Here is a 57,671-nt window from a genome sequence, read left to right on the forward strand (position 1 = left end):
TGTGTCTCCGGGCTGTAGTTAGGAGACTCTTGAGTGATCGCGATGTCATGAGGATGGCTTTCCCTAACACTAGCCGATGTAACTCGGATAAAGGTGGCGTCCTTGCGCAACTCCTCGATGGTCCGCGTTCCGCAGTATCCCATGCCGGCTCTTAGTCCGCCGACTAGCTGATATACGAACGCGTTCAAATTACCTTTGAACGGCACACGACCTTCAACCCCTTCGGGGACCAGCTTGCCACCATCGGTGACGCTGCCTTGTCGGTACCGCTCTTTAGAGCCTTTCACCATCGCTCCGAGGCTGCCCATCCCGCGGTAAACCTTGAAGGTTCGACCTTGGTATAAGATCACCTCGCCAGGGCTCTCGGCCACGCCAGCGAACAAGCCGCCGACCATAACCACGCTAGCACCTGATGCGATTGCCTTGGTAATGTCGCCCGAAAATCGAACGCCGCCATCTGCGATGATCGGAATTCCATATTTCGCAGCGACCTGACTGGTGTCGTGAATCGCTGTAATCTGTGGAACACCTACCCCGGAGACAACTCGGGTTGTGCATATCGAGCCAGGCCCGATGCCAACCTTAACTGCGTCCGCGCCCGCTTTGATCAAATCTTCGCATCCTTGTGCGGTCGCCACATTGCCGGCGATCACGTCGATGTTCCAATTCTTTTTGATCTCGCGAACAGTCTCGATGACATTCTTGGAGTGCCCATGAGCACTATCCACTACCAACACGTCGGCGTCGGCGTTAATGAGACTTTGAACTCGGTCGAAATCCATCACACCAACGGCGGCTCCAGCCCTCAAACGTCCCATCGAGTCTTTGGACGCTTGGGGGAACCGGTTCATCATGTCAATGTCTTTGATCGTGATGAGGCCCGTTAGTTTGTAATCTTCGTCAACCAGTAAAAGTTTCTCCACCTTTTTAGCCGTTAAAATTTGCTCAGCTTCCGTAAGCGTTACGGTCCCCGTTGCTGTCACGAGGTTGTCTTTCGTCATAACCTCATTGATAGACAGGTCATTCGACTCAAGGAAGCGTAAATCGCGGCGGGTGATGATACCAGCTAGCTTGCCATCAGTTCCGATGATCGGCACGCCCGAAACGTGATGTTGGTCCATCACACGCTTCGCTTCGTTCACCGGTGCTGTCGGTGGTAGCGTAACCGGGTCGACGATGATCCCGTTTGCCGAACGCTTCACTTTGGTGACTTCTTCGGTCTGAACTTCCGTCGAAAGATTCTTATGGATGATCCCCAGGCCACCTTCTTTGGCCAGCGCGATGGCCATCTCCGATTCGGTGACCGTATCCATGGGCGAACTGAGCAGCGGAATGTTGAGGGCAATGTTGGCCGTCAAATGCGTCTTGGTGGTAACGTCCGCCGGCACAAAGTCGCTATAACGCGGGGCAAGCAGCACGTCATCAAACGTAATGGCGACCTTGGCGAAGCGATCTTCCATAGACATTCAAACTCCAGTCAGCTGATGGATGCGAGCAAGTCAGGGTAGAGAAACCCTGTATTATGCACCAAAGCATGCAGGCATGGCAACGCGTGGAACTTTAGGCGAAATCCGCAAAGCAGGGAGACTTACCCACAAAAAAACGACATCGACCGCATCCCTCACGCTAGGTATGGTGCTCAAACAGTTCGCTAAATCAATCGAAGTGGGCAAAAAGGACGAGACCATGCATAGGAATTTACTTGCTCCCTGGGCAGTTCTCACGGGGCTAACCATCGCATTTCCGGCAACCGCAGCCGAGCCGGCACCAGCACCGCCGGAGATGGTTACCTTTAAGCTCTCGGCTTACGAAAAGTCGGACGGGCCCACGCCTAAACTCCTCGCCTCACCCACCATCATGACAGTGACCGGGCGAGAAGTGAACTTCCGCAGCGCCGGCCAAGTGAAATCGAAATTCGATGCCAGCCCCCATGACATCGGCACCCAGTTCACGGCCATGATTCATGCCAACGGCAACGACAAGTACGAACTAAAACTCCAGGCCACCCTCGGCAACCTCAAAGCTCCCGAGCAAGACCCCGACACCGAGTGCTTCATCGAGCAAAAGCTGACGCTCCGAACCATCGTTAACTCTGGCGTGACGAAAAGGATCAACGTCTCACCCGGCCGCTGGTACAGCATCACCATCGAGAAAGCGACCCCCAACGCCCAGCCCGGTGCCGGCACCATCCCCGGCACGTCGATACCCAAAACGACAAATTACCCCAGCAACACCTCGTCGCCGGCCCCGAATGTGACTCCCACCACCGCTAAGCAGGACCCCAACTTTCGCTACGTCGAAAAGCCCCTTAATTACGTCGAGAGATAATCAGGCTCCGAAGCCCGAGACCACGTCAGCGACTTACACCAGTGCCCTCGTAAGTCGCTCGCCTCTTAAGCCCTGTAAGGGCAGCCGAATATAGCCAGGGCCGTTCGAGCCCCTGGTTCTTGCCAATCAACCACGCCAGCCCTGGCGAAGGCGACCGAAACGCGTGTTAAGTATCCGCCCGGCCTACCAGGCTTTAGGATTGCCGCGCTCTAATGCACGGGACATTGCCGAGTCTTCACGAGACGACTCTCACTCAGCTTGAAAAGTAGATCCCCGCCAGTTTCGGTCCATCTGCGGTCTGAATCAGTGCGCAATCCACAATTAAATATCGACGGATCTTTCCGCTGGCGTAGGCGGAAGACTTCCCGTATTCGCAGCGAATATCCCCCAGGTAGTTTTCGATACTGACCTCGTCCGGGGCGAATAGATTGTAGTCTTTCTCGAATTCAGATCGCCACTCGCTGACCGTCTCTTCGGCATTGCCGCGCGATAACCAAATTTTGTTCAACGGTTCCCAGCGACTACGCCGTTGACGCCGAATCGTCATGTACTCAAGCGCTTCGCCGCGAAGCGATTCGATGAAAAATTCAGCCGCCTTGTCGAACTCCTGGTTAAAAAGGGCCTCAGCGAAAGGGCGGAAGTGTTCGGCCATCGCCTTCTTATCGACGCTGGGGGCTTTCGCCTTGGCAGGCTTCTTGGGCTCGGCTTTCTTCGGCGGCTCCTCGATCGCCGCTTGCTCGCTCAGACCCTTCGGCAAGATACCCAGCGGGCACTTCTCGGGTTCCAGCGGTTCCATGTCCAATTGGTAGCCGCGTTCCAGCGGCGAGAGTTCATCCTGGTCGGTCGCCGGCGTTAGCTGGATGACGAAACCCAGGGGCTCCTGATCGTCGTTGTCCTCTTCAATCTTCCCTTCCGGGATCGCGTCGACATCTTCGCCCTGCAGCAGAGCATATTCCATCAGCCAGCCGGGGAACTTCTTACGAGACCGCGTCTGGCGAAACCACGGCAAAAAACCTTTCCAACCTTCACGCCGCGTCACGCGAAAAGCATTGTAAGAGCCCATGAGCGTGTACACCGTAACCAGGTACTCGCCCGGGGTCACCTCGAAGGTCTGGAAATACTCGCCGTATTCCTCCTCTTGCTCTTTCGCGTCAATCTCGTTGAAGACGTACGCGTTACCGCCCGCTACGGCCAGCACCCCGACACTAAGATCCAACTTGCCGCAACCCTGCTCGATCGCTTCTTCTCGCTCTTGCTTATTGGCTTGGCCAAAAACAACGCGCGCGAAGATACCATCATCCTGATCCAGGTTAACAGCCACCAGTTGCTTGGCCGCGACCGCCTTGGCCAAACCATCGGTCGTGCAGTCGAGACTTCGCTTCGAGCTTCCATTAGAAACAAAGAGGGCCGTAGACTCGTTGTCCAAATCGACATCAACGCGGCGATTGCGAGTATTGAGTTTCTGCTGGGTCATTTCTTACCAGTTCTTAGGGATACCGTTCACAGAGTTTCGGGTTGATCTTAGCAAACCGAGTTGGGTCTTTCATCTTTCTTGAGCCGTTCAGGCAGACCTTATCTGAACTTTCACACGGTGCGACAACATTTGGAAGTCGCGATTCGCCCCTCTATACTAAGAACCTCCTACCCAACCACGCTTCATTCTTCTTTCAAATTAAAACACCATCATGCGAACGCTTCTCTTGAGCTTCGTGCTCGTGCTGCTGGCCTCTTCCCATTTGGTCGCTGATACCACGCGTCCCAACATCCTGATCTTGCTGGGGGATGACATCGACCGCGATTCACTTGGCCCGTGGGGTGGTCAGGCACATACGCCCCACCTCGATCAACTGGCCAAAGACGGTATGCGACTGGATAGCGTTTATGCGAATGTCGCCATGTGCGCGCCGTTTCGGCAAGAGCTTTACAGCGGTCGCACCGCTTGGCGAACGCGAGCCATGCCTAATCACAGCAGGTCGGCCGGTGGCACCAAGAGCCTGCCGCACTATCTCCAACCGCTGGGCTACCGCGTGGGATTGCTCGGCAAAAAGCACATTGGACCGGCCAACGCTTACCCGTTCGATAACCTCGGCGACGTGACCAAGAAGAACGATGGTAACCCTGAACTGGTTAAACGCGCCAAGGCCTACATGACCGAGGCCCGCGATGCAGGCAAACCGTTTTGTCTGGTGGTTGCTTCGCACGATGGCCACGGACCGTACACCACCGGCGATCCTTCGCAGTACGATGCCAATGCGTTAAAGCTAGAAACCGACAAGATCGACACGCCTGCCTATCGCCAAGCCCTTCGATTGCACCTGGCCGAGGTGACCAATCTGGACGCGTTGCTCGGCAAACTTCGCGGGGTGCTTGCTGAAGAAAAACTGGCCGGCAACACGCTCGTTCTTTTCTGCAGCGAACAAGGCAACGCGTTCCCCTTCGCCAAGTGGACCTGCTTCAACGATGGCCTGGCCAGTGGCGTCATCGTCGCGCTGCCTGGTACCATCCCTGTCGGAAAAAGCAACAAGCAACTCACCTGGATCGCTGATATCGCACCGACGCTACTGGAAGCGACCGGCGGCGAGGCTTCTCTGGAAGACTTCGACGGCAAGAGCCAATGGCAGAACTGGACCGGCGGAAACCTGCCTATCCACCGCTACGCTTATGGCGCGTTCACCAACTGCAACATCATCGATAACCGCGACCGCATCTTTCCGATCCGCTGCATCCGCGACGACCGATATACGCTGATCTGGTCGCCGCGACACGAGGAAGAGATCACCTCGAACACCACGCTCACCCAGGCCCTGGCATGGATTGAAGCCGATCCGACCGACGGCAAAGCCAGCCCAGCGGCAACCTGGGTCCGCAAGGCGAAGCGAACCAAGCCCGAGAAGGACGACCAACTTGTTCACCGCTTACATCACCGGCCTGAGTGGGCTTTGTACGATCGTACGACCGACCCGGAAGAACTAACGAATCTGATCGACGATCCTCATCACGCCAAAGACGCCGAGCGACTGAAGCAGGAACTCCAAACTTGGTTAAGTAAATGGGACGATGCTGATCCGGTGGTTACCGAACGCGGATTTGTGAACCAAAACTAGTAGCCAACTTTCACCGCGACCAGCTTTTCCATTCACTACTCCTACCGTGCGATCCTCCCATGATTTCCCTCCGACTGATGACTGCGTGCCTCCTTCTGCTTGCCACCGCTGGGCCTTCGCTGGCCGAACTTCATGTGGCCAACATCTTTCAAGACCACATGATCGTCCAGCGCGATGTGCCTGTGAAGATCTGGGGCAGGGCAGGGGGCGGCGAGAAGCTGACCGTTCGGTTCGCTGGGCAGACGATCGAAACGACAGCCGACGCGGACGGAGCGTGGTCGGCCACGCTTAAACCGCTTGCGGCAAGCCACCAGGGGCAACCACTTCACATTGACGGCCAGACCGAGTCGAAGGTCATCCGCGATGTGCTTGCCGGCGAACTGTGGCATGCCTGTGGCCAATCGAACATGGCCATGAATGTTGGTCAGATGACCCAAGAGCTTTCGGTGGTGGAAGCTGACATCGCCGCGGCCAACTTCCCCTCGCTACGCTTCTGCCGCATCCATGCCGGCCCCATGACCGGGCCACTTGAGGACCTTTCGTCACCGCCAAGCTGGACCGTTTGCACGCCGAAAACCGTAGCCGGCTTCTCTGGCGTCGCGTTCTACTTCGCCCGGAAGCTTCAGCAGGAACTCGACGTGCCGGTCGGCATCATCGACACGTCGCGGGGTGGAACGCCGATCGAACCGTATATTCCTCGCGCTGCGTTTACTTCGCATCCGACCCTCGAAAAGGAACGCGAACTGGCCGATCGCCAGGACCTGGAAGCCCTGCGGCGGTTGTCTGGCGGCGTGTATGCTCGCGACGCGAACTGGCTACCGGGCCGGTTGTTCAATTCTCGCCTGGCTCCCATCATGCGGCTGCCGGTACGGGGTGCGATCTGGTACCAGGGCGAATCGAATAGCGGTACGCAAGAAGACCCCCACGACTACGCGCACAAGATGCGAGCGCTGGTTAACGGCTGGCGAAAGGCCATGTCCCACGAGGACCTGCCGTTCTATTTCGTGCAGCTTCCTGGCAGTGGCGCCGGGGCAGGGTGGCCTTACCTGCGAGAGCAACAGAGGCTTGCGACCGACGTGCCGCATACTGGCATGGTCGTTACGCTGGACATCGCCGGGGGCGGAATCCATCCGGCCAACAAAATCGACGTCGGGCAGCGACTTGCTCGGTGGGCGCTGGCCCACGATTACGGCCAGCAAGTTCCTTTCAGCGGTCCGATGTACCAGCGGCAAGAGATCGACGGCAATCACATCCGTCTGCATTTCAAGCATGCGTCACCACGCCTGATGGTCGCCACCAAGCCTGGCTTGCATGCCCCTCAACAAACGCCAGGCGGCAAGCTAACTCACTTTGAAATCGCAGATACCGAAGGCCGGTGGCACGCTGCCGAAGCCACCATCGAAGGCCAAAAGGTAGTCGTCACCAGCCCGAAAGTGCACACACCGATCGCCGTGCGGTATGCCTACGCAGTCTCACCGGAAAGCGTTCCCCTTTACAACCAGCACGGTTTGCCGGCGTCTCCGTTCTGCACGAAGCCAGAACTGCTGAAGTACGATCCGCAGCTACCGAAGTAATGAACAAGCCGTAGCCGAACTTACTTACTCTCCAGCTTAAAGTCATGCGTCTGCTGGCCAGGTTGGACGTCATAATCCAGCGTGGTTTTCGAGTTGTATTTCGACGGCACTTCTTCTTTCTGGAACCAGACTTTGCCAGACTCTTCGTCCCGCTTTTCGCCACCGTTGGTGATGGTGACGGAATTCATGCCGACGGTCGCGCCTGCCTGGCTACCGGTGTACCTCATGGTGTACTTGCCATCTTCGCCCGTCTTACCGTAGGCAGGCCTTCCACCTTTTGGCTGGAAAGTAATCACGGCGTGTTTCAGCGGCTCGCCATCGAGGGTGATGGTGCCGCTGACTTCGCCCAGGTTGTCGTACTTTTCGCCGCCACAACCTACAGCGGTCATCACTGCGGCACCCAAAAACACCAACAACATGGGATGCTTGATCAACAAAGAAAACATGTACAAGGTTTCCTGCATGGACAATATTGAATACGGGAAGAAGAACAAATCAAACCGAACAGACCTAATACTCGCCGACCGGCTGGCCATCGTTGCGAGCCCCTAACCTCTCGTAGACCGAGTCGATATTGTTGTCTTGCAGCGGATCGTGTTCGATCGTCTCGGGAATGAAACGCACCGAAGCGTCCATCAGCATCGCCATCACGCCGCCGGGGTGATTACTGGAAAGATTGCCGTTTAATCGCCAATTGTCAGGATGATTCGAGTTTGGCGAAAGGGCCGTAGAGGCCATCGCGTCGTAACGATGGTCGCAAGAGTGCGTGGTCGCCGCTGAACACGCCCACACGCCTGCACGATAGTGCTGACTGCCCAAACGGTTGCAGCGTTCTCCGACACCCAGGACATTACTGGTGCCGTCGGTCAAGTCCGAGAACTTCAATCCACGGTTGACGATGAACGAACCGGTTTGCGTATCGTCGTTGGCGAAAGTGCTGGAGTCGCCATCTCTTTTGAAGTGCGCCATAGCAACGTAATTCATCGTGGCGATATCATTTGCCCCGCGCGACATCGACCAGCCAAGATCAGGGTTCAATTCTCCCGTCGTGTCCGAGGGGCAGCGGTAGCCGCTGATAGGGATTTGCATCAAAGCCAACTGCGTGGCGTCTTGATACGCTTCGTCCGCGTACACGCCCTGCGAAATGCCCAGGCCGTCGTGTAGTGACTGCTGTTCGATAAAGGGAAGGATCAAGGCCGACCAATTCCAGGCGCTCGGTGATGTAAGGACATCCCAAGTGGCCGAGCGGTCGTAGTTCACGATAATCCCCGGCGGAAAACTACCGTAAGTGTCGTGGTAGTTATGAACAGCGAGACCAACCTGCTTCAAGTGATTGCTGCACTGCATCCGCCGAGCCGCCTCGCGGGCCTGTTGCACGGCCGGCAACAGCAGGGCAATCAGTACCCCAATAATGGCGATAACAACAAGCAGTTCGACTAGCGTAAACGCACGCCGCGACAGCGTTATGTGCATCGATCGCATAAGACAACTCCAGGCAAGATGGGTGAGGGGCAGGAGAAGGAAAGGATAATTTTGAAGTTATCTGATAAAATAAACGACACTCATCAACAATTCAACATGCGTTTGCGATTCTTAGGTAAGCATAAGGGTGCGCAACGTTGGATCAGCAGAGAGATTGGCTGATCGCGTAAGATATTCCGGGACCTCGGCCACGCCGTGGGGGTCTTCCCTCAAGCCATTATTTGACGTCGTCGAACACGCGACGTTGTTGACGCTTGTTGCGAAAGTGACCGGTCTTGGTGGTCGTTGGCTTGATGGTCTCGACGGCGACCTCATAGTTCAACAGCTGAACGGTCGTCTTCGACTTGAGCTTGCCGTTGGCGTCGTAGGCCGTCATCCAGGTTCCCACGACAAACCCAGGCACTTCAGTACATTGGGCTTCGACCGTCTCGGTGGTCTCGTCAGAAGCGGTCGTCTTTTGCACGATGAACGCGACCGTCTTGATCTCGGTCAGCACAGGGTAGGGCTTATTTAATGCGACCACTTCGGAAACCATCTCCTTCTGTGGCGACTGGGCACCTTCGGGCGTGAACGTGTGTTCGCGGCGAAGAATAAACGGAGGAGTATCCGAACTGTAATAGATCTTACCCGTGATTTTTGTCGGCTCGTCAAGAACCTCCATCTGGCGGACTTTACAGCTGTAAGACTTGCCCAGAATCGAAAGCTTCTGTTCACCGCTAGGGGTGATGCGTACGCGCTGCGATCCGCTTTGACCATTCAGCCCACTGCGGAACTCACGAATTGGCTTCTCGAATACCTGGCCGCTAACTTCTGACTTGGCTTCTCGCTGCAGGACAATATAGTCCTTGCCAACTTCCTTCAAGCGAACGGTCAGCGTGGTCGTCATCGACGAGACAAGCTCGCCCTCTTTGAACGTTTCGGTGACCTGCTTCACTTGCTTCCACGAGCCTGCCGGAAAACTGGCCCACTCGTGATGTTCGTGCGGGACAAGCAGTTCCTGCGCTTGCCCAAGCATGGGCAAAATCAGCACGAACATCATGGCAACCGCACGAAGCATCAATCATCTCTTAAGAAGGATAAGTCTAGGCTTAAACGACCCCAAGCAGCGGGCGCGCAAAACGAACACTGCTTAAAGCATATCTTGCCTAAGCTACCTTATCCTGGATTAGATTGTAGCCAAGAGGGTCGATTTACCCTTTCAACTCTCGCTTTTTTCGATATTTCCACTGCCACCCCCCTCGTTGGTATTGTTTTCTGGCACCAGCTTGCTCACTAATTGGGCGTCATTTCGGGGGAACAGGGTTCGTAAATCGAGAACCACTTCATCCTCATTTTGGCTCCAGCAAGCCACGGTGGGAAAGCCTGCCAGGTGAGCCTGAAGCGTTTCGGCTCCTTCCGGCGTGGGTCGGAGAGTCACATGCCGGCTTGGCAACTTGATCCCGCCAGGAAGAACATACGCCTCGGCGGGACTAGTCACAGCCTCCGCAATCCAAGGGGAAACCGAGAACTGCTCGGCGAGTCTTGTCGCGCGAAGATCCAAGTTTTCCTCGGAAGTCGACAGAAGAGACAACGTCGGGATCCGGTCATCAACGCGTTCGCCTGATTGATGAATTCGCAGCGTCACTTCCAACTCTGCCAGACTCGCCGGCGTCGCCTGCAAGTAACGGGCAATCGGCAGTTCCGACAATTGAGAAACGCATTGGGCTTTGCCCAGCACGATGGCGCAACCAGGACCACCCAGCAGAAACCCACCACCCATTAAAACGGCGTCCGCTCCGGCTTCGATGGCTTGCTTCGCGCTGCATAGGCCTAGCTCGTCATGGATCGCATCGGGCAAGAGCCCCGCCACCCCTAACGCCACCCACAGCGATACGCCAGAAGCTTTCAGCGTCTTGATTGCCTCGAATGTCGGCGGAAAGACATTCGCCCCACTGACATCGAAGTTCGTTTTGTCGAACCACAGCAGATGCTCGGCGCTTCCTTCGATCTCATCGGCCAGTGCGGCCAGGTCGATCTGATTACTCGATCCGACTTCCTGAATGCCTGCTTCTTCCAACAGCTTCGGCACGGCGATCCGGTCGAACGTCGACGACATCTGCGATCGCGGTACGAGCGTTTTCTTGCTGCTCATAGCTTGCGCGAGCAGATAGACGGCTGCCTGTCGGTCACTCACAATCAGGGCCGCCTCGGCACCGGTCATTTCGCACAGCAGCTGCTCGATGGCCTGATGGTAGTTTTCCTGGGCGGTCGCTTGCCGATAGTCGTGTCGCCGAGCATGCGCTTGGACGAGAATCTCTTCTGCTATCGGCCCGACAGGAAAATCGGCCCCGAGCACCTGCCCGGTCGCATTGATTCCCTCTGGCCGGCTGAGCCCTTGCTCTCCCAAAATCCAATCCGAGATCTCACTGGCCAGGCTCTGCAGCGACCCATACGGCAGCGTTGGAGCAGCCTCCATGGCCAACTTCTGGTACGGCTGAAGATACGCCTTCACGCCAGCGGCGACTGTGCTGCTGGAAACCTTGTGAGCCAAGTCCTTCAGCGGCCGCAGTTCCATCAACTGCGAGATAGACGGAATACGATTGACGTTCGATTCAGACATAGGGGCAACTCTCCTCTAAAGATGAAGCATGTTCCTATTATGCCTGCTAAGTGCCCCGACCTGAATCGGTGGGTACCCGAGAATCTTTTTTCTCCGCGACCAGGCAATCCTCGATGCCACCGCTCAACCCTTGCTATCGCCAACAAAATTGCTAGGCGCTCTATCTCACTGAAACGCTTTACCCAAAGCATGACCTCTTAGCCCCAAGTCACGTCCCCGCAAACGTAGGGATCACGACAGAGCGTTCTCAACCAGGAACGCTCTGCAGGTGGTCGTGCGCAGGTGGAAGCACTTCGTGTGCTCGGCCTGAGGGGAAATGGTGAAATTGCCGTCTTACGTTGTCGCCGACATCGCTTCAGGATGGTACTGCTGAAGCACTTCGATCAGGCGTTTGCGGTCGATCGGCTTAGTGGTATAGCTGCTGCAACCTGCGTCTAAGCATTTTTGCAGGTCTCCGGCCATTGCGTGGGCGGTCAGAGCAACAATCGGCAACGTGCATCCCTTATCGCGTAGTAGTTGCGTTGATTGATAACCATCCATTTCGGGCATTTGCATGTCCGTGAGTATGACATCGAATCGGGCAGGCACTTCCAACGGACCGTCGATCGTTCCGTCTTGGGTGACCTGTTCGATGGTCAGCTTTCCGTTTTCAACCGTGACAACTTCCGCACCAGCCTTACGAAGATGGAACGAAATCAGGCGAACGTTGTCTGGTCCATCTTCGGCCAGCAAGATTCGCATTCCCTTCAATGCGACGGTCGACAGTTTCGTCGATTCGTCGAGACCTGTTTTCTTCTGGGCAGCTGCCGAACATGCTTCGTCGGGGGTCAGCCAGTTATTCTCGTCAATTTTTTCGATCGATAAGGAGAGACTAAAGACACTGCCGGCGTTCGGCTCGCTGGTAACGTTGATATCGCCCCCGAGAATCTGGGCCAGGCGTTTGCTAATCCGCAGTCCAAGGCCAGTGCCACCGAAGCGTCTGGCGGTCGAGTTGTCGGCTTGCACGAATGCTTGGAACAGCTTTCCGAGCTGATCTTCGCTCATGCCGATGCCAGTATCTTCGACCGAGAGACGCAGGCTATTCTCGGATTTCACGTAGCAAACACGAAGACGAACCCGACCGATCTCGGTGAACTTGATCGCGTTACCCAACAGGTTGACCAGAATCTGCCTCAGGCGGATCGGGTCGCTATGGATAATCATGGGGATCTTGTTTTCGATGATTGAGTCGAGCGCCAACCCCTTGGCCGAAGCTTTGACATGCATCAGATCCATGACGTCGCGAACGAGTGAATCGAGACGCATCGGTACCGACTCGACCGTCATCTTGCCTGCTTCGATTTTCGACAGGTCAAGGATGTCGTTGATGATCGCCAACAGATGCTCGCCGTTGCGGCGAATGGTATCGATGTATTCCTTCCGCTCGGGCTCCACAACATTGGGCTGACTATAATCTGCCAAAAGATCGGTATACCCCAAGATCGCCGTCATGGGTGTCCGGATTTCGTGGCTCATGTTGGCAAGGAACTCGCTCTTACTTTGATTGGCTCCCTCCGCCTTTTCGCGTGCTTCGCGAAGATTGGCCTCCGCTTGACGCTGCACGGTAACGTCGCGCAGAGCCGCCAAGAGGTACGTTTTCTTGTACTGAAGCGTGGGATTCTCGAACACGACCGCATGCAATTCGATCAAGCGGTTGGTTCCACGAAGTCCTGTCATTTGGAATTCAACACAACAGGGATGCCCTGTCATGGCATCGCACAAACTACGAATGACCAGATTGTGCGCTTGCTTGGGCAACTGATCGAGGATCGAGATACCACGAAGTTCTTCCTGGGACTCAGCCTCCCACAGTTCCAGACCGGCCGGATTGGTATCTAGGACACACCCATCGACGTCCAGTAGATTCACTCCCACCGGTACATTTTCAAAGATGGTGTTAAACCGCCGAAAGCCTTCTTCGGCTTCCTCTTTGGCAGCCTTGAGGTCAACGGTCATCGACTCGGCCAGTTGGATGGCCCGTAGCCGCGACGTGCCCAGGTTCCATACCATCATCGCGAAGAGGATGGTCAACGTAGCCCCGAACACCGTCGTAAAAATCGGACGTAGAAAGAGACCGCTAGTATCGAAATTAGGGTTGCTGTTGATCTGCACGGTCCACCGCCGACCACCAAAGCTTAAAGGATAAGACTTGGAGAATACCGGCACGTATTGGTGCCCTTGCTCCTCGTCTTCAAAGTGAAAGCCATGACCGCAAAACAGCTTATTAGAAAGATCGATGGCCATCGTGTCGTAAACTTCGACGTCCACCTTGCCGTCGCCTGAGAGGAGAATACCGTCCAGGGCTAACTCCGACGTAATCGGCATGTAGACCCAACCCAAAAACGCGGCTTCACGCTGCTGGGCTGTTTCGAGCGGAACGCCGGTCTGATAAACGGCCAGATAGTACAGAAATCCATTGTGATTCAGTTGGTCCTGAACCAGATTAATTTTGGCGGTCAGGGTCGGCACACCGGTCGCGCGAGCTTTTTCTGCGGCCACGCGCCGATTGGTCTCCGAACCGACGTCCAGTCCTCTGGCCGCTTGATTTTCGGCATACGGCTCGATGTGACAGATCACGAAATAATCGTCATGCTCGTCCAAGCTACCTGCCGTTTTGATTTGAAAGTCTTCGCCTAGATTCTCCTGAGCCCAAGCCACGAACGGGCCGGAGTTATCTTTCTGGACACTTCGAATGAAGCCCTGGCCCATGGCCCCTTGAAAGTACACCTTAGGATCGACCACTCGGCAATATTCGCGGAATTCTTGCAGAGTGAGTTCTTCGCTTGCCTCGTGCAGACCACGCAGGGCTCTTAGTCCGTCCTCGAATTCGTTCATCCGCCGAGCAACTTCCGTTTTGATCCGTTCGCTCAACGCATCGAAGGCGACTTCCGATTGGCGATGCGACTCGCAGGCCATCCAGTAGGCGATGAAACCGGTCAGCGTGACGCCACAAGCGAGGACTAAACCCACTGGCTTCATCACGCCGGATGAGACCAGTGACGTTTCAGGAGACGGTCTCCGTCCCCAAACGGTTATCAGTCGAAAGATAATAATCGGAGCGGCAATAAGCAGAGTGACGGCCATTCCCAGCAGGCGCAAAGAAAACAACGGCCATTGCGGGGCCACCAGAGGCAACACGAGCATCGAGATGACTTCCGCCAGCATTACCGTGCCGACAATTTCTGCCACGTTTCGCAGTAGATGTCTGTTCGTCTGCACGTCTGCCCCGGACAACCAATGTCTCGTATCGCCAGGCACCCATTGCCCAGTCATCAGAATCGTTATCGGTTACCTACTGAGCCCCGATTTCCAAATCGTCAACTATCCCCATGCAATTCGACTTTCCGCAGTTCAATCAGGACGAAGATGTTGAACGTGCCGATTGTTCCGATTCCTCACACGAGGGGGAAACCCGAGCCATCTCAACGTAGAAACCGAACCGGCATGAGTCTCACAACAGCTACCGGCTCGCCGGCTTGGGTGGCTGGAATTCCTTTCCACAGACGTACCGCCCGAAGGGCCGCTTGATCGAGAATTTCGTACCCACTGCTTTTCGCTACACTCACCTGGCTTACCTGGCCATCGGGGGCAATTGCAATCCGCAACAAGACCTCCCCTTGCCAGCCATTGCGAACCGCCTCGGCAGGGTACCTTGGGGGCGGATTCATCGAGAAGTCGGGGGGCGTTTCTCGCGTAGTCCCTACCGGCATCGGCACCGCAGAGGCCATCACCGCAACCGGTACCGGTCGCGAGTGCCGAGGTAGTGGCTTTGTTTGAGGTTTGGTTTCGTTTGGCTGCCGCTTAAACTGTCGACGCTCGGCCCGTTGGACTTTGGGAGTGGACTGCACCGTATTGACCAGCAATTCGGCCGTTTGCCGAGTCGTCTCGATCCGCAGCGACTCTTTTGCCAACGGTGCGTCTGGCTCGACATCGATCGTCGACTCGACGGCATCCATCTCGCTTTGAACCAGCTGCACAGGCTCAGGTTCACTAAGAGGAACCGGAGGAGCGAACGTCGCAGAAACGGTCACGGCCTGACGCTGACCCGCGAAATCGACCGGCTGAAATAGCGCCATGCTTTGCCAAGCAAGCACCGTCACTAGAGCAAGATGGCTCCAGGCCGAGAAATGGATCGCAAATCGCGTGGTCGTGAGTCGTCGCATGAAAACAGCCGAATCACGGCTGAGAACAACCGCAGGAGCAGGCACAATAATGCGAGCCCCTGAAAACTCACGGGGCTCTTATTTCGTTAAATACAGGCGACCATTGGAGGTCGCTTTCAAACAATAGAGCGTCCCGTCATGATTAATCCACACTTGTCGGCGGCCTTGCAGGAGGTCGCCTGAGACAATTGCCGTTTGACGCTGTTCATCTACGTTAGGGTTGGCAGTGGGGCGGTCGGTCACTTGAGTACCGCCCATGCCATCATAGCTTCGATGCATAGTGCTGAACACTTCCTGCTAAGGGAATCGGATGAACGCCCTGGCGAGCATTCGGTTAACTTTCTAGAGTTATCCTTTCCTCAAAGGTTTCCTCAAAGGAATTCGAAAAAAGTTCCCTGCTCAGAGTGCAACTATCGCGCCGGTTGGTTTTTCCCTTCGTTTTGATCTATCGGAGAACAATTCTGTCGCGCCAGGCGACACGCATGTCGTCCTCGGTAACATCCAAGAGCCCAAGAAGCGTCTGGGACGCGATGCGTGAAACCAGCGAAGCAAGGAAAACCTTACCGGCTAGGGCGAAAACCCTCGTCTTCACCAGCAGCCCCAGAAAGCAGGGCAGATGGTGCCCCACACCCATGGCCGTTTGGGCATGGCGACGTTGCTGCTTGGCCCGTTAACTGCTCGGCTTGGCAAAGCGATGCGTCGGCACAGGGCGACCGGGGCGGAAGCTTTGGGTTTGGTGAAACGCGACTGTCACCCCCATTTGGCTGGCTACACTTTCGACCACCTCTTCAACCTGAGCACGAAGCGCTTCTGGGTCGACCGCCACGCGAGCATTGACGACCACATGAGCGAGTTTCGTCTGGCAGTGCGAAGGAAGCGAAAGCACCGCAGGCGTGTCGCTACTGACCAGGTTGGCTACACCATAGGCGCCTTCCCACAGACCGATTGTCTTCAGGTGAGCGGTCTCTGCTTGGATAGCTTCCAGCCGCTGACGTAGCCCTTCCACAATCCCCAGCAGCAAATCGTCCAGCACGAATACCTCGTCGCTGGTGGCATCCAAACTGCTGTTCAACCAACCTAGTTCCGCTTCCCCTTCGGCGTATAAATCGTAATCTAGCTCGAGGATTTTTTGACCATAGGATCCGCGCTGATCGAGCATTTCGATCAGGCCATCCATCCCTTCGCCTGACTTGGCTGACATCCGCAGAATGGGTGTATCTGGTGCGAACTGGCTAAGCAGTGTCGAGAGTTCTTCGACTTGCTCGGCACTCAGTTCGTCGATGCGATTAATGATCAGGAAATCGGCTTCCTCCAACTGCTTCTCGAAGATGTAAGCCGCTTTGGGCGAGAAGCCAGCTTGGGCTTCCTTCCGCAAGATCCGTAAACCGTGCGAAGGCTTCAAGATCACTCCGTAGGGTGCCACATCGAACTGGGCATCAAAGAGCTGCATCAGCGGCTGAACGACCGTAGCGACCAAGTCCGTGCAACTGCCGACCGGCTCGGCAATCACAACGTCAGGGCGTTCGTCGACGGCAAGCGTTTCGACCGTCGAGGTTAGCTCGTTGAAGTTACAACAAAAGCAAGCCCCGGCGACTTCCCCCACGTTCAGCCCCTGCGAACGAAGCAAATTCGTATCGACCAGATCGGCGGCCTGGTCGTTAGTCACAACCCCAACCTTTAGGCCTTGATCTTGATACTGCTTGGCCAAGCGACCTATCGCCGTTGTTTTGCCAGCCCCAAGAAAGCCACCCAGCATCACGAAACGGATTTTATGCGGTTCATTCGACATCGGCGGGATTCTTTCTACGAACAGGAGGATATTCTTACCAACCTAAGAATATCGTTTTAGGCCGTCCGCTTCAATCACGAGCCGAAGCAAAACGCTCTCGACGAGCAGCATTAGCGCATCAAAAAGCCACCCTGACAAACACCAGGGCGGCTTCTGGAAATTGGATTGCTGGGCCGACGACTAGAACTTGGCACGTTCCAGGTCTAAGAAGTCGCTAACCGTTTGAGGCGGGCCCGGATCGGGCTCGGAGGTGAACCAATTACCGAACCAGGAGGAATCTTCCTGCTTCTTAGAAGAGCGGTATCCGCCGTTGTAGGTGTAACGTTTCTTCTTATGGTCGTCACCATCGTTGAACGGATTCATGTAGTCCGCCGTCGTGGTGAAGAAGTCCTTCGTGCCATTGTTGATTTTTTGTATCGTGCTGGGGCCCTTCGATTTTTTTTTCGAGGACGAACCCATCCAGCTCATTGGATTATACCATTCGGCGGACGCTATCGTCGGTACGGAAACCACACATACGCAAACGAGTGTCCAGATGACCAGTTGTTTGTTACGAATCATTTCTCCGACTCCTTCAGTAGAAATTTACCAGGGGCGGATAATTGCAACTCTGGCCAAAGGCGTCTAGGCCAATTTGACCATTTTCTGACTGGGTGACAGCACGCCTGCCGATTGCTGCCCAAACCGATATTACGTAGAGTGACAGCACCTTTAGCAGCTATGAGGATGCATTGATGTCGAATGATTCGCCCCGCGTGGGCTTTTTGGGGGCCGGGCAAATGGCCATGGCCATGGCCCATGGCATTGTCACACGTGGAGGCGTGCCAGGCAGTCACATAATCGCCGCAGATCCCTTCGCAGACGCGAGAACTCGTTTCGAGCAAGAGATTCCTGGAGCCCAGGCCACCGACTCGAATCAAAAGGTGATCGACCAAAGCGATGTTGCCTTCATTGCGGTTAAGCCGCAAATGATGGCCGACGCAGCGAAGTCCTTGACGAAAGTCCCGGACACTTGCCTGCTGATCTCGATTGCCGCCGGGGTGACCCTAAAGCGGCTAGTTTCGCTATTTTCCACGCAGCGAATCATTCGAGTGATGCCCAACACGCCTTGCTTGGTCGGACTTTCCGCTTGCGCTTTTTCCGCAAACGAAGGCATTCAGCAAGCAGACATCACACGGACCCAGAAGCTGTTAGAGGCCACCGGCATCGCGATTCAAGTCCCAGAAAAGCAGTTGGATGCGGTCACGGGCCTTTCGGGCAGTGGCCCGGCTTTCGTCTATATGCTGATTGAAGCAATGACCGATGCAGGCGTCCGACAAGGGCTGCCGCGATCGGTCGCCCTGCAGCTTACAGCCCAAACGGTCAAAGGGGCAGCAGAAATGGTTCTGGCAACCGGGCAGCATCCTGCGGCGCTTAAAGACAACGTGACCAGTCCCGGCGGAACGACTATTGCTGGCGTCCACGAGCTTGAGAAAAAGGGCTTTCGCGGGGCGATTATCGACGCGATTACGGCCGCGACAGAGCGTTCTCGAGAATTAGGGCAGGATTGACAACGCAAACCGCCGATGCCACTAATATAATGAAATGGTTAAAGAGACTGCCTGTATGAGAAGGAGTCGCCCATGAGTTCGCTTTTTTGCATCATCGACGACAAACACGTACCGATCTATCGCATCTTATGGATTTCGGATGTACCACACTTTTGTGGCGAGTCCGATTGCCTGTATGAAGGCCGGTACGAAGTTCGCCTGGAACAAGGCGAATCACTGTGGACCAATCGCGATGAACGCGACGAAGTCCTGAAGGTTCTCGAAAAGTGGCACACCGGGGATGACCTGGATGCCGGTGGTTCCGATTCCGAGAACTGGTCGTAACCTAAATTCACACCCCAATCTAACACTCTATATCAACAAAGGACCTGGCCGCCGACGGCCAGGTCCTTTGTTTTTAAGACCAGGGTTTTTCCCGAATCATTCCACCTGCCGCAATACGGCCTACTTCTTGGCAGTCTTCTTTTTGGCGGCCTTTTTCTTCGGTGCGGCAGCGCTTGCTTTCTTGCCGCTCGCTTTGGCAGCGGCTTTGCTCGTCGACTTTTTGGTGGACTTCTTTTTGGCAGGGCTCTTGCCGAAGGCCGATTCCCAACCGGAAGCGTACTTTTCGGTGGAACCCAAGCGAATGATAGACACGGTAAAAAACCTCCTAGAAACTGCTAAGTCCTGAACGCATGTCAGGTTCGTGAATCATTGAGTTAGTTAAAAACGTTTTTTGCCAATTGGTCAAGGACCGTTAGCGTTTCAGCTTCTTGTATTTGAAACGATGAGGCTCGTCTGCGTTGCCGCCCATACGTTCTTTACGCTGACGTTCGTAGGTATCGAAGTTCCCTTCGCACCAGTGAACGTAGCCATCTCCTTCAAAGGCCAGGATATGGGTAGCAATACGATCCAAAAACCAGCGATCGTGGCTCGTAACCACCACGCACCCGGCGTAGTTCAAAATGGCTTCTTCCAAAGCACGCAGCGTGTCGACGTCGAGATCGTTGGTCGGTTCGTCCAACAGCAGCACGTTCGAGCCGCGCCGCAGCAGGGTTGCCAAGTGAACGCGGTTTCGTTCACCGCCTGACAGCACGCCGACCTTCTTTTCCTGATCGGGGCCTTTGAAATTGAAACGAGAGACATACGAACGAGCGTGGATCGTGCGTTTGCCTAACTCGATCGTATCGTGACCGCCGCTGATCTCTTGGAAAACCGTTTTATCCGGATCCAAGGCATCGCGCGACTGGTCGACGTACCCCAGTTCAACCGTATCGCCGATCACAATTTCGCCTGAATCGGGCGTATCTTGACCGGTCAGCATGCGGAACAGGGTGGTCTTACCGGCACCGTTGGGACCGATGATCCCAACGATACCCCCGGGTGGCAGGCGGAAGTTGAGATTCTCGACCAACAGCTTTTCGCCAAAGCCTTTGTTGACGTTATTGACGTCGATGACCTGGTCGCCCAACCGCTTGCCGGAGGGAATTTGGATTTCAAATTCGTCCGGTTGGTCTTCGTACTGCTCGTCGACCAGTTTCTCGTAGGCGTTGATACGGGCCTTACCCTTGGACTGCTTTGCCTTGGCGGAAGAGCGGATCCACTCCAACTCTTTCTGCAGCGTCTTCTGTCGGGCTTCGCTTTGCTTTTCTTCGATGGCCAGACGCTTTTGCTTCTGTTCCAACCATGACGAGTAGTTCCCCTCGAACGGGATTCCTTTGCCGCGGTCGAGTTCCAGAATCCAGCCGGCCACGTTATCAAGGAAATAACGATCATGGGTCACAGCGACGATCGTACCGTGGTATGCGGCCAGATGATGTTCCAGCCACAAAATCGATTCGGCGTCCAAGTGGTTCGTCGGTTCGTCCAGCAGAAGCAAGTCCGGCTTGCGAAGCAGCAACTGACACAGCGCGACGCGACGAATTTCACCACCCGACAAATTGGTGACGCCTGATTCCGGGTCCGGCAGGTTCATCGCAGTCATCGCGATTTCGACTTCACGATCGAGTTCCCAACTGTTGGTCGCTTCGATCTTGTCTTGCAGCGTCGCCATCTCTTCATAGAGGGCGTTCATTTCCTCTTCCGGCAGATCTTCGCCCAGCTTACCGGTGATCTCGTTGAAGCGAGTCAGAAACCCGCGGCGCTCGGCGACGGCTTCTTCGACGTTCTCGTAAACATTCTTTTCAGGATTGAGGTGCGGCTCTTGAGGTAGATAACCGGCCGTAAAGCCATCGCTAAGATGGGCTTCTCCATCAAATTCCTTGTCGATCCCTGCCATGATCTTGAGCAGGGTACTTTTACCGGCTCCATTTCGGCCGAGAACGCCAATTTTTGCACCTGGATAGAATGCTAGCCAGACTTCCTTTAATATTTCGCGCGGACCAATTTTCTTGGACAGCCGTTCCATCTGGTAGATATGTTTCTTGCTCATTGAAATCGCTAAATCCCGTTTTAGGGGAAAAGTTCTAGTCCTTGCGCTTTACTGTACTGTTAATTTCGTGTGTGGGCGTACGTAAAATAAACTACCGCAAACCGTTTTCCGCCGGAAAATAATCTGCCATCAGCTCGTTTTTGACGCTTGCAAGCTCACCATTCTCTGGTACCATCCGAAGTGTTGGAAGCACACTCCAACGCTCACTAATCTCATATCTTGTCGGTACGAATAAGTTCGGTTTCGAGGACTATACATCCCAATCCTCGCCCCGCCAAAAACTGAATTTGTTTCGCGCCTTCCCAATCTACAGCGTGGCTAGTCCCCCTAGCCACGCTTTTTTTATTTCTTGTCTGAGGCAAACTGGGGCGATTATTCCCACTCGATAGTGGCTGGGGGCTTGGTGCTGATGTCGTAGCACACCCGGTTCACCCCTTTGACCTCGTTGATAATTCGCGTCGAGATCCGCGCCAGGACCTCGTAGGGGAGGTCGCTCCAGGTCGCCGTCATGAAGTCGTCAGTATCGACGCAGCGGACGCACACGGCGTTATCGTAGGTTCGGGCATCGCCCATGACGCCCACGCTTTGAACCGGCAGCAACACGGCGAAGCACTGCGAGGTCTGCCGATATAGGTTCGCTGACTTGATCTCGTTAACCACGATGGCGTCTGCTTCACGCAAGACAGCCAACTTATCTTCGGTTACCTCTCCTAAACAGCGTACGGCCAAGCCAGGGCCGGGGAAAGGATGCCGCCAGACGATATCTTCTGGCAGGCCCAGTTCGATACCCAACCGGCGAACTTCGTCTTTGAACAAATCTCGCAGCGGTTCGATCAGGTCGAAACCCAATTCCTCGGGCAGCCCGCCTACGTTGTGATGCAGCTTGATCACCGCAGCCGGGCCGTCTTGTGCCGCACCACTTTCGATAACGTCAGGGTACAACGTCCCTTGAGCAAGGAACTTGGCGTCCTCGATCTTGGTCGCTTCTTCCTTGAAGCACTCGATGAATTCGAAGCCGATTCGGCGGCGTTTTTCCTGAGGATCAGACACACCGGCCAGCTTCGTGAGGAAGCGTTCCTTGGCGTTGACCACATGCAGATCGGTTTTGAAGTGCGAGGAAAACTCGGAGATAACCGCCGCTTCTTCGTCTTTCCGCAGCAGCCCGTTGTCGACGAGGATACACGACAGTTGATCGCCAATGGCTCGGTAGAGCAGGGCGGCCACCACCGAAGAGTCGACCCCGCCCGACAAGCCGCAAATCACACGGGAATCGCCCACTTCTTCGCGAATCTTGGCAATCGTTTCGCGAGCGAAATCACCCAGTTTCCAAGTTCCTTCGCAGCCGCAGATGGTGATCACGAAGTTCCGCAGAATCTGGCTACCCAGCGGTGTATGCGTAACTTCCGGGTGGAATTGAATACCGTACTGCTTGAGCTCGACGTGACGCATCGCGGCCACGGGGCACGTACGAGTAGAAGCCAATGGGCGGAACAAACCGCTGATCTGCTCGACCTGATCGCCGTGGCTCATCCACACGTCGGTCTCGTCTGGCAGACCGGCCAGTAGGTCTTTGCCGTCGTCTATCTTGATATGAGCGTGGCCATATTCGCGGGCCGAGGCGTTACGCACGTTGCCACCAAAGCGTTCACACATCAGCTGCATGCCGTAGCAGATGCCGAGGATCGGGATGTTCAGATCGAAAATGCCTGGGTCGCACTTGGGTGCGTCCGGCTCGTACACGCTGGAAGGCCCGCCGGAAAGGATAATTCCCTTGGGGGCCAGCTCTTGGATCCGCTCGGCCGTAATATCGTGCCGCACAATTTCACAGTAGACGTGCTGTTCTCGCACGCGTCGCGCGATCAACTGGGCGTACTGCGAACCGAAGTCGAGAACCAGCACGCGTTCCGAGTAGATGTCTTGGATCCCAGAGGAACTGACGGAGGCGGTATCAGGCATGGTTTCCGTCCGTGAACGTCGAGCTCAGTCGGCCCGACCAGGAAATGAAAAATCCCGCCGAACTATGGGGCGGGACATGGAAACGAGCGATTATATCGCGACTTAGGCAGGCGTCCAACCGTGCCGTAGTCCGTTTGGGTGAACTCGCGGGAAACCTTCCACTTAGTTGGCAAGTTTGAAGTATTCAGCTTTCAGAAGAGGTGAACGGAGGCCAAACGTTGGGCATCATCTCCCCGATCGGGTGGGCCTGCGGGTACACTGTTAGGCAGCGACCATCGAACCGTCTACCGACTCAGGAGCCACGATCGATGAAACCACCACACGCCCTCAATACCGCAGTCATCGTCTGCGGGCACGTCGCCCACGAGGGGCTGCCCATCCTATGTGCTTTGCTCGGTGACCCTGACGACCCCGATTCCGAGGAAGACACCAGCTGGCAGTTTCTATGCGATACCGGCCAAGACGAAGCAATCGAATACGCCCAGGTTTGGGCCCTGAGCAACGTCCTGAAACGAGAACCAACACTTCGCCCCTGGATGAATGTCCCCGTCGGCACACGCCTAGTACGCGAATCGGCTACGGCACCATGGCGGATTGCGGAAGATTAGGTTGATACTGCTCGAGTGAGCCTACCAAACTGAGAGTACTTTTAGATAGCGTGCGCGGACGGTTCATTGGAAGCCGGAAAGACCCTCGTCCTTTCTTCCTCTTCAAGCAAAAAAGACCTGCCTCCGTTTCCGTCCGAAACGCGTGACGGCTCATCCACTGCGTCACTCGCTGGCAACCCATCTGATCGAGGCGGGCTATGACATCCGCACGGTACAAAAACTCCTTGGTCACAGTGGCGTTAGGACGACGACGATTTATACTCATGTCTTGAACCAGGGAGGCCGCGGCGTCCTCAGCCCGGCTGATTTCGACAGCCTGGATTCCGAATAACGTGCGCACGTTATTCGGAAAGGTTCTGAATAAACACTAGTTACCCGACTAGAAGGCAGGTGTGATGGTAAGGCGCAAACCACGTCACAGCAACTTGCCGTATTCTCCTCAGCACATGAAGCTGCTCGAGAACGCGTTGGACTCGCTGGATCGGCTGTTTGACAACGAATCGACTGCCGTTGACGTTTACACGATACTTTTCGCAACTGCGTCTGCCATGGCAGACACTGACATGCACGAATTGCTCTCTTCAACATCAAACGAACTTCATCGCATTATTCGCACTGGTCCTCCGGCATCTCAAGCTGTTCGTGATCAAGCACTAGACGCCACGGACAAGCTGCGCGGCCGACTTGCTGAAGTTTTACCATTTCTAACTTGACCACAACTAATTGTTTGCAGTTGATGCTTGCTCGGCCTGTTGCTGGTCGGATAAACTAGTGGATTGCACTCATCGATCATTCGCCGCCACATCCAACCGACGGATAACCAGAAAATTGCACTGGAGCGGCGGTGGCAGGCGTTTCAAAGTGGATGATCAACTCCCGCCGGCCAGTGAATTTCAACGTTCTGCCACTGAATCCCATGACTGAACACGACCCCTTCAACGAACCTGAAACCGCGCATCCTCGCGCACGGGAACTGATGCGCGAGCCGTTGTTCTGGGACTGCGTCGACGAGGGTGCGCCGTTTGGGAGCGACGAAGGCAGCGATGCCTACTACGAATGGCGAAATTGGCGATCCGAGAATCCGGATGCCCCTCTAACCACTTGCTTCAATTGGATTCTCGATGGCAATCTCAATAATTACAACGAAACGCTAGCATCGAATGCGCAGGTCGAGACTGACTTGGCTAATCCTGACGACGCGTTTCTCAGCGACCACTTCGACATCTTCACATTGGACACGACAATCATCGCAACTGGCCTTGGACAATTGATGGACGAGGGGAAGATCGACAACGATGCAAAACCATTCATTCGCGTAGCAATCAAACGCCAACGCAATCCAAAGGCCGGGCAATACGATTCAATGACGCTTGATGCCATTGCTCGTGTCGTGGACGAATCATGACTTGGCAGAACCATCCAATGCACCCGAGCGGCGAAGTCGGGCGTTTTCAAATGGACAATTTCCCGTCGCCGCCGGGTGATTGGTGACGCTCTGTGCACAAATGATTAAGACCGAGGATTTGCTTGGCCGCTTTCACAGATGACGAGATTGAGAGACCAAAGGGGACGAGAGACCAAAGGGGACGGGGGTCTTTTCTCTAACTGCTCTTACGCGGCCGCCCGCGGGGGCGGAGGGTGTAACTCAAGCCGGAACGCTGGGCCTCGGCTTGTGTCCATTCTTGATTGCCATAGGGTCGGCCGCGGCTGACGCATTGGCGGAGGGCGCCGAGTTCTTTCTCGCGAAGTGATTCGTTCACACGTTGGAGCCAGTTGGGCGTTCGAGCAATTGGCCAGGGAGAAAGCAGCCGGGGCTCCCGATCGGCTTTGTTCGTCCAACGCCAATGAGCGTGGTAACGCTGCGTGTGCGTGGCCGTGACCCAGCGGAGCATCCGCCCCATCAGGCCGTCTTGCTTGGGACGAAGAATCAAATGCCAATGATTGGGCATCAACGTCAGTGCGAAGAAATGCTTCATAGTCTTCCTCTTTGCGAAAGAGGGCTTGCCGAGCATTCCCACGATTCAGGGCATGATAGATCGAACCTCCCTCATCGGCACGCTTTTGTCGAGGCATGGCACTTCACCGAGCAGCAAATGGGATCGTGGACTATTACCGAATAGTGTATCATACCCCCAAGGCATACTAAAGACCCCCGTCCCCTTTTCTTCCCCCCCGAGATCATTGCTGACTCAGTCAATATCAGGTAAACGTGTGAATAACTACATTTTAACTTCACGGTAGTCCGCTGGAGGTTCAAAACAATCACGCGGGGGAACTTCGTAACTTACATTGACAGCCTTCACGGTTAGGACTTCATCCCCTAGAGAGTTTAGTGTAACCTTCTTCAGCCTTAGACCAGTCGTCGTATCGACATGCACATATCCTGTGGGGTCTACAACATCACGCGCAAATACCGCATACTTACTTACCGTAATTCCATTGATTGTATCGTTACACTCAAACGTCCACAGTTCATCTGTGGGGTTAGAATCGGTCATGGCGCTTAAGCTTTCGGGGCTTAATGGCATTGACATGTATTTCGACTGCTGAGGCAATACACTATACATGATCCCTTTGTCTGGGCGTACTATTGAAATAGTGATATTGCCATGAGCATGTGTTTCTGTTCGTCGGAGTGGTTCATCAATTATTATGCGCAATGTTATTCCGTCACTGCGGACCAGTTCCGCACTATATTTCTGTGGCATTGGGGCTGGTGGTATTTTATTAGAAGTCATGTGTTACCTGCTTTAGGTGTCGCTATTGCACCCTGTCCTATATTCCAATCATTGAGGAAACTAAAAACGCGCCAGCAAATTGTCCCTGCCCCCGAGCATTGAGGGAGAAAAGGGGACGGGGGTCTTGTCTCTAACTACTCTTACGCGGCCGCCCGCGGGGGCGGAGGGTGTAACTCAAGCCGGAACGCTGGGCCTCGGCTTGTGTCCATTCTTGATTGCCATAGGGTCGGCCGCGGCTGACGCATTGGCGGAGGGCGCCGAGTTCTTTCTCGCTAAGTGATTCGTTCACAGAGACAGGAACGGGGGCAGGTCTCTTTTCTCGGTTATGTTACGTTTTAGACTGTTATCTCCATTCGGCTACTGCATCATAATCTTAGCTGGCTAAGCCGGTTGAGAACTTAGCACTTCCACGACATCGTCCCGCGGCTGGGTGGCCCCAAAAAAAATCGCGGGTTTTTGTTAGCTCTGCAACCCAAACGCCCAAGCGGGCTTAGGTGTTGTCTGGGATCGTGGTTCGAGCCTTTCGGCTAAAAAAACTTGCTGGCGCTCTAGCAAAAGCGCACACCAGGCTGGTATACCTAAATTCATCGCCGGGGTCACTTCTCCGGCTTCTTTATTTTCTGCTCGGTCCCGTGTGTATTTCTTCACGTTCAGGGACCCAATTGCGACGCCCAAATCTTCTTGGGTATTCGACGCCGGAACCCTTCTAAGTTGGGCTACCGATCGAACTATTTGACCTAAACGCGTGCCCTAATCGCGGCACGCCTGTTCCCTTTCACCGAAAGAAGTATTGCTATGTCTACCCCCATCGAAACACCAAGTCAGAACAGCCCTGCCGATGCCTGTGAAGGTCCGGCAACGCCGCTTGCCGACCGCATCCTGCATGTCTATCAGAGCATGCAGGCAGAGCTGCGTCAGAAGCAGCGCCAGATCGACCGCTTGCAGCAGGAACTGAGCGCGCTGGACGAAGCTGAAGCACGCGAAGCGTCTCCGCCGCCGGCGACCCAGCGCGCAGGCCAACGTCCGCCTGGGCTGGGCCGAAAATCTCGTCGGATGCCAAAGAAAGTGCCGGTGTGCCGGCCGATCTGCCCTGCCAGCGGCGACCGATCAGTGGATGCCCCATCGGATCAGCCTAGGACGCTGCAGAGCGAACGGAAGTCTTGTCTTTCGCGGGAAGAAGAGGGGACGGGGCGGCTCTGTAGAAAACAGCACAATCAGTTCAACCCCGCTAGCCGACCTTCTAACGTAGCAGCCCCTAGCGAGCGTTACGAGCAGATCTCCGCCGGATGTTTTGGTCACCGCTTGGGCCGACGCGATCGGACTTGGCTTTATTCCCCAACTTCAGGACGCTGTAGAAAGCGGCCCTGCGACGGCATTAGCAACGGAGTGCGCTGTTCAACGGAGAAAAATGTCCCCGCTGACTACGAAAGAGGCAGTTCCGTAGGCAACGGAAATAAGCATCCACCCCAGGGCTCTCTGGCCCCGCATGTTAGCAATGTTTTCCGGTACTGGTCGCCTGTCGTAAAGGGTGCTGAAATCGCCACCCAACGTTAAGCCTTGGTGCGCCTCGTTTACCCGGGTTCAAATTGCCGTAAGATGAACAAAAAACCCGAGGTGGAACCACGATGAAAATTCTTTTGGCGAATGACGATGGCATTTACGCTCCTGGTTTGGCGGCGATGGAAAAGGCGTTGCGGGCCATTGGGGACGTGACGGTGATTGCTCCGGCGACCGAGCAGAGCGGGGTAGGGCACTCGATTACGTTTCTGACGCCGCTGGTTTGCAAAGAGATCTACGATGGCGATCGACGGCGAGGTTATGCCGTGGAAGGGAGCCCTGCTGACTGCGTGAAGTTGGGCGTGGTCGAACTGATGGACGAGCGGCCAGATTTGATTGTCAGCGGGATTAACGGCGGGCTGAACGCTGGGATCAACGTGCTGTATTCCGGGACCGTCGGCGCGGCGATTGAAGGGGCCTTCTTCGGGATCACCAGCATTGCCGTTTCGCTGGAATGGGACGAGCATGCCCAGTTTGATCGGGCGGCGGAAATGGCTCGACAGGTCATCGCCCAGATCCTTGAGCGCAAATCGGACTCTCCCAGGCTGTACAACCTGAACATTCCCACCCCCGCCACGAAGCTACCTCCGGGGGAGGCCGAGTTGAAGATTGTGCCGATGGGTGTGATGCGTTACGGCGAGCACTTCGTCAAGCGGAAGGATCCCCGAAACCGGGACTATTACTGGGCTACCGGCGATCCACGGCCAGAACATGGCGAAGAAGAAACCGATCTCTCGGCGCTGGAAAAAGGGTATCTGACCCTCACACCACTGCACTTTGATATGACCGAACGTGCGCAAATCGACGAAATGAAACCTTGGAATCTGAAAGTCCTTGACTAGGGTAGAAGTATCCCGATTCACTTTTCATTTTTGTTTACCGGCAGTTGAGGCCGGCGTCGAAGTGCGCACTTGTGCGTGGATGGAGTCCGCGTCGCTGCGCGTGAATGATCGACAGTGCCATGTTTGTTCGAAAAGTGATTGTGCTAGGGATTTTGTCCCTGGCCGTAACCGCAGTATCCGCCAATCCAGCGACGGCTAACGATTGGCTGCTTGCCCCCAGTTTCTATAGCCACGATCCGCAAACGGGCCAGCGGGCGGTGCAGTATTCGCAGCCGGAGCCGGCCTACGTTTACGAGACCCCCAGCTACCTGAAGTCTGGCTATCACCATCGCCGTTCAACCATTCAAAATGGTGACGGAAGCATGGATCAATTGCATATCGTCGAAGAATGGGGACGCCCGGTACGTCCGTATGGCGAATGGGAACGCCCGTTCCGTCCGTACTCGGTTCCCTATCAGCTTTGGGGACAGCCATACGGCGGCTTAGGTCCGATCTACCAGAACTTCCAGAACGGGCCTTATCCCGGCCCAGGTCCCGGCGGACCTGGCCCCGGTAGACCACCCCAGGGCGGTCCCGGGCAAGGTTGGCCCGGACAAGGTGGCGGCCACAATGGTGGTCACGGTGGCGGAAACAACGGCGGGCATCGTTCGATTTAAGCCCGCCCTCTAGCCTGACCTTAACACCATGGGTTGCTGAAAAACACGCGTGCCTGAAAGCTACCGCGCTTCCGCGAACCAGTCAGGTGCGTTCTTCGTCGCTTCGTCGTACTTGTCGAGCAAGCCCTTCTGCAACTTGCTGGCGATCTCGGGATGCTCGGCCGCGACGTTCTTGGTTTCGCCGATGTCCTCGGTCAGGTTGTATAGCTCGAACGCTTTGAACTTTGCGCCTTGGATCAGCGCGTAGTCTCCCTTTTGGTAAGCGGCCCCTGGCTTCACTTGGCCTTGGTCCCACAGGGCTACCAGCTTCCAGTCGCCATCGCGGACCGCGACCTTGGCATCGTGGTACGCGCGATAGTAGTGCCAGAACAACGGCTTGGCTCGCTCGACGGGCTCGCCTTGCAGCATGCCAACCAGGCTGGTTCCATCGAGCTTGGCGTCGGCAGGAATTTCGGCTCCGGCCAGTTCGCAGAACGTGGGTAAGAGATCGAGCGAGCAGACCGGCACGTCCGATTCCGTTCCTGGTTCCAGCTTCCCCGGGAAGCGGGCAATGCCAGGCACGCGAATTCCGCCGTCGTAGATGTGCAGCTTCATGCCTCGCAGCGGCCCCGGCGAGCCGTGCGATCGCCAGGCACTGCCGTAGCGATTGAGCGTCTCGGGGCCGTTATCGCTGGTGAATAGCACGAGCGTGTTGTCGGCCAGGTTCAACGTATCAAGGGTCTGCATCAAGCTGCCCACGGCGCGGTCCATGTTCGTGACGTTGGCGTAGTACAACGCTTCCCCCTTCTTGTCGGCGTCGGGGTAAGTCTCGACCAGGTCGTCAGGCGAAGCGATTGGCTCGTGCGGTTCGTGAAACGTTACGAGCGCAAAGAAGGGCTTTCCGTCGTCTTTGATCTCCTTGAGCCAATGAGCCGCTTCACCAGCCACCACCTGGCATGAAAAATCTTGAGTAGGACCGACCTTCTTACCGTTTCGGACGAAGTTGTTGGGGTTCTTATGCGTGGGAGACGCGTTGTTCTGCGTGGCAAACCAATAGTCGAAACCGAGATCATTCGGCTGCGGCTGCTTGGGCGAATTGAACATGCCGTTGCAGTGCCATTTGCCAAACAGCCCGGTCTGGTAGCCAGCTTCTTTGAGCAGTTTGGCAACGGTCGTTTCGTTCGCTTTGACATGCATCGGAGAGCCGCCGGGAATCCAATCGTAGATGCCAACTTGCGTAGGCGTTTGCCCGGTCACCAGGCCGGCTCGCGATGGCGAACAAACAGGCGAGGCACTATAGCACGAGGTGAAACGCACCCCTTCGGAAGCGAGCTTATTGAGGTGAGGTGTTTTGATCGTCGGATGACCGTAACACTCGAGGTCGCCGTAGCCGAGGTCGTCGCACTGAATGACCAGGAAGTTCGGTCGCTGCTGGGCCGACGCGGTTTGTGAAACGGCAGCCATTAGAATCAGCGTGAACAATAGAAGAACGCGTTGCATGGGGTGCATCTCGAAGGGGTAGATGATTGTAGAGGGGGAGTCGCTGGGTGCGTGTCCCAGAATAACGCAGTAAACCGCGAAAAGCTACTTTTCCTCGGTGGCTTGCTTCTTTTGACGTTTCAAGACGTCGCGATGCGCAATCCCGGCCGTCTGCCACATGTAGGTGCTGATACGCGAAGATCCTGCAGACAGCAGCTTCGGATCGGCTGCCATTTTCAGGTACTTGGCAGCCAGGTCGTCTTTCCCTTCGGCCACGTAGTACAGCCCTACGTACAGCAGCGTGTAGAAGCGATAGCCGGCGGCAGCTTCTCCGGTGAGGTTGGTCTGCTCCATTTGCTCGAGCAATTTCTCGGGCGTGACCTTACCACGATAAAGCTCTAACACCTCTTGTAAGCCTGGCCGTGGGTCGCGTTCGATTGGGATGAGCGTTTCGCGGGCCTTGGCGAGCCCCTCGGACTTGGCCAGGCAAAGGTATCGAAAGACCGAGTTCTCTACATCCTGATCGTGATAATTTTGGTAGTCGAGAAATTGCTGGGCCCCATCGGCATAGTCGCCGGCGTAGTAGCAAGAGATGCCGCGTTCCCACAAGCTGTCGCTACGGCTGGGCTGAAGCTTAATGAGTTGATCGAAGTCGTTGACCGACGCTCGAAAGTTCTCGGCCTTGTAGTTCTCGGTAGCGCGAATGTAATAGAGATTCGGCACGCTAGGCTTCCGTTTGATCATTTCGTCAAGCACCGTGACCGCTTGCTTGTGATCTTCCTTGTCCATAGCTTGCCGCAGCTGCGCATCTAGCTGGGCCAAGGTTTGCTCTTGAGCGATCCCCCAAACCGGAAAGAAGAGAACCAGCTTAAGGGCGATCAAACAAAGAAATCTGGTTGCTGAATTCTCGGTGCACATCTTGAACGATCCGTTGAAGGGGCTTACGGCGGATACGTCGCTGGGCTTCTTCCAAAAGGCACCACCGCGAGCGAAAGTCAATCGGGCCGGTAGCTTCGGGGTGTTTACCCATATATTGAAACACATGAACACGGATGATGCCGGGCTCTTCGTTTCGCGAGCGACGTAGCGTAGCGAATGGCTTAGATGCTAGCGAACGAACGGCAAGATGCCAACGGTCTTCGACGTGATGGACGATCTGCTGTGGGTCATGGTGGTCGACCAAAGAGAAGTCGGGAAATCCCCAGCGTGCTCGATCTTGGTCTGATTTCAGCCAAAACTCCACACCTAGTGACGTTCGCCGAACGACCACAGCACAGATCCATTTTCCCTGGGGCATTCGAGGTCGTACTAAGCAAAGGTCAACTAGCAGAGAATTAAAACATGCAGCCCATTAGCGGGCCCCTCCGCGATGGTACTGAACATTCAGCATATCGGCAACAATTAAGATCGATGACCAGGATTTTTCTAGAAAATGCCACCGGAATGAGGTAGGCAAGTGTCTTCCCTGGTGCTGTAAACCTGAATTTCTCCATAAGTCTAAATGTCCGACACCCATGGGCTTGTTGGTTGGTTTTTCGTTAACCCGCCTGATTGCCGAGCGACCATCGTTCCACTTCTATCAAACGATTGCGTTTCGCCGCTGACTCGTAACGGCACGTCAATCTGAGACGCCTACGCCCAAAAACCCCCATCATGAGCCATTCGTGACGCGATCAAGGAAAGATAATGCCCTCTTCATACCTTTCTAACGCGTAATTAGAGCTCGACTAGTCGTTTGAACGCATGCGGTTAACCGCAGTAAACGGGCTCTCAAGTGGGAAAATCGTCCGTTTTGATCTCAGTTTGACAGGCGGTTCTCAAATTAAGACAGCGTGTCGACCAGACGGGCGTATTTCTTTAGCCATTCTCAACAAATTTTTCGTGCGAGAAAGCCATAGGGCATAAGAACTTACATAAAACTCAAGGTCAACCTAGACAGTTTTGTTGGTTTCTGGCCCTTGAGTTGCACTAGTGATTTGGCATGGAGAGGGTGTTCGACACGGAGGGTGTCGAGGCCTCACCGAGGGCATAGTACCCGGTCAAGAAGATCCAATTTAATCAAGCCATGGAGGAGTGAGGTCATGTTAGTTTTAAGTCGAAAAGTCGGCGATTCCATCAAGATTGGTGACAACATCGAGATTGTCGTGAATCGTATTTCCGGTAACCGAGTCACCATCGGCGTTGAAGCCCCGAAGGACGTTCGTATCCTACGCGGTGAAGTCGAACTCGAACTTGATGACGACGCTGTCATGGCCCTGACCGGCCTGATGAGCTCGAATGAAGCTAGTTTTAGCCATTCCGCTGGCTAGTGCCTTTGCCCCAACGCCGTTGGTTACATCAACCACGTTCCTAGGATCGCGGCGTTGGGAGTCAGATGCTCTATCGGTCGGAGTCGATCCCACGGTCAACGCATACCTCGAGTTCTCGCGAGATCCAACTGGCAGTCCAATCCACGGCCGCCGGCTCGTGCAGCAAAAGAGGATGGTGAAGTATTAATGTCCGGGATGCGGCATTTTCAGCCCCATGAAGCGTTCCTACTTTCCGAGCCTGGGTATTAGGACGTTTACTGAAACCGCGAAATCCCATTGCCAACGGCAGGCCTATTGCATCTGCTTTGCTGAACAGCAGCTTGGCAATTCGCTCTGACTCGGCAAGCCATGCGTGTTTATAAAACGCTGGTTCGCTGCCTGCCCTCAACGTTATGGGGCTAAGGTGGTCGTCCCACGGTGCGAGCCGTTCTTTAAGGCGTAGCGTGCTGCGTAATCTCGCTTGATTTCTATCATCAAGACGCTTCAACTGAGGAAGCAACACAGCCGCTTGTAGTTCGCTAAGCGGAAATGCGTGATTTCCTCGTTCGCAAAAGATCTTCGCTCGCTGCAAGACATCGGCACGCTTGGTCAGAATCGCACCACCACGACCGGCGGTCAGAAGTTTGCTTCCCCCGAAGCTTAAAACGCCTACGTCGCCAAAGGTCCCTAGACGCTGACCGCCGAGCCTGGCACCGGGGGCCTGACAGGCATCTTCCACGATGGCGATTGACTGGCGATCGGCCAGTTCTCGTATCGCTGGCATATCGGCGATGCCCCCGTGCAGGTGCGAAACGATCACGGCAGATGTCTTCGCCGTGAGTGCCGCCTCGATATTCTCGACATCCAAACACCAGGTATGCGGATTGATATCGACCAGCACAGGAAACAGGCCAGAGTCTTGAATCGCCCGAAAATTACCCGGGAAGTCGTACGCGGCGAGGATCACCTCCGACCCCTCAGGCAGGTTTAAACCGCGCAGGGCAATCTGCACGGCAATGGTACCGGAGGCGCATACTAGCGATGCCGTTACCTCATGAAACGTGGCCAACTCGGCCTCGAGCCGCTCGACGTGAGGGCCGTGATAGCGTCCCCAGCTACCATCTTCGTATGCGCCGAGCAGTGCATCTCGAATGGCCTGATCACCGGGGCAGGGCCAGGCGTTCCAACGGGGATCAAACGGGGGAAGATCGTCGCGATCGCTGATCGTAGGGCTCCTCGGCTAGAATAAAAATCTTCTCGATCTCACATTGACGCACTTTTCTCGATCTTTGTATTGTCTTCCGGCCTCTCGTCATGTCCAGCGTAGGACTTGGCTTCTTGGCATTTGCGTCCGCGGAGTTCCCTAATACCCGATACGAGATCGCGTACCATGACCCATCCCCAAAACTGGTTCATGCCCGTCATTTGCCGGCGTGGTTCGCGCTCAGGGTCCCATTGGATCGCCTTTTTCCTATTGGGCATCCTAATTTCTTCCGGCTGTGCCACGCAAAAGTGGGCCAGTGTTCGCAAGTCTCCCAGCAATCCGCTGGAAGGTCCGCTGCAGTTGATGTCGTACAGCGGCCCAAAGGTCACCGAACGCACGCGACAATCGCTGCGGGTGCTGGGTCTCGAAAACTACGCCGACGGCAGCTACGAAAAGGGCTTGGCTGAATTAGCGGAGATCATCGAGAGCGAACCAACACCCGATAACCTGTATACGTTTGCCGAACTATCATACATCGCCGCAACCCGAGCCGACGCAATGGGCAAGGACGCGACGGCCTTAGAACTGTACGCCGGCAGCGTGTCGCACGCCTATTACTTTCTGTTTGAATGCAAAGAAGGGGTCGCTGCCGATGGCTATGACCCGCGTTTCCGCCAGGCCTGCGACATTTACAACAAGTCGCTCGAAGGATCGCTGCGGCTGGTCAAAGCCCAGGGACGTTTGAAGCAAGGGGAAACGTACCGGATCAAAACGCCTAATCACGTCTTCCATGTTTCGCTCGATGCGATCGGTCGCTGGAAAGGCACCCAGTTCCAAGACTTCAAGTTCACTTCCGACTATCAAGTTGAAGGTTTGAAGAACCAGCATCGGCAGTACGGACTTGGTGTTCCGCTGATTGCCGAGTGCAAGGACCAGCCACCTCTGGCCCCCGGCTCTGACTACTTTCCGCCTAATCTAACGTTTGCCTTGACGGCATTTTTGCAGGTCGAACACACGCCGCAGATCGACCCTGAGACAAACAAGAAGATCCACTACTGCAAGATTTTGCTGTACGATCCGCTAGAGCAGCCGGAGATCGAGATCCACGGCCGGAAGATCCCCTTTGAAGCGGATATCAGCACGCCGCTGGCTTACCTGCTCGATTCGAGTTCGGTCGCGCCAACGTCCATGGCAACGTTGGGTCTGTTGAGCCCCGGCGAGCAGCAAGGGCAACGCGGCATCTATATGCTTGAACCGTACGATCCCAAGAAAATCCCGGTGATGATGGTTCATGGCTTGTGGTCGAGCCCGATGACATGGCTCGAAATGTTCAACGACCTACGTGCCCAGCCAGAGATCCGCGAAAATTACCAGTTCTGGTTCTATCTTTATCCGACGGGACAGCCGTTCTGGATTTCGGCCTCCCAGTTTCGCGCAGACCTGAACGCCATGCGGGCAGACCTCGATCCGCAGCAAACGGCACTGGCACTCGATCAAATGGTGCTGGTCGGTCACAGCATGGGAGGACTCGTCTCGCGCATGCAAACGATCGACAGCCAGAACGATTTCTGGAACTTGGTTTCCGATCAGCCACCTAGCCTGCTCAAAGGCAGCCCAGAAGATACCGACGCATTGAAGGACGTGCTGTTCTTCGAGCCCAATCGATCGGTTCGTCGCGTAATCACCATGGGCACGCCGCATCGCGGAAGCGACTTTGCCAACTCGACCACGCGCTGGCTAGGCAAGAACCTGATCGCGCTACCTAGCTTTGTAACCGGTCGAAGCAATCGACTAATCTCCGAAAACCCTGGGTTCTTCCGCGATCGAGATTTGCTAGAGATCAGCACGAGCGTCGATTCGCTGGCACCGGACTCGCCGGTGCTGCCGGAAATTCTGGACGCCCCCAAAGCACCATGGGTGCAGTACCACACGGTCATCGGCGTGGTCGACCAAGATACCTGGCTGGGCTACTTTGCAGGGCGTAGCGATGGAATCGTGAAGTACGAGAGTGCCCGCTTAGATGAGGCGATTTCAGAAAAGATCGTTACTGCGGATCACAATACGGTCCATCGCAATCCACAAAGTGTGCTAGAGGTTCGACGCATCCTTCGCGATCACGTCACCCAGTTACGGCAAGAATACTACAGCTCGCTAAAGCAACCGGCGATCGAAACGATCACGAACGATCCTGTGTTGCCGGTGGGTCACTTAGCCCCGGTCGAGCGGGCGGTTCCTCAACCGACCAATCCGCTGCGAACCAGCATCTATTCGACTCCCCCGTCGCCGAATTAAGCGTGACCAGGGGAGTCGTTTCTAAGTCTTAGCCAATCGAATTGGTCGCTCGGGCAGCTAGGAAGTCTCGCATGCTAGCGGCACGTGGGGAATCGTTTCGCTTGCTTTCGGTCGCTTCTGGCTTCATGCGATACGAAAGGACGCGGTACTCTTCTTTGCCCTGAGCACTGGCCGTTGCCGATTCAATTTGATCGATGCGCGACAGCGTTGACTGAGGCTCTGCTTCTTCAGCGGCAGATGCTTCTTCCACAGGAGCCGATTCCTCTTCGGGCTCGAGTTCAGCACGCACGATTTTCACGTCGTTAGGAGCGTCGATCCCGATGCGAACGGTGTTGCCTTTCACCTTCAAGATGGTGATGGTGACGCCTTCGCCGATATGAATTTGCTGCTGCTGCTTACGAGTAAGAACTAACATGGCTTTACACTCCGTTGCAAAAAGGGGAAATCCTGAGGTGGTTGTCTTGTGTCTCAAAGCAATTGCAAAGAGGATGCCAAACGACAACCAAATGATACGAATTGGTCTTAAATGGTTCTTTTCATTGGTTTTAGTGTAAATCTGTCCATCTGACCGCCTGCCAAGTAGTGTACAAATTTCCAATGGTTTGGCAACTAGTTTTGTCGAAATGACAATTCGGCAGAGGAAGAATTGCCAAAGTCACCCAATTCAGAATAGTGACCGTGGATGGAAACCGCTCGTAACGCCGCATCTACGCTCAGATGTAGAAACGTGAAGAGAATCGATCGCAAGCTCTGGCCCTCAATCAAAGGGCGGCTAAGGCATCCGGCATGAACCCAGTGGCAGGTCTCTACCTAATCAAGCTCTTGGCACGGGTTGCCTGCGTTTGAAAAGCAGATGCCATTCTTGCCCGGCGCAAAAAAAGGGCCCAGCCACATGACCAAGGGCAGCGTGTCGCTAATAAAGCGACTCAGGTCATGTGGCCGGGCTGGGGCTTGGTATTGAGCGGTTCTTGGTTTTTAGGTCGTTTAGCGACGTAATCAGCCCCCGAATGGCAAACCGAATTCTACCTCTTCTTCGTCTACGTAGATTACCGTAATTGGCATTCTGCGCAAGAATTTTCAAAATCCTGGGAGTATTACGGCAGAAACTGGCGGGGTGATCTCACCGGCTTGCTCTCCGCGCGGGTCGAAAAATTGATAGCCGATCACACGCCACTCGCCGTCGGGATCTTGCTGAAAGGTCAAAACGAGGAAGGTCGGGAAATCGCCGTTCCAGGCTTCGTTGTTCTTCAGATGCCCCGTCATTTTCACGTTAAGCTTGGCGACTCCGATAATGGGAGTACTGCCAGGGTTGATCGTAACCTCGAGGTTTTGCTTTAGCTTGACGCTCTCGATCTGCACGTAGGCCATTTGCCGCTCGGCCTCGGCTTTGATCTGCGGAGAATCGCTCGAGATGTACGACTTGACCCCTTCGGCATCGTTGGCCTCTAACGCTTCGGCGATCTCGTAGATGACCGCTTCAATTCGCTCGCCGTCGGTCACAATCGAATATTCCAACGCCAACAGCAGCCCGCAAATGGCGATCCACCCCATCAACAAGTACAGAAAGATCTGCTTGCCGGTTTGCAGCATGGTGCCAGCGAGAATCGCTCCGCCGATAACGGCGACGATGATGATTGGCAATGATTGTTCGAATATCCACATATCCAAATCACCGTGGGGTTGAAGTCTCGGGTGTCTCTTTTCCAAAAACGCGAAACCGCACATACCACAAACGGATCCACCCGACCGCTACCAACACGCCCAGCACGACAACCAGGTAGTTCCACCCGATCAGCGTGTCACCAGGGCTCGATACGGCCACCGGAGTTTGATTCGTGATCTCGTCCGCCGGATGGGCAAGCTGGCGTGCTTGATGCTGGCGTTCGATATTGGCCTGTCGGATATCGAGTTTCCCCTGAAAGGAAATCAAGAGAATCAGGGCCACCGTAGCGAACAGATAGAGCCAAAACCAGGGGGAATCGGAAATCGGCTCTTGCTGTGGGGTTGAACGCTCGCTCATGCAACTAGTTTATCCCACCCTAGCAGAATGGGCGAAAGAAAAAGCAAAGGGCCACGACGTGGCCCCCTAGGTTTGGCTAGTTTCCAGAGCTTCCCATTGGCAAAGGAAGAGGAAGATCAACCACAGGCCGGCACGAATGGACACCGATTAACGAATCAGAAAGTGCTTGTCACTGCTGGACGGACCCGCAGTAGCAAGCAACAACTCTTCGTATTCGTGATCATTCGTGCCAGTCCGTGGTCAAATTCTTCTTGTCTCCCCAGCCCATGCCCACGCGGTCGTGGGCATGGCGCCGGAAGTTGGCTTATCGACGGCTTACTTACCGCGACGTTTCAGCAGTGCTGGTCCGCCGTACAGGGCCAGGTCGCCCAGTTCGGCTTCGATTCGCAGCAACTGGTTGTACTTGGCCATACGATCGCTACGCGAAGCGGAGCCAGTCTTGATCTGACCGGTACCCAAAGCAACGGCCAGGTCTGCGATGAACGAGTCTTCCGTTTCACCGCTGCGGTGGCTGGCGATGCTGGTGTAATCGTTGGAGTGGGCCAGTTGGATGGCGTTGATCGTTTCGGTCAACGAACCAATCTGGTTGACCTTGATCAGAATGCTGTTGGCGATTTCTTCGTCGATACCGCGTTGCAGACGATCGGTATTGGTGACAAACAAGTCGTCGCCGACCAATTGGACCTTGTCGCCGATCTTGTCGGTCAGCATCTTCCAACCTTCCCAGTCGTCTTCGTCGAGTCCGTCTTCGATCGAAATGATCGGGTACTTGTCGGCCCAAGCAGCCAGGAAGTCGACCATGCCGGCGGAATCGATTTCCTTACCGTCGATCGTGTAGGTCTTCTTGTCCTTGTTGTACAGTTCGCTGGAAGCAACGTCCAAAGCGATGTAAACCTGCTCGCCGGCCTTGTAACCAGCCGCTTCGATCGATTCCATGATCAGGTCGAGCGCTTCGATGTTGCTGCCCAGGTCCGGAGCGAAACCACCTTCGTCACCGACGGCAGTGTTGAGGCCCTTGCCCTTGAGGACCTTCTTCAGGCTGTGGAACACTTCCACACCGCAGCGTAGTGCGTCGCTGAAGTTGTCGAAGCCCAGTGGGAAGACCATGAACTCTTGCACGTCGACGTTGTTGTCGGCGTGCGAACCACCGTTGACGATGTTCATCATCGGAGCTGGCAGCGTGCGAGCACCGACACCACCCAGGTAACGGTACAGCGGCAGGCCCGAAGCAGCCGCAGCGGCCTTGGCGACGGCCAGCGAAACACCCAAGATCGCATTGGCGCCCAGCTTGGCTTTGTTGGGGGTGCCGTCCAGTTCGATCATCAATTCGTCGATGTGCGTCTGGCTGGTTGCGTCTTCGCCGATCAAAGCGTCCGCGATCACGTCGTTGATGTTTTCAACGGCCTTGGTCACACCTTTGCCTAGGTACACGTTCTTATCACCGTCGCGAAGCTCCAAAGCTTCGTGCACGCCGGTCGAGGCACCACTGGGAACGGCAGCGCGGCCAACCACGCCACTGTCCAAAATCACTTCGACTTCCACCGTGGGGTTACCGCGGCTGTCCAGGATCTGAAGTCCGCGAACGTCGACAATCATGCTCATGGTTTTGGCTCGTCTTCTTGCAAAGTTGAAAAATAGAGAGTGCGTATTTCCGAATTCCCTGTCCCCATTAGGAAGGAAACCCAGGGAAAACAACAGGTGCCATGCTCACAACCTCGGTGGGCATGTGAGAAGAAAAAAGGATTTTGACCCCAGACCGGCACGAATCAGAGCTTAAGAAACCGGGTGCCCTACCGATCTACTTATCGGTGACCTTCGTGCTATCCGTGGTAAATCTTCTCTTTCTTCGGGAAATCACCGGCTCGCGAAGCAATGAGCACGGCACCCAGGTTTTCATTTCCATTTTGATGAACCACTAGCGATTCAAGCGGTTTTTCAAAATTCGCCGCTATTTTGACTCATCCAAGGGGCACTTGCCAAGGCTGGGACGGGCCGTTGTGGGGAAATTTCCCTACCGTTAAATTCGTGAGTAGTTATTACCATGCATGAATAACCCCATTTGGGACTACCCAAGGATAGCCATGTTCACCGGCCTGGTTGAAACGCAAGGAAAAGTCGTCGCCCTTAAGCCTAAGGGACCGGGGGTCCGACTCTCATTAGAGAGCCAGTTGATCGCTAACGGGGCGAGCATCGGGGACAGCATCGCCGTCAACGGATGCTGCTTGACGGTGGTAAGCATCGCCGAAAATGTTGTCGATTTCGAAGCAGGCGAAGAGACGTTAAAGCGAACCAATCTTGGCCAACTTGAAAATGGCAGCACGGTAAACCTGGAACGCTCCCTTCAATTGGGCGATCGACTCGGCGGGCATTTGGTTACGGGGCACATCGATACCACGGCCACGCTTGCCCAGCGCAACAATGACGGCCAGTGGTGTACGATGTGGTTTGACGTTCCCTCAGAGTACGCCAAACAGATGGCCAGCAAGGGAAGCGTGACGATCGACGGCATTAGCCTGACGCTGGTTGATGTCACCGATACCCAGTTCAGCGTGGCGTTGATTCCCCACACGCTCGACGCCACTACGCTCGGCGGAAGGAAACCGGGAGACACCGTCAACATCGAGACCGACCTGCTGGCCAAGTACGTGCAGCGGCAACTCGAAACCAAGTAAACCATCCTTCATTTTCCAACCCATTCCTTACGCTTCATAGAAACCGATTTCGCACATGGCTGAATTTCGCAATCAAACCATCTCGTACCTTACGAGCAAATTCCGCGAAATCGGAATCCGTCCCGTCTCGAAGCACGGGCAGAACTTCCTGATCGACATGAACCTGTTGGACCTGCTGGTCCGCTCGGCGAACATCCAAAAGGATGACGTCATTCTCGAAATCGGCACCGGCACCGGGACCCTTTCAACCCGCATGGCGGCCCAGGCTGGCCACCTGGTGACGGTCGAGATCGATCCCCACATGGCGACGTTTGCCGGCGAAGAGCTCGACGATTTCGAGAACGTCACGCTGCTCAACTACGACGCACTGCGCAACAAGAATAACTTTCGCCCCGAGATGATCGAGACCATCAAAGAGAAGATGGCCGAGATCGAGACCGATCATTTCAAGCTGGCCGCCAACCTGCCGTACAACGTCGCGACGCCCATCATCTCGAATCTCTTACGAACCGACATCACGCCCAAAAGCATGACGGTGACCATCCAAAAGGAACTGGCCGAACGTATCGTCGCTTCGCCTGGTACCAAGGACTACAGCGCCTTGTCGGTCTGGATTCAATCGCAATGCCGCTGCGAATTGGTCCGTATCATGCCGCCTGGCGTTTTCTGGCCGGCACCCAAGGTACATTCCGCCATCTTGCAGATCGAAGTGGAACCGGAACGCCGCGCGGCAATTCCCGACCTGGAATACTTCCACGAGTTCAACCGGTCCCTCTTCTTCCACCGCCGCAAGTTCCTGCGCAGCGTGCTTCAGAGTACGTATAAGGGGAAGCTCGATAAAGCGGAAGTCGACCAGGTGATGGAGCAGGGGGGCCTGAATCCAAGTGCCCGGGCCGAGAATTTCACCGTGGACGAGATCCTGGCCATGTGCGAACTGTTCCGCCAGCGAATGCAAGAGAAGCAGGACTAGCCGCAGCGATAAGCGGCTAATCCTTTCGGCATGAATCCTAGCAGGGACGTCCCCATCCCTAACACTGTCTGCCACGGTTTATCCGGGTTCATCGGTTCCGGTCCGTGGTTTGCCAACCTACCGTGTTAGCTTGGCCGTAATCGGTAGGTGATCCGACGGTGTACGGCCACTTCGGTGGATGGGCAAGATCTTCGCCTCAACAACGTTCCATCCGCGGCTGGCACCAAGCCAGTCGATTCGTGCGCCGCCGGTCTTGGAAACATCAAAGCCAGAGAACGTTCCTTCATCTGCTTTCTTTTCGGGGTGAGCCGTTCGATACGTATCGACGACCGGAGACTCTTCGGCAAACATCGCCACGTACGGCTTCGATCCTTCGCCGGCGTTGAAGTCGCCGGTCAGGATGACGTCGGCATCGGCAAACTGGGTTATCCGGTTGCGGATCAACTTGGCCGCCTCGAACCGGGAATCGGGTCCGCGATGATCGAAGTGCGTGTTGATGAACACGATCGGACGATCGCTGCCTGACTTCTTATCCTTCAGCTTCACCCAACTGGCCATCCGCGGCAGGCTGCTGTCCCAGCTTTTGCTGCCAGGTACAGAAGGGGTTTCGCTTAACCAGAAGTGACCGGCGTCGAGCTTTTCAAAGCGATCGGTGCGAAAGAAGACCGCACACATCTCTCCCTTTTCCTTGCCATCTTCCCGAGCCGCCGCGTGAACTTCGTACCCGGTCAGATGCTCGGCCAGAAAGTCACGCTGGAAACCCAGGCATTCCTGGGTGCCCAGCAGATCGGGGTTCACCTCTTGAATCGTCTCTGCAACGAATTCCTTCCGTTTGTCCCAGTGGTTGTCGCCATCTTTGGCAGTGCCATAGCGAATATTAAAGGACATCACGCTCACGGCGTCTTCAGTGGGTTCCGCACTGAAGAGCGTCGAAACGGTCATACCGACCAGTAAGGCCACACAACAAAGTAGAAAGGTTCGCATCGGATAAGACTCGTTTTCAATCAATCACGGGGGAGGGGAAATTCTCAAATGTGGTTGGCCCAGAGATTCATCTCTGGGTGGCCACAGGCCACAAGCGGCTAATGCATCAGGCATGAAATCTAATAGAAACCATGCGAATGGATTACATTCTTACACGAGCCGCATGTCGGCGGCGCCGCCCCAGAGATTCATCTCTGGGGCAGCCACATCATTGAACCCAAAAAGCTGGGCCCAACTCGTCGTTCTAGGCAGGCTTCGCACCGGGGTTACCCGATTCGACGACGTACGAGGCCCGCGTAACTTTCGGTGCCCCTGGTTTATCAATGAACTCGACGACCTGGTAATCGCTACGCCACTCTTGCGGAGTCACCGTGCAACTGACGTAGCCGCGTTCGGCGTTGTAGAACTTGACGTAAGGATTCTCGCTGGTCAGCACCTTGGCCATGTCTTCGCGCTGCTTTCCATTGCCTCCCGAAGAAATCGACGTGCAGACGAACTCCGTTCCCATCGTCGGGTCCTTTTCGTCCTCGAAATTGACCTTCAAGTCGTTCACCCAATTTTTATGGATATCGCCGGTCAATACCACAGGGTTAGGAACCTTGCGATCTCGCATGAAGCCCAACAACCGGTCACGCGAGTGCGTGTAGCCAGGCCACTGATCCATGCTGTAGGCCTGCTCGTCCCCTTTTTTGCGATCGGCAGGGGCCATCATCACCTGTTGCCCGAGGACATTCCAGTTGCTCTGCGATGCAATTAAATCACGCATCAGCCAATGCTCTTGCTTGTCGCCCAAAAGCGAATTTCTGTGGTTCCTCGACGCGTCGTTCATTGGCTTGAGACCATCGCCGTTGGGCTGATCGGTGCGGTACTGACGCGTGTCGAGCATCTCGAAATTCGCCAAACGGCCAAACGGTATCCGGCGATAAAGCTGCATGTGAGGGCCCCGTGGCATGCTGCGCGGACGTAGCGGCATCATTTCGTAGTAGGCCTGATAAGCATTGGCTCGACGCAGTACATAGTCTTCCGGATTGACTTCCAGTTCTTCAGAAATGTCTCCGGCACAGTTATTGTCGAACTCGTGATCGTCCCACACCACCAGCCATGGGCACCGCGCGTGAGCTGCTTGCAAATGCTCGTCGGTGCGATAAAGAGCGTGCCGATTGCGGTAATCGTTAAGCGACTCGATCTCGCCCCCAATGTGCTGACGGATAGCCTGATTGTTGGCCTGGTACTCGTAGATGTAATCGCCCAAGTGCAGCACCAGGTCTAAATCTTCCTGGGCCATGTGCTCGTAAGCGGTAAACAGACCGTGCTCGTAATGCTGACACGAAGCAAACGCGAAACGCAGTTTCTCGGCCATCGTATCGTAGCCAGGCGTCGTCCGGGCATGTCCTACGGGGCTGATCGCATCGCCACATTGAAAACGATAGAAGTACCACCGATCGGCCGGCAGACCTTGCACTTCGACATGCACGCTATGTCCTAGCTGCGGGGTCGCGAAGGTCTTACCACTGTGCGCGATGTGATTAAACGACTCGTCTTCGGACAGTTCCCAGGTCACCTCGAAGGTTTCGTTGGGCATGCCCCCACCACCAACCGGTTCCGGTGCAAGCCGCGTCCACAGCACGAAACCATCCGGCTGGGGATCGCCGGAAGCAATGCCCAGCGTAAAGGGATCTTTGGTAAACGAGGCATGGGCCTTTGTCGCCCCTTGGACACATTGCCCTAGCCATGGCAACAACGCCAGCGAGCCTGCCCCCAGTACAAACTGGCGACGGTTAGATAGAAACGTATTGGCAGCGGAATGAAACGATCGAAGCGACACAAGCGGGACTCCCAGGAAATAATGTTGCCAGAGGTTAGTAGCTGGACAACGGGAACACAACTACCGTCGATGGGTGGTTTCGTTTTTTTATTTAAGATGGGCGAAGCGGACAGACGTTGTTCAAAATAGACACAGGCCATCAAGTTTGTGCCGAAATCATCAGCCGCTGGTGGCCTATGGCCACTCAGAGACCAGCCTCTGAGCCATCCATCGACAGCCACTAGCAAATTACCCCGATTACCTTCCCAGACAACCAGGATGACTTGATCCGAGACCGTTCTCAACACGAACTTCATACGAATTGCGGCTGACCATGGTGTTGGTCCCCCAAAGAAACTAAGAGTTTCGCCGCTTCGCCTCCCCCATTAGGCCGGCTTTTTCGGATGCAATTCTCCTAACGTGATACTCCCCCAGTGCTCGGTTTACGTTATCATGGACGCTTGTCCTTAACTGGCCCGAAAATGTCTTAAGCTCGTTCATAGCCGAAAGTTTGCAAGCCATGCAGTTCATCGAAATGACAGGCAAAGAGTTGATGGATGCCTTGACCGATGACGAATTGACCGCCGATGATTTGAAGAAGTCCCATATTACCGAGACTTCCATCGTTCGCATCAACCGCCAAGGGGACATCGAAGTTCGTCGTCCTGAGGGATGGGATGTCGTCGGAGGTTTGCTTGGCGAGTATGAAGGCCGCATCACCAAAAGCAGCGGCCGCACCTGGGCCTAATGCTAGCACTGAAGTGGGAATGGAATGCGGCTGGAACGATCTACTGCTCTATGCATGAATTTGATACCTATTCTCGTCCCACTGCCCGGCGCGATTGCGTCCCTTGCCATCTCGAGCGTGACCGCCAAACACCTTGGCTCTCTCGAACTACCATGGCCCTTTGCGATATGTCCCAGCGGAGACTGAAAAGCTCGTGACTCCAGAGATGTTCAATTCGTTTACTCCTCCTTCCACCAGCATCGTCGATCGTTTGCGCCACCGAGCCGAACATCTGGGGGCTCAGGTTGCTTTTACGTTCCTGGTCGACGGAGAAGACGAAGAGATAAAGCTCACCTACGAGCAACTCGACCAGCGTTGCCAGGCCATCGCTGCCGAACTTCAAGCACGCGGTATGGAAGGGGAACGAGCGCTCTTGCTGTTTCCGCCCGGCCTGGACTTCATCGCGGCATTTTTTGGCTGTCTTTACGCCGGCGTGGTCGCAGTCCCGGCTTACCCACCGCGCCGCAACCGCAATATGGTGCGGATCCAAGCGATCGCCGACGACGCCCAGGCCAAAGTCGCGTTGACCCTCTCGGACGTCTACGACCGCATGGCCCCAATGTTTGAAGAAACACCCGGTCTGAGAACGATCGAGTGGATCAGTACCGACAAGGTCGAAGACAAATTGGCCGCCAAGTGGAACCAACCTGGCATCACGGCGGAAACACTCGCGTTCCTGCAGTACACCTCTGGTTCAACCGGAACGCCCAAAGGCGTCATGCTCAACCATGGCAACATGATGCACAACTCGGCGCTCATCTCGTATGCGTTCGAGCATACCCGCAGCGTCCGGGCATGTTTCTGGTTGCCCATGTATCACGACATGGGGCTAATCGGCGGTGTGCTTCAGCCGATGCAGATCGGCCAACCAAACGTGCTGATGTCTCCCATGGCCTTCCTGCAACAGCCGTATCGTTGGCTGCGAGCAATCTCGAAATACCAGTGCAATATCAGTGGCGGACCCAACTTCGCCTACGAACTGTGCGTGCAAAAGATTACGCCCGAACAGCGCGAGAAGCTCGACCTGAGCAGTTGGGAACTTGCATTTAACGGGGCCGAGCCGGTCAAGCCCGAGACGCTCGACCGCTTTGCGAAAACTTTCGAGCCGTGCGGCTTCCGACGCGAAGCATTCTATCCGTGCTACGGCATGGCCGAGGCCACGCTCATCATTTCAGGCGGGATGAAGAAGAGCCCGCCAGTAATTCAGGCCGTCGATGGGTACTCGCTTGACGAGCATCAGGTGGTCGACGCCGATCCCGATGACGACGGAGCCCGATTGATTGTCGGCTGCGGCAACACGCTGCCAGACCAGCGGATCATAATCGTCGAGCCCGAAACGTTCGTCAAACGACAAGCAGACGAAGTGGGAGAAGTCTGGGTCCAAGGCCCCAGTATCGCCAAAGGGTATTGGCGCAACGAAGAAGCCACCGAAATCATCTTCAACGCCTTCACCAGCGACACCAACGAAGGCCCTTTCTTGCGCACCGGCGACCTTGGCTTCATGCAGGCCAACGGCGAGCTGTTCATCACCGGCCGCTTGAAAGACATGATCATCGTCCGCGGGGTGAACCGCTATCCGCAGGACATCGAGCAGACCGTCAACCATTGCCACGACCTCATGGAAGGCATGACAGCCGCTGCCGTGATGGCCGAAGTCGCCGATAAAGAACGCCTGATCGTCGTGGCCGAAGCGCCCCGTGCGAAACGTAAGGACCTAACCGAAATCATCGCGGCCATTCGCCGTGAAGTCGCCATCGAGCACGAGATCTCGGTCGATGGAGTGGCGCTTATTCGACGTGGTTCGATCCCCAAGACCTCGAGCGGAAAAATCCAACGTCACGCTTGCCGCGAGCATTTCCTCACCCATACGCTTCCCGTTCTCGAACGCTGGGTTGCCTGGGACGAAGTTCAGGTTTCTGAAGAAATCCAACGCGTCAAACTGCGTCGCGCTCAACTGGAAGCAGCCCGAGCCGATGCCGAAGGCCTGGCCGTTTCCGATCCGCTGGTTCGACAGCGCACCATGCAAATGGTGATCGACAAAATTCGCGAGATCGCCAAAGATCGCGGCCGTCAGATCGACCCAGAAACCGATATCCTGGAACTCGATCTCGATTCGCTCGAACGGATGGAAATCATCGCTTCGATCGAAGACTATTACGGTGCCCGCTTCCCAGACGATGTCCTGCCGTCGATGCGAACCGTCGCTCAGGTAGCCGACAGTATCGAGATTTACCTGGCCACCGACGAAATGCTTCCGGCTCCGCCGAGCGAGATTCCGCAGGAGATGTTCGGTTTCTCGGCTTTGCCCGAGTATCGCCAGGTGCGGCAAATTTCCGAACAGTTGGGCGACCTCGGCCTACCAAACCCTTACTTCCAAGTTCTCGACAGCTCTACTTCCGCCACGGCCACGATCGATGGCAAGGAAGTGATCAACTTTGCCGGCTACAATTACCTGGGGCTGGCCGAGCATGCCGAGGTGAAGCAAGCCGCGATCGAGGCCATTGAGTCGCTCGGCGTTTCCACCAGCGGAAGCCGCCTGATCTCTGGCGAGCGGGCCATCCATCGCAATCTGGAAAGCGAACTGGCTCAGTTTATTGGCGTGCAAAGCTCGATGCTCATGTCCGGCGGGCATGCGGCCAACGAAACCACGATCGGCCATCTGCTGCGAACCGGCGACCTGATTCTGCACGACTCGATGGCCCACAGCAGTATCATCACCGGGGCCAACCTGAGCGGTGCCCGGCGTCGCCCTTACCCGCACAACGATTGGCGTGAACTCGACGAGATCCTGCACGACATCCGCAAAGATTATCGCCGCGTGCTGATCGTCGCCGAAGGCATCTACGGCATGGAGGGAGACCTCTGCCCGCTTCCGCAATTGGTTGAAATCCGCAATCGCCACAAGACCTGGCTGATGGTCAACGAGGCCCACTCGCTGGGTACCCTCGGTCAGACCGGTCGGGGCGTCTGCGAACACTTCAACGTCGACCCCAACCAGGTCGATATCTGGATCGGTACGCTTAGCAAGGCGCTCGGTTCTTCCGGCGGTTATGTGGCCGGTAGTCACGAACTGATCGACTACCTGAAACATACGGCTTCCGGCTTTGTCTACAGTGCAGGCCTTTCTCCTCCGGCGACCGCGGCGGGGCTGGCAGGCCTTCGCCTGCTCGAGAAAAACGGGGCGTGGATTTCGAAGCTGCAGGAAAACGCCGACCTCGTCCGCGAATTGGCCAAAAAGGCCGGCCTCGACATTGGTGGAAGCGACAAGTCTCCGATCGTGCCGATCATCGTCGGGGATTCGATGATGACGATGATCCTCGCCCAGAAACTCTTGGCCGACGGCGTCAACGCCCGCCCACTTACCTACCCGGCAGTGGAAGAATCGGCGGCTCGACTACGTTTGTTCGTCAACGCCCATCACACCAAAGATCAAATCCGCCAGACGATCAACAAGCTGGCGGCGTTATGGTCGAAGTTGCAGCGCGAGAATCACACCAACGCAAGATAAGTCGGATCAGCTTCTGGCCCGCTTCGGTTCCGTGAGTCTGCTCATTCCGGCATCCTCCTTTCGGAAGTGCACCCCATGCAAACACGAAAACTTGGTCGGACCGGCCTCGATGTCAGTCTGCTCTCAATCGGTGGCTTGTACACTTCTTCGCTCGCCGGCGGCGTTAGCGAGACGAAGCGAATCATGCAGAAGGCCATCGACCTGGGCATCAATGCGGTCGATACGGCCCCCGCGTATGCCGACAGCGAAATGACCTTGGGCAATGCTATTGCGGATCTCAGCGCGCCTTTGATCGTCACGACTAAGCTGGGTGGGCGACCAACTCCTTTCAACCCCCAAGACGCCGACGCCCTGCGAGCTTCCGTCCAAGAGAGCCTGCGGCTATTGGGCCGCGAATGCATCGACATCCTTATGATCCACGAGCCCGACCGGCCCCAGCAATATCCCTGGTGGACCAGCTACGATCCCCTGGACGGCCCCGTCCTCGAGGTGCTCGACTCGTTGAAGCAGGCCGGTACGATTCGCTTCACCGGCCTGGCCGGCACTACCGTCAACGAGATGACCTACCTGGTTCAGCAAGACAAGTTCGATGTCGTCCTGACGGCGTTCAATTACAACGCGTTATTTCGCGAAGCCGAATCAACCGTCATCCCAGCGGCGACCGCCCAAAACATGGGAATCGTCCTCGGCTCGGCGTTGGGGCAAGGCTCTCTTACCCGGCCGTCGAGCGTTTCGTCTGCCAGCAATCAGGTTTGGCTGTCCGCCGCTCGCCGCGAACAACTCGAACAGTACGCGCGGCTTCTCGATGAATCTGGCATGACGCCTGTCGAACTTTGCCTGAGGTTTGCGATTTCGGACGACCGCGTTCACACGATCCCGATCGGTTGCAAGACGATCCAACAGTTAGAAACATGCGTCGGGGTCGTTGAAAAAGGGCCTCTGCCGGAAGATGTTCGCACGCGTCTCGACGAAATCGCAGCCATGCTGCCATATCGCCCCTACGAAGAGCCGATGATTTTGCCCCTAGGTAAAAACTATCCAGGACCAGGGATCGCCAACATGGGAGCCGCCGTACAGGTCGGCAAACTGCCAGACTAGATTCGGCAGTGTCGTAGCAGGTTGGCCACAGCATCGGAGAAGCTCTGCATGACTGGCAGGAAATAGCCACAGAGGTCTACGTGTGCATGGCTCTGCGTTGCTTTGCTGCGTGGTGTTCACTACTTTTTTGTCCACTTAGCGCACGAGAAAAGCCTCGCGAAGATTCGCGAGGCTTTTTGTCTTGTCGTGGAAGTCGCAGTCCTTAGCGGTTCAGCGTGAAGCCAAACGCCACACCCGAGAAAGTCATATCGTCGCTATCCTGAAAGTTCGGATCGCGGCCGATACCCGTACCGAAGTACATGTGTTGCCAAGCTACGTCGAGAGTAATCTCGCGAGTCACGTGGTAGGCAGCACCCAGGCTGAACTCACCACCAACCACACCGTTGCTGTAGTCTTCTTCGTTGCCGCGGAAGATCCAGTTCTGACCACCGAACGCACGTACTGTCGAGTACAGTGTCCACTGGCCACGCTGCGAGAACATGCGTCCGCCTAACTGACCCAGCAGCATGTTATTCTGCACAAAGATCGGTGTCGGAATCACATGGGTTTTGTCGTTGAACTGGGCGTATCGCACACCCACCATCGGTTCGATCCAGAATCCTTTATGGAACTGGTCTAAACGCCAGGTTCGGTTGACTTCAAAGCTGTTGAAGTCAGCACGATTGACCAGGTCGTACGAAGGACCGTCCAAACGCCAGCCGCTCATCAACCAGCCGTAGTTGTCGTCGGTCATGTAACCGAAGTCGAGTCGGTTACCATACGTGGCGTCACCGTCCCAGGGGCCTGGGGCCGTTTCACCACGGCTCACGTTCATGAACAATCGGTGATATTCAAAAAATATCCCGGTGTTCGGATCGATCGTGTCTTGCCCGTACTGTTCAGTAATCGGGGGCGCGAACCACTGGAAATCATAGTTTTCCAGATTGACGTCGCTGAACGGCTGCATTGCGCCGGGAAAATCAGTTTCATACTGTGCTTGCACGCTGGATGCGACAGCCAGATTGGCTGTAATTACCAGGCTCCACAGTGCTTTACGATAGCTCAACATGGTCCACTTCTACCTTGTGACTTCCACGGTATTTGGTATGGACGACGTCACCGGTTACGATGACGAAAGTTCCTGCGTTGCCGTTTGTATCGGTACGTCTGCGAGTGGGAATTGAACCAGTTTGGTAAACTCTGCCGAAAATTCGGGCTAATCCGCAAAACCCCCCACCGATTGGCCTTGTAACCCCATATTTTTTACCTCATCGATTTCTTTTTCCCTTCTGGAAACGAACTGCGTATATTGCGGGTAAGATACTAGAGATAGTTTTGCTAGCGATTTAAAAGGACCGCTCATGTCACGCTTCCCACTTCTTCGTGCCCTTGGACCACTGCTCGACCGACGTCTCTGGACCCTGGTCCTTTCGATCATGCTAGCGTCCGGGGCCCAGGCCGAGACCAAAACCGACAGCGACGCGCCAGAATTCGTCCGCGTCAAAAAGAACGCCGCAGACCGCCCGGTGGCCCTGCAAACGGCTATCGCCAACTACCAATCGAAAGATGGTAACCTCAAGATCGCCCTGGTCGGGGCCGTGCATATCGGCGAAGACTCCTACTACCAGGACCTCAACAAACGATTCAAAACATACGACGCCGTCATGTACGAACTGGTCGCCCCCGAAGGAACACGCGTTCCCAAAGGGCATAAGGGCACCAACAGCCCAGTCAGCGGCCTGCAGAACGGCATGAAAGACATGCTGGAACTCGAGTTCCAATTAGAGAAGGTCGACTACTCGCCCGAAAATTTCGTCCACGCCGACATGTCGCCTGAAGAGTTCGCCAAAGACATGGAAGAACGCGGCGACGGCTTGCTGCACATGTTTGCCCGAGCCATGGGGCAGGGGCTCGTTCAGCAGTCTAAGGGAGGAAACAGCGACGCTGCTATCATGATGGCAATGTTCTCTGCCGATCGCGCGAAGAAACTTCGCCGTGTGTTTGCCACCCAGGTTTCCGACATGGACACCGCGATGAAAGCGATTGAAGGGGAAAACGGTTCCACCATTATCTCGCAGCGCAACGCCAAGGCCTTCGAGGTTATGAGCAAAAGCATCAAGGACGGCAAAAAGAACATCGCTGTCTTCTACGGTGCCGGCCACCTCGAAGACATGCACGATCGTCTCAAGAAAGACTTCGACATGCAATTGAAGTCGGTCGAATACCTGGATGCCTGGAAGCTGGACTAGAGATCCGTATTCAGCAGCACCAGTCAGCAGCTGACGACTTGTTGAGAATAAACCAAGGGGCCACACCGAGATTCATCTCGGAATGGCCCCAAACCACAAGTGGTTCATGCACCCCGGACATACCCAAGCAGGCGTCTCGATTCTCATCAGCGCCCGTCCATAAGACACTGTTCGGCGGCTGCGGATCCCGATTCAGAAGCGAGCACCAGCCATACTTCGCCAAGTGCTACGTTACCTACTGGTTAGCCCGGGCGTTCCGCATCTGCCAGCGTCTCCCTCTGCAGAAGCACATGCTATCACGGGTTCCCGAAGCGTTCTCTGCTTCTTCGCGGAAAAGTGAAAACCGAACACGGAAAACTACTCCGTCAAGCCGTTTACAAATTAACTTCGATTCCTATACTTGGCTTCACTTCGCAGCCGCGCGTGACGGAAACGGCGCGGCTTTGGGTAGATCTCTTTTCTCATACAAGTGTCGCACGGATGGCCAAGTTCTCGATGAACCAGATGACCACATTACGCTGGTCGTTTGAGCAAGATTGCTTCCGATACCGCGAGGCGGGTCTCTCGGCGATCCATGTCTGGCGGGACAAACTGCACGACTTCGGCGAAGCCAAAGGTGCCATCCTGCTTGAAGAGTTGGGCCTGGAAGTCTCGGCCCTTAGTTGGGCTGGCGGTTTCACCGGAAGCGATGGCCGGAACTTCAAAGACGCCGTTGCCGACGCCAAGCATGCCGTCGACCTCGCTCAAGAGCTGCACGCCGGCTGCTTAATCGTTTACAGCGGGGCACGTGGCGGTCACATCAGCAAACACGCCCAGCGGTTGTTCTCGGGAGCCTTGGAAAAACTGATTCCATACGCCGAAGCCCACGGCGTGACGCTCGCCATCAAACCGATCCGCCACAAGTACGGCAGCGACTGGACCCTTGTCCGCCGCATGACCGACGCGCTGCAGTTGATCGACATTATCGACTCACAACGATTCAAGCTGGTGTTGGATCTGTACGAGTTCGGCGATCAAGCCGAAGTGCTCGACAACCTACATCTGCTTGTCCCGTACCTGGCCCTCGTGCAAGTTGGCGACCGCGGCTGCGAACCGCTGGAAGAACCCAACCGCTGCCTGCTCGGCGACGGGCACCTGTCGCTCAACGCAACGATCTCGAAGCTGATCCAACTAGGCTACGACGGCCCCTTCGACATCGAACTAATGGGCCGCGACGTCCAGCAGTTGGAATACGACCACCTGCTCGCCCACAGCATGGGCTACCTGCAGGCGATGAACAGTGCTACGTAATTGAGTGCCACGCAGCTTCATTTCTTAAGGGCCGAAGGCCCGGCCGAATATAGCCAGGGACGAAAGTCCCTGGTGCTAGACTTCAAGAAATTCTTAAGCCCTGATGTGATCGCCGGCCCGTCGTCGCAGGAACTTCTCACTTCGCTAAGATTACCTGCAAACAAACCAGTCGGTCATCACCGCGAACAAATAGCCGCCCATCGGAAAGAACCGGGGCCGACCAGGCCGGGGGCTCGAGCAGCGCGTTTCCGTCTTCGTCTTCCAGGGAAACTTCCGAGATCGCTTCGTACTTCTCCGGATTCGCTTTGAGTAGTCGTAATATTCCGTACTCGCTTAAACAAACGAGATAGTCTTCGACCAACAGCAACGAACTACGCGTCAGGCCGGACTCCGCCCACTTGATCTTGCCGGTCTTCCATTCGATGCACCGCAGTTCGGCCTGATGCGAGTGGCGGCCGCTGCTGGCATACAGATAGCCATCTTTGTACACGGCTGTGTTCCAATGGGTTTCCATCGCGTGATCGCGGCTGCGCGGTTCGTCCTTCCACACCACTTCGTATCCGCCTGGCTTCACTTTCAACAGCGTGCTTCCCAGGGCATAGCACTCCGAAATGAAGACTTCGTCCCCGACCACTACCGGCGTGCTGGCGTTGACGCTCTCTAGCTTCTTCGCGCGCCATGGGTAATGGAAATCGATCGCACCATCGCGTGGATCGAATCCTAGCAGACCGCCTCGTAGAAACGCAAAGCACCACGGTCGACCGTCGATTTCGGCCAGCGTCAAACTGGCATAGCTGGCCAGTTCGTCGGAGATTTTATAGAGCGTCTTACCGGTCTTCTTATCGAGAGCAACGATCGCGCTGCCGTTGCCGCTGACACGACCAATCTGATAAGGCCCCAGCCCTTTGAACTCATCGGGACTACCGCCGACCATCACCAGCAGTTTGTCTTCAAAGATGACCGGCGTACTGCCGACGCCGAAGAAATTCGGCACGACATTGAACTCTTCCGACAGATTTCGTTTCCAAATAGCCTGGTGCGTCTTGATGCTGACGCAGTGCAGTTCCCCTTCCGCACCATAGATGTAGACGAGATCGTCATCAATCACCGGGCTACAACGCGGACCGTTGTTGTAGCCCAACGCGTCTTCGTAATCGGTCGAATATTCATACTGCCAAAGCTTGTGCCCGGAGGTGACCTCCAAGACATCCATGCGGTTTTGGTTATCATGTCGATCAAACTGATAGAACTTGCCATCGGCGATGCTGCCGATACCATACCCGGTTCCCAGTTTTCGCTGCCAAAGAATTTCGGGGCCCCCCATGGGCCAAGGAGCCTGAAGGCCCGTTTCGATCGAGGTGCTGTTATGACGCGGCCCCAGGAAGGTCGGCCAGTCTTCAGCGACCAGCAGGGCAGGGGAGACGAAGGCCAGAAGTAGGAATATCGAACAAGAAAGGGAGCGAACCCGTATCGGCATGCTGCAGTCCTTCAGCGAACGAGGGTAGTTCTCGATGAGAAATCGACTTATCCTGGCAGTATAGCCAACAGGGCAGGTTGTCCCAAATCACCCTGTTGTCATATCCTTTCGTGTTGTCTTGTATTTCGTGTGTGAGAGTCGCATGTCGACCTTTGATATTACCCCCTCGATCCGCATCCCTTGGAGCGAGTTGCAGTTTTCGTACTCGCGTTCTAGCGGGCCAGGGGGGCAGCACGTCAATAAGACCAACACCAAGGCAACCCTCAAGTGGGACGTGCAGCAAACCGCAGCCCTTCCGCCAACGGTCAAAGAGCGTTTCGAGAAGCACTGGGGCACGCGCATCAGCAAAGAAGGCATGCTGGTCATCCAAAGCGAAGATAGCCGCGAGCAGCGGAGCAACATGGAGGCCTGCCTGGATAAGCTGAAGCATATGGTGACGCTCTCGGCCAAGCGTCCCAAGTCTCGCGTCCCGACCAAGCCGTCGCGTGGGTCGGTCAAACGCACGCAGGAAAAGAAACGCCAGCGCAGCGATCGCAAGAGCCAGCGGCGGCAATCGAAGAACATTTCTTACCGCAATGACTAATCGCCAATTCAAATTACCGGGCACCATGCTCCGCTCTCGGTGAGCATACGCTTCATCCTATCCCTTCGCCCCCTGGGGGAGCGAGGACCGGCAAGAGCAGGGCCTGCTTAGGCGTCGTATCTTAACGCGTCCTTTTCCGAATTCGGGGATGGCCTATAATCTGTTTGGACGTTGAATTACTGCTTTCGTGACTAGGCACCTATGGAATCCTCTGATCACTCTGAAAACATCGACCACATCCTCAAGACGTGGAACTTTGAGCCTGGCCGGCTGACGGCCCGGATTATCGTTTCCTCGGATGGACGCGACGTACTTCAGATGCGGATCGAGATGGGTTTGCTTCAGATGGAAATCGTTGGAAGGCCTGATGGTGAAAGGCCTTACGACTTTGATTCCTATCTCGAATACCTTTCGGCCCAGTTTCTGACCGAACCGACGGCACCCTTGACCGAGGATGACTGCGTCGAGATCGACCGCGAGTTCGTCCAGCTTTATCACCGTCGGATTTGCTGGCTGGCCCTCCGAGAATACGAGAAAGCGGTCCGTGATGCGGATCACACTTTGGCCCTAATGGACCTCTGCCGCGACCATTCCGACGACGAAGAATGGATCGATAGTCACGAACATTTTCGCCCTTTTGTGATGTTCCATCGTATTCAAGCCAAGGCCCTGATCGAGCTGGAAAAGCACACACCAGAGCATGCGATCGAGCAACTGACCGAAGGGGTCGAGCAGCTTCGCACCTTCTACGAGACCGAAGGAGCCGAAGAGGGGGAAGAATTCGAGTCCGACGAGCTGCACGTTCGCCTGATCGAGCTGCGAGAAACGCTTCGCGAACAGTTTGATGTCGGCCAAACGCTCAACGAGCAACTGGACGAAGCGGTCGCCAACGAGCACTACGAACAGGCCGCCAAATTACGTGATCGCATTCATCGGCGTGAAGAGCCTCACTAATCGGGCCATACATTCCACCTTAAGCTGCTTCTCTGACAAGCTTTACAACGGATTTGCCTGGAATCCATAAAAGATCCCCTATCCGTCATGTGGATAAACTTTGTTGCATTCATCGGCCGATCTGGCTAGAATTCGGTCACACACCTCCTCTGCCTAACAAGCACATATCCCGGTATATCCCACCTACTAGCTACCCAAGGAACATCCATGTCCGAGAAGTCGACGAATTCCTCGCCAGAGAAAAATGTCCAGCGCCGTACGTTCTTAAAAGGTTCCGCCGCGCTCGGCACCGCTGCAGCCGTTGGTAGTTTGAGTATGGCCCGCTCGGCACATGCTGCTGGCAACGACGAACTCAAGGTAGCTTTAATCGGTTGTGGTGGCCGTGGTAACGGAGCCGCCGTCAACGCGACCAAAGGGGACGAAAACCTGAAGGTCACCGTTCTGGCCGATATCTTCCCAGACAAAGTCGAAGCCTCTAAGCGCATCCTGGGGCGTCAACTCGGCGACCGTTTGGCCGTCTCTGACGAAAACTGTTTCAGCGGTTTCGATGCTTACAAGCAAGTGATGGAAACCGACGTCGACGTGGTGCTGCTGTGCACGACGCCTCACTTCCGTCCGGCTCACCTGGAAGCCGCGATCGCTGCCGGCAAGCACGTCTT

53 protein-coding genes (2 of these 53 only partly in view) are annotated in these 57,671 nt (G+C 55.5%); 25 read left to right on the top strand and 28 right to left on the bottom strand.

Features of this window, described 5'->3' with window-relative positions; all coding sequences use genetic code 11:
* A protein-coding gene (guaB, locus tag HOV93_RS10830; protein ID WP_207396582.1) for an IMP dehydrogenase crosses the window boundary here: on the bottom strand, positions 1-1,460 show its 5' portion. 13 nt of this gene lie to the left of the window's left edge; 1,460 of the gene's 1,473 nt are visible here — the first part of the coding sequence; the start codon lies at positions 1,458-1,460; its stop codon lies beyond the left edge, outside the window.
* An 82-nt stretch (positions 1,461-1,542) separates the two neighbouring features.
* On the opposite strand from guaB, the gene HOV93_RS10835 reads away from it, so the two are divergent.
* Positions 1,543-2,328, top strand: a complete 786-nt coding sequence (locus tag HOV93_RS10835; RefSeq protein WP_207396516.1) for a hypothetical protein — start codon at positions 1,543-1,545, stop codon at positions 2,326-2,328.
* A gap of 253 nt (positions 2,329-2,581) precedes the next feature.
* On the opposite strand, the gene HOV93_RS10840 is transcribed toward HOV93_RS10835, so the two are convergent.
* Positions 2,582-3,802, bottom strand: a complete 1,221-nt coding sequence (locus HOV93_RS10840; RefSeq protein WP_207396517.1) for a hypothetical protein — start codon at positions 3,800-3,802, stop codon at positions 2,582-2,584.
* A 211-nt stretch (positions 3,803-4,013) separates the two neighbouring features.
* Here HOV93_RS10840 and HOV93_RS10845 point away from each other — a divergent pair, with 211 nt between their 5' ends.
* On the top strand, positions 4,014-5,432 hold the full coding sequence (locus HOV93_RS10845; RefSeq protein WP_207396518.1) for a sulfatase-like hydrolase/transferase: 1,419 nt from the start codon (positions 4,014-4,016) through the stop codon (positions 5,430-5,432).
* Between the two features lie 59 nt (positions 5,433-5,491).
* A complete protein-coding gene (locus HOV93_RS10850; protein WP_235990155.1) occupies positions 5,492-7,006 on the top strand; it encodes a sialate O-acetylesterase in 1,515 nt (504 codons plus the stop codon).
* Between the two features lie 20 nt (positions 7,007-7,026).
* Here the strand turns inward: HOV93_RS10850 and HOV93_RS10855 are convergent, their stop codons facing one another.
* The 9 genes from HOV93_RS10855 to HOV93_RS10895 all read right to left on the bottom strand — a co-directional run bounded on the left by HOV93_RS10855 (position 7,027) and on the right by HOV93_RS10895 (position 17,639).
* On the bottom strand, positions 7,027-7,452 hold the full coding sequence (locus HOV93_RS10855) for a carboxypeptidase regulatory-like domain-containing protein (RefSeq protein WP_207396519.1): 426 nt from the start codon (positions 7,450-7,452) through the stop codon (positions 7,027-7,029).
* Positions 7,453-7,516: 64 nt separating this feature from the next.
* Positions 7,517-8,488, bottom strand: coding sequence for a DUF1559 domain-containing protein (locus HOV93_RS10860; RefSeq protein ID WP_235990159.1), 972 nt, complete (start codon positions 8,486-8,488; stop codon positions 7,517-7,519).
* A gap of 217 nt (positions 8,489-8,705) precedes the next feature.
* On the bottom strand, positions 8,706-9,545 hold the full coding sequence (locus tag HOV93_RS10865; protein ID WP_207396520.1) for a hypothetical protein: 840 nt from the start codon (positions 9,543-9,545) through the stop codon (positions 8,706-8,708).
* A 141-nt stretch (positions 9,546-9,686) separates the two neighbouring features.
* Positions 9,687-11,087, bottom strand: a complete 1,401-nt coding sequence (locus tag HOV93_RS10870; RefSeq protein ID WP_207396521.1) for a hypothetical protein — start codon at positions 11,085-11,087, stop codon at positions 9,687-9,689.
* A 333-nt stretch (positions 11,088-11,420) separates the two neighbouring features.
* Positions 11,421-14,399, bottom strand: coding sequence for a CHASE domain-containing protein (locus tag HOV93_RS10875; RefSeq protein WP_207396522.1), 2,979 nt, complete (start codon positions 14,397-14,399; stop codon positions 11,421-11,423).
* A 149-nt stretch (positions 14,400-14,548) separates the two neighbouring features.
* Complete coding sequence (locus tag HOV93_RS10880; protein ID WP_207396523.1) at positions 14,549-15,289, bottom strand: energy transducer TonB; 741 nt, start codon at positions 15,287-15,289, stop codon at positions 14,549-14,551.
* A gap of 78 nt (positions 15,290-15,367) precedes the next feature.
* Positions 15,368-15,568: a hemin uptake protein HemP gene (gene hemP, locus HOV93_RS10885; protein WP_207396524.1), complete on the bottom strand. Its 201-nt coding sequence runs from the start codon at positions 15,566-15,568 to the stop codon at positions 15,368-15,370.
* Between the two features lie 391 nt (positions 15,569-15,959).
* Positions 15,960-17,078, bottom strand: a complete 1,119-nt coding sequence (locus HOV93_RS10890) for a GTP-binding protein (protein ID WP_235990161.1) — start codon at positions 17,076-17,078, stop codon at positions 15,960-15,962.
* A 180-nt stretch (positions 17,079-17,258) separates the two neighbouring features.
* Positions 17,259-17,639, bottom strand: a complete 381-nt coding sequence (locus tag HOV93_RS10895) for a hypothetical protein (RefSeq protein ID WP_207396525.1) — start codon at positions 17,637-17,639, stop codon at positions 17,259-17,261.
* 173 nt (positions 17,640-17,812) lie between these two features.
* Between HOV93_RS10895 and proC the strand changes: the two genes are divergently transcribed.
* Positions 17,813-18,628, top strand: coding sequence for a pyrroline-5-carboxylate reductase (gene proC / locus HOV93_RS10900; RefSeq protein ID WP_207396526.1), 816 nt, complete (start codon positions 17,813-17,815; stop codon positions 18,626-18,628).
* Between the two features lie 72 nt (positions 18,629-18,700).
* A complete protein-coding gene (locus HOV93_RS10905; RefSeq protein WP_207396527.1) occupies positions 18,701-18,952 on the top strand; it encodes a hypothetical protein in 252 nt (83 codons plus the stop codon).
* A gap of 120 nt (positions 18,953-19,072) precedes the next feature.
* On the opposite strand, the gene HOV93_RS10910 is transcribed toward HOV93_RS10905, so the two are convergent.
* The 3 genes from HOV93_RS10910 to guaA form a co-directional block, all read right to left on the bottom strand.
* Positions 19,073-19,264, bottom strand: coding sequence for a hypothetical protein (locus HOV93_RS10910; protein WP_207396528.1), 192 nt, complete (start codon positions 19,262-19,264; stop codon positions 19,073-19,075).
* A gap of 100 nt (positions 19,265-19,364) precedes the next feature.
* Positions 19,365-21,038 carry an energy-dependent translational throttle protein EttA gene (ettA, locus tag HOV93_RS10915; protein ID WP_207396529.1) on the bottom strand — a complete coding sequence of 558 codons (1,674 nt, stop codon included), beginning with the start codon at positions 21,036-21,038 and terminating at the stop codon, positions 19,365-19,367.
* A gap of 372 nt (positions 21,039-21,410) precedes the next feature.
* Complete coding sequence (gene guaA, locus HOV93_RS10920; protein ID WP_207396530.1) at positions 21,411-22,994, bottom strand: glutamine-hydrolyzing GMP synthase; 1,584 nt, start codon at positions 22,992-22,994, stop codon at positions 21,411-21,413.
* 308 nt (positions 22,995-23,302) lie between these two features.
* On the opposite strand from guaA, the gene HOV93_RS10925 reads away from it, so the two are divergent.
* From HOV93_RS10925 to HOV93_RS10940, 4 genes are all read left to right on the top strand, one after another.
* Positions 23,303-23,602, top strand: coding sequence for a DUF2185 domain-containing protein (locus HOV93_RS10925; protein ID WP_207396531.1), 300 nt, complete (start codon positions 23,303-23,305; stop codon positions 23,600-23,602).
* Positions 23,603-23,744: 142 nt separating this feature from the next.
* Positions 23,745-23,933, top strand: coding sequence for a tyrosine-type recombinase/integrase (locus HOV93_RS10930; RefSeq protein WP_207396532.1), 189 nt, complete (start codon positions 23,745-23,747; stop codon positions 23,931-23,933).
* A 64-nt stretch (positions 23,934-23,997) separates the two neighbouring features.
* Positions 23,998-24,315: a hypothetical protein gene (locus HOV93_RS10935; RefSeq protein WP_207396533.1), complete on the top strand. Its 318-nt coding sequence runs from the start codon at positions 23,998-24,000 to the stop codon at positions 24,313-24,315.
* 203 nt (positions 24,316-24,518) lie between these two features.
* On the top strand, positions 24,519-25,007 hold the full coding sequence (locus HOV93_RS10940; RefSeq protein WP_207396534.1) for a molybdate metabolism regulator: 489 nt from the start codon (positions 24,519-24,521) through the stop codon (positions 25,005-25,007).
* A gap of 196 nt (positions 25,008-25,203) precedes the next feature.
* Here HOV93_RS10940 and HOV93_RS10945 read toward each other — a convergent pair whose 3' ends face one another.
* Complete coding sequence (locus tag HOV93_RS10945; protein ID WP_315853386.1) at positions 25,204-25,578, bottom strand: hypothetical protein; 375 nt, start codon at positions 25,576-25,578, stop codon at positions 25,204-25,206.
* 243 nt (positions 25,579-25,821) lie between these two features.
* Positions 25,822-26,340 (bottom strand): hypothetical protein, encoded by a 519-nt coding sequence (locus HOV93_RS10950; RefSeq protein WP_207396535.1) that lies wholly within the window; start codon positions 26,338-26,340, stop codon positions 25,822-25,824.
* A 795-nt stretch (positions 26,341-27,135) separates the two neighbouring features.
* Between HOV93_RS10950 and HOV93_RS10955 the strand changes: the two genes are divergently transcribed.
* The 3 genes from HOV93_RS10955 (at position 27,136) to HOV93_RS10965 (ending at position 29,395) form a co-directional block, all read left to right on the top strand.
* The gene (locus tag HOV93_RS10955) at positions 27,136-27,894 is read left to right on the top strand and encodes a hypothetical protein (protein WP_207396536.1); all 759 of its coding nucleotides are present in this window, start codon (positions 27,136-27,138) and stop codon (positions 27,892-27,894) included.
* Positions 27,895-27,965: 71 nt separating this feature from the next.
* Positions 27,966-28,739 (top strand): 5'/3'-nucleotidase SurE, encoded by a 774-nt coding sequence (gene surE / locus HOV93_RS10960; protein WP_207396537.1) that lies wholly within the window; start codon positions 27,966-27,968, stop codon positions 28,737-28,739.
* A gap of 119 nt (positions 28,740-28,858) precedes the next feature.
* Complete coding sequence (locus HOV93_RS10965; RefSeq protein WP_207396538.1) at positions 28,859-29,395, top strand: hypothetical protein; 537 nt, start codon at positions 28,859-28,861, stop codon at positions 29,393-29,395.
* A gap of 60 nt (positions 29,396-29,455) precedes the next feature.
* Here the strand turns inward: HOV93_RS10965 and HOV93_RS10970 are convergent, their stop codons facing one another.
* From HOV93_RS10970 to HOV93_RS10980, 3 genes are all read right to left on the bottom strand, one after another.
* On the bottom strand, positions 29,456-30,874 hold the full coding sequence (locus HOV93_RS10970) for a sulfatase-like hydrolase/transferase (protein WP_207396539.1): 1,419 nt from the start codon (positions 30,872-30,874) through the stop codon (positions 29,456-29,458).
* Between the two features lie 84 nt (positions 30,875-30,958).
* Positions 30,959-31,735 carry a tetratricopeptide repeat protein gene (locus HOV93_RS10975; protein WP_207396540.1) on the bottom strand — a complete coding sequence of 259 codons (777 nt, stop codon included), beginning with the start codon at positions 31,733-31,735 and terminating at the stop codon, positions 30,959-30,961.
* Entirely contained in the window at positions 31,722-32,150 is a 429-nt protein-coding gene (locus HOV93_RS10980; RefSeq protein WP_207396541.1) for a hypothetical protein, read from the bottom strand. The genes HOV93_RS10975 and HOV93_RS10980 overlap by 14 nt, the downstream gene beginning before the upstream one ends.
* 784 nt (positions 32,151-32,934) lie before the next feature.
* Between HOV93_RS10980 and HOV93_RS10985 the strand changes: the two genes are divergently transcribed.
* On the top strand, positions 32,935-33,162 hold the full coding sequence (locus tag HOV93_RS10985; protein WP_207396542.1) for a carbon storage regulator: 228 nt from the start codon (positions 32,935-32,937) through the stop codon (positions 33,160-33,162).
* Between the two features lie 70 nt (positions 33,163-33,232).
* Here HOV93_RS10985 and HOV93_RS10990 read toward each other — a convergent pair whose 3' ends face one another.
* The gene (locus HOV93_RS10990) at positions 33,233-34,282 is read right to left on the bottom strand and encodes a DegT/DnrJ/EryC1/StrS family aminotransferase (RefSeq protein WP_390814336.1); all 1,050 of its coding nucleotides are present in this window, start codon (positions 34,280-34,282) and stop codon (positions 33,233-33,235) included.
* Between HOV93_RS10990 and HOV93_RS25750 the strand changes: the two genes are divergently transcribed.
* Entirely contained in the window at positions 34,196-34,390 is a 195-nt protein-coding gene (locus HOV93_RS25750) for a hypothetical protein (protein ID WP_235990165.1), read from the top strand. The two genes, HOV93_RS10990 and HOV93_RS25750, sit on opposite strands and share 87 nt — an antisense overlap.
* A gap of 141 nt (positions 34,391-34,531) precedes the next feature.
* Complete coding sequence (locus tag HOV93_RS10995; protein ID WP_207396543.1) at positions 34,532-36,637, top strand: esterase/lipase family protein; 2,106 nt, start codon at positions 34,532-34,534, stop codon at positions 36,635-36,637.
* 28 nt (positions 36,638-36,665) lie between these two features.
* Here the strand turns inward: HOV93_RS10995 and HOV93_RS26380 are convergent, their stop codons facing one another.
* The 4 genes from HOV93_RS26380 to eno form a co-directional block, all read right to left on the bottom strand.
* Positions 36,666-37,052, bottom strand: a complete 387-nt coding sequence (locus tag HOV93_RS26380) for a carbon storage regulator (protein WP_207396544.1) — start codon at positions 37,050-37,052, stop codon at positions 36,666-36,668.
* Between the two features lie 662 nt (positions 37,053-37,714).
* Positions 37,715-38,299 (bottom strand): hypothetical protein, encoded by a 585-nt coding sequence (locus tag HOV93_RS11005; RefSeq protein ID WP_207396545.1) that lies wholly within the window; start codon positions 38,297-38,299, stop codon positions 37,715-37,717.
* A gap of 7 nt (positions 38,300-38,306) precedes the next feature.
* Positions 38,307-38,657 carry a hypothetical protein gene (locus HOV93_RS11010; protein ID WP_207396546.1) on the bottom strand — a complete coding sequence of 117 codons (351 nt, stop codon included), beginning with the start codon at positions 38,655-38,657 and terminating at the stop codon, positions 38,307-38,309.
* A 315-nt stretch (positions 38,658-38,972) separates the two neighbouring features.
* Positions 38,973-40,259 carry a phosphopyruvate hydratase gene (eno, locus tag HOV93_RS11015; protein WP_207396547.1) on the bottom strand — a complete coding sequence of 429 codons (1,287 nt, stop codon included), beginning with the start codon at positions 40,257-40,259 and terminating at the stop codon, positions 38,973-38,975.
* Between the two features lie 479 nt (positions 40,260-40,738).
* Between eno and HOV93_RS11020 the strand changes: the two genes are divergently transcribed.
* Together HOV93_RS11020 and rsmA are read left to right on the top strand one after the other, a co-directional pair.
* A complete protein-coding gene (locus tag HOV93_RS11020) occupies positions 40,739-41,329 on the top strand; it encodes a riboflavin synthase (RefSeq protein WP_207396548.1) in 591 nt (196 codons plus the stop codon).
* A 55-nt stretch (positions 41,330-41,384) separates the two neighbouring features.
* Complete coding sequence (gene rsmA / locus HOV93_RS11025; protein WP_207396549.1) at positions 41,385-42,299, top strand: 16S rRNA (adenine(1518)-N(6)/adenine(1519)-N(6))-dimethyltransferase RsmA; 915 nt, start codon at positions 41,385-41,387, stop codon at positions 42,297-42,299.
* Positions 42,300-42,416: 117 nt separating this feature from the next.
* Here rsmA and HOV93_RS11030 read toward each other — a convergent pair whose 3' ends face one another.
* Positions 42,417-43,283: an endonuclease/exonuclease/phosphatase family protein gene (locus tag HOV93_RS11030; RefSeq protein WP_207396550.1), complete on the bottom strand. Its 867-nt coding sequence runs from the start codon at positions 43,281-43,283 to the stop codon at positions 42,417-42,419.
* A gap of 244 nt (positions 43,284-43,527) precedes the next feature.
* Complete coding sequence (locus HOV93_RS11035; protein WP_207396551.1) at positions 43,528-45,108, bottom strand: alkaline phosphatase D family protein; 1,581 nt, start codon at positions 45,106-45,108, stop codon at positions 43,528-43,530.
* 499 nt (positions 45,109-45,607) lie between these two features.
* Here HOV93_RS11035 and HOV93_RS11040 point away from each other — a divergent pair, with 499 nt between their 5' ends.
* From HOV93_RS11040 to HOV93_RS11050, 3 genes are all read left to right on the top strand, one after another.
* Complete coding sequence (locus tag HOV93_RS11040) at positions 45,608-45,835, top strand: hypothetical protein (RefSeq protein WP_207396552.1); 228 nt, start codon at positions 45,608-45,610, stop codon at positions 45,833-45,835.
* 133 nt (positions 45,836-45,968) lie between these two features.
* A complete protein-coding gene (locus HOV93_RS11045; protein WP_235990168.1) occupies positions 45,969-49,382 on the top strand; it encodes an aminotransferase class I/II-fold pyridoxal phosphate-dependent enzyme in 3,414 nt (1,137 codons plus the stop codon).
* 75 nt (positions 49,383-49,457) lie between these two features.
* The gene (locus HOV93_RS11050; protein ID WP_207396553.1) at positions 49,458-50,480 is read left to right on the top strand and encodes an aldo/keto reductase; all 1,023 of its coding nucleotides are present in this window, start codon (positions 49,458-49,460) and stop codon (positions 50,478-50,480) included.
* Positions 50,481-50,682: 202 nt separating this feature from the next.
* On the opposite strand, the gene HOV93_RS11055 is transcribed toward HOV93_RS11050, so the two are convergent.
* Positions 50,683-51,528 (bottom strand): hypothetical protein, encoded by an 846-nt coding sequence (locus HOV93_RS11055; protein WP_207396554.1) that lies wholly within the window; start codon positions 51,526-51,528, stop codon positions 50,683-50,685.
* A 292-nt stretch (positions 51,529-51,820) separates the two neighbouring features.
* On the opposite strand from HOV93_RS11055, the gene HOV93_RS11060 reads away from it, so the two are divergent.
* Together HOV93_RS11060 and HOV93_RS11065 are read left to right on the top strand one after the other, a co-directional pair.
* A complete protein-coding gene (locus HOV93_RS11060; protein WP_207396555.1) occupies positions 51,821-52,708 on the top strand; it encodes a hypothetical protein in 888 nt (295 codons plus the stop codon).
* 480 nt (positions 52,709-53,188) lie between these two features.
* Positions 53,189-53,998, top strand: coding sequence for a sugar phosphate isomerase/epimerase family protein (locus tag HOV93_RS11065; RefSeq protein WP_207396556.1), 810 nt, complete (start codon positions 53,189-53,191; stop codon positions 53,996-53,998).
* 136 nt (positions 53,999-54,134) lie between these two features.
* Here HOV93_RS11065 and HOV93_RS11070 read toward each other — a convergent pair whose 3' ends face one another.
* Positions 54,135-55,475 (bottom strand): outer membrane protein assembly factor BamB family protein, encoded by a 1,341-nt coding sequence (locus HOV93_RS11070; protein ID WP_207396557.1) that lies wholly within the window; start codon positions 55,473-55,475, stop codon positions 54,135-54,137.
* A 142-nt stretch (positions 55,476-55,617) separates the two neighbouring features.
* Here HOV93_RS11070 and arfB point away from each other — a divergent pair, with 142 nt between their 5' ends.
* The 3 genes from arfB to HOV93_RS11085 all read left to right on the top strand — a co-directional run.
* Positions 55,618-56,058, top strand: coding sequence for an alternative ribosome rescue aminoacyl-tRNA hydrolase ArfB (gene arfB / locus HOV93_RS11075; protein ID WP_207396558.1), 441 nt, complete (start codon positions 55,618-55,620; stop codon positions 56,056-56,058).
* Between the two features lie 201 nt (positions 56,059-56,259).
* Complete coding sequence (locus HOV93_RS11080; RefSeq protein ID WP_207396559.1) at positions 56,260-57,012, top strand: UvrB/UvrC motif-containing protein; 753 nt, start codon at positions 56,260-56,262, stop codon at positions 57,010-57,012.
* Positions 57,013-57,219: 207 nt separating this feature from the next.
* Positions 57,220-57,671 carry the 5' portion of a Gfo/Idh/MocA family oxidoreductase gene (locus HOV93_RS11085; RefSeq protein WP_207396560.1) on the top strand. Its footprint extends 850 nt past the window's final position, so 452 of the gene's 1,302 nt are visible here — the first part of the coding sequence; it begins with the start codon at positions 57,220-57,222; its stop codon lies beyond the right edge, outside the window.

This window comes from Bremerella alba (genome assembly GCF_013618625.1).
In the GTDB taxonomy this organism is placed as follows: domain Bacteria; phylum Planctomycetota; class Planctomycetia; order Pirellulales; family Pirellulaceae; genus Bremerella; species Bremerella alba.

Coding starts and splice junctions, on each gene's coding strand:
- HOV93_RS10880 (WP_207396523.1), bottom strand. CDS start 15,289: ATGCGACGACTCACGACCACGCGATTTGCGATCCATTTCTCGGCCTGG.
- HOV93_RS10985 (WP_207396542.1), top strand. CDS start 32,935: ATGTTAGTTTTAAGTCGAAAAGTCGGCGATTCCATCAAGATTGGTGAC.
- HOV93_RS26380 (WP_207396544.1), bottom strand. CDS start 37,052: ATGTTAGTTCTTACTCGTAAGCAGCAGCAGCAAATTCATATCGGCGAA.
- HOV93_RS10950 (WP_207396535.1), bottom strand. CDS start 26,340: ATGACTTCTAATAAAATACCACCAGCCCCAATGCCACAGAAATATAGT.
- HOV93_RS10850 (WP_235990155.1), top strand. CDS start 5,492: ATGATTTCCCTCCGACTGATGACTGCGTGCCTCCTTCTGCTTGCCACC.
- HOV93_RS10905 (WP_207396527.1), top strand. CDS start 18,701: ATGAGTTCGCTTTTTTGCATCATCGACGACAAACACGTACCGATCTAT.
- HOV93_RS10860 (WP_235990159.1), bottom strand. CDS start 8,488: ATGCGATCGATGCACATAACGCTGTCGCGGCGTGCGTTTACGCTAGTC.
- HOV93_RS10965 (WP_207396538.1), top strand. CDS start 28,859: ATGTTTGTTCGAAAAGTGATTGTGCTAGGGATTTTGTCCCTGGCCGTA.
- HOV93_RS11070 (WP_207396557.1), bottom strand. CDS start 55,475: ATGCCGATACGGGTTCGCTCCCTTTCTTGTTCGATATTCCTACTTCTG.
- HOV93_RS10895 (WP_207396525.1), bottom strand. CDS start 17,639: ATGATTCGTAACAAACAACTGGTCATCTGGACACTCGTTTGCGTATGT.
- HOV93_RS11030 (WP_207396550.1), bottom strand. CDS start 43,283: ATGCGAACCTTTCTACTTTGTTGTGTGGCCTTACTGGTCGGTATGACC.
- HOV93_RS11040 (WP_207396552.1), top strand. CDS start 45,608: ATGCAGTTCATCGAAATGACAGGCAAAGAGTTGATGGATGCCTTGACC.
- eno (WP_207396547.1), bottom strand. CDS start 40,259: ATGAGCATGATTGTCGACGTTCGCGGACTTCAGATCCTGGACAGCCGC.
- HOV93_RS11065 (WP_207396556.1), top strand. CDS start 53,189: ATGGCCAAGTTCTCGATGAACCAGATGACCACATTACGCTGGTCGTTT.
- HOV93_RS10980 (WP_207396541.1), bottom strand. CDS start 32,150: ATGCCCCAGGGAAAATGGATCTGTGCTGTGGTCGTTCGGCGAACGTCA.
- arfB (WP_207396558.1), top strand. CDS start 55,618: ATGTCGACCTTTGATATTACCCCCTCGATCCGCATCCCTTGGAGCGAG.
- HOV93_RS10840 (WP_207396517.1), bottom strand. CDS start 3,802: ATGACCCAGCAGAAACTCAATACTCGCAATCGCCGCGTTGATGTCGAT.
- HOV93_RS10945 (WP_315853386.1), bottom strand. CDS start 25,578: ATGAAGCATTTCTTCGCACTGACGTTGATGCCCAATCATTGGCATTTG.
- HOV93_RS10955 (WP_207396536.1), top strand. CDS start 27,136: ATGTCTACCCCCATCGAAACACCAAGTCAGAACAGCCCTGCCGATGCC.
- ettA (WP_207396529.1), bottom strand. CDS start 21,038: ATGAGCAAGAAACATATCTACCAGATGGAACGGCTGTCCAAGAAAATT.
- hemP (WP_207396524.1), bottom strand. CDS start 15,568: ATGCATCGAAGCTATGATGGCATGGGCGGTACTCAAGTGACCGACCGC.
- HOV93_RS10995 (WP_207396543.1), top strand. CDS start 34,532: ATGACCCATCCCCAAAACTGGTTCATGCCCGTCATTTGCCGGCGTGGT.
- HOV93_RS25750 (WP_235990165.1), top strand. CDS start 34,196: ATGAAACGTGGCCAACTCGGCCTCGAGCCGCTCGACGTGAGGGCCGTG.
- HOV93_RS10865 (WP_207396520.1), bottom strand. CDS start 9,545: ATGCTTCGTGCGGTTGCCATGATGTTCGTGCTGATTTTGCCCATGCTT.
- HOV93_RS10925 (WP_207396531.1), top strand. CDS start 23,303: ATGAAACCACCACACGCCCTCAATACCGCAGTCATCGTCTGCGGGCAC.
- HOV93_RS10970 (WP_207396539.1), bottom strand. CDS start 30,874: ATGCAACGCGTTCTTCTATTGTTCACGCTGATTCTAATGGCTGCCGTT.
- HOV93_RS10940 (WP_207396534.1), top strand. CDS start 24,519: ATGACTGAACACGACCCCTTCAACGAACCTGAAACCGCGCATCCTCGC.
- HOV93_RS10875 (WP_207396522.1), bottom strand. CDS start 14,399: ATGACTGGGCAATGGGTGCCTGGCGATACGAGACATTGGTTGTCCGGG.
- HOV93_RS10870 (WP_207396521.1), bottom strand. CDS start 11,087: ATGTCTGAATCGAACGTCAATCGTATTCCGTCTATCTCGCAGTTGATG.
- rsmA (WP_207396549.1), top strand. CDS start 41,385: ATGGCTGAATTTCGCAATCAAACCATCTCGTACCTTACGAGCAAATTC.
- guaA (WP_207396530.1), bottom strand. CDS start 22,994: ATGCCTGATACCGCCTCCGTCAGTTCCTCTGGGATCCAAGACATCTAC.
- surE (WP_207396537.1), top strand. CDS start 27,966: ATGAAAATTCTTTTGGCGAATGACGATGGCATTTACGCTCCTGGTTTG.
- HOV93_RS11010 (WP_207396546.1), bottom strand. CDS start 38,657: ATGAGCGAGCGTTCAACCCCACAGCAAGAGCCGATTTCCGATTCCCCC.
- HOV93_RS11060 (WP_207396555.1), top strand. CDS start 51,821: ATGTCACGCTTCCCACTTCTTCGTGCCCTTGGACCACTGCTCGACCGA.
- HOV93_RS10845 (WP_207396518.1), top strand. CDS start 4,014: ATGCGAACGCTTCTCTTGAGCTTCGTGCTCGTGCTGCTGGCCTCTTCC.
- HOV93_RS10890 (WP_235990161.1), bottom strand. CDS start 17,078: ATGTCGAATGAACCGCATAAAATCCGTTTCGTGATGCTGGGTGGCTTT.
- HOV93_RS10855 (WP_207396519.1), bottom strand. CDS start 7,452: ATGTTTTCTTTGTTGATCAAGCATCCCATGTTGTTGGTGTTTTTGGGT.
- HOV93_RS11020 (WP_207396548.1), top strand. CDS start 40,739: ATGTTCACCGGCCTGGTTGAAACGCAAGGAAAAGTCGTCGCCCTTAAG.
- HOV93_RS11080 (WP_207396559.1), top strand. CDS start 56,260: ATGGAATCCTCTGATCACTCTGAAAACATCGACCACATCCTCAAGACG.
- HOV93_RS11055 (WP_207396554.1), bottom strand. CDS start 51,528: ATGTTGAGCTATCGTAAAGCACTGTGGAGCCTGGTAATTACAGCCAAT.
- HOV93_RS10935 (WP_207396533.1), top strand. CDS start 23,998: ATGGTAAGGCGCAAACCACGTCACAGCAACTTGCCGTATTCTCCTCAG.
- HOV93_RS11050 (WP_207396553.1), top strand. CDS start 49,458: ATGCAAACACGAAAACTTGGTCGGACCGGCCTCGATGTCAGTCTGCTC.
- proC (WP_207396526.1), top strand. CDS start 17,813: ATGTCGAATGATTCGCCCCGCGTGGGCTTTTTGGGGGCCGGGCAAATG.
- HOV93_RS10835 (WP_207396516.1), top strand. CDS start 1,543: ATGGCAACGCGTGGAACTTTAGGCGAAATCCGCAAAGCAGGGAGACTT.
- HOV93_RS11005 (WP_207396545.1), bottom strand. CDS start 38,299: ATGTGGATATTCGAACAATCATTGCCAATCATCATCGTCGCCGTTATC.